This is a genomic window from Streptomyces sp. NPDC048389 (assembly GCF_040706335.1).
Lineage (GTDB): Bacteria > Actinomycetota > Actinomycetes > Streptomycetales > Streptomycetaceae > Streptomyces.
Genome location: NZ_JBEZKP010000021.1, coordinates 56,991 through 101,857, shown reverse-complemented (window position 1 = coordinate 101,857; position 44,867 = coordinate 56,991). Strand labels below are relative to the sequence as shown.

52 protein-coding genes and 1 pseudogene are annotated in these 44,867 nt (G+C 71.7%); 46 read left to right on the top strand and 7 right to left on the bottom strand.

What is annotated here, in order from left to right; genetic code table 11:
- Positions 1-105 precede the first annotated feature (105 nt).
- From AB0903_RS17335 to AB0903_RS17290, 10 genes and pseudogenes are all read left to right on the top strand, one after another.
- Positions 106-660: pseudogene (locus AB0903_RS17335) on the top strand (hypothetical protein); the annotation flags it as partial.
- A gap of 332 nt (positions 661-992) precedes the next feature.
- Positions 993-1,724 carry a hypothetical protein gene (locus tag AB0903_RS17330; protein ID WP_366703562.1) on the top strand — a complete coding sequence of 244 codons (732 nt, stop codon included), beginning with the start codon at positions 993-995 and terminating at the stop codon, positions 1,722-1,724.
- Between the two features lie 48 nt (positions 1,725-1,772).
- Positions 1,773-2,489, top strand: coding sequence for a ParB/Srx family N-terminal domain-containing protein (locus tag AB0903_RS17325; RefSeq protein WP_366703560.1), 717 nt, complete (start codon positions 1,773-1,775; stop codon positions 2,487-2,489).
- Positions 2,486-3,421, top strand: a complete 936-nt coding sequence (locus AB0903_RS17320; protein ID WP_189714903.1) for a hypothetical protein — start codon at positions 2,486-2,488, stop codon at positions 3,419-3,421. Before AB0903_RS17325 ends, AB0903_RS17320 begins: the two co-directional genes overlap by 4 nt.
- Positions 3,418-3,864 (top strand): hypothetical protein, encoded by a 447-nt coding sequence (locus AB0903_RS17315; RefSeq protein WP_366703558.1) that lies wholly within the window; start codon positions 3,418-3,420, stop codon positions 3,862-3,864. The genes AB0903_RS17320 and AB0903_RS17315 overlap by 4 nt, the downstream gene beginning before the upstream one ends.
- A complete protein-coding gene (locus AB0903_RS17310) occupies positions 3,864-4,295 on the top strand; it encodes a 6-carboxytetrahydropterin synthase (protein WP_366703556.1) in 432 nt (143 codons plus the stop codon). The genes AB0903_RS17315 and AB0903_RS17310 overlap by 1 nt, the downstream gene beginning before the upstream one ends.
- A complete protein-coding gene (locus AB0903_RS17305; RefSeq protein ID WP_366703554.1) occupies positions 4,292-5,017 on the top strand; it encodes a 7-carboxy-7-deazaguanine synthase QueE in 726 nt (241 codons plus the stop codon). The genes AB0903_RS17310 and AB0903_RS17305 overlap by 4 nt, the downstream gene beginning before the upstream one ends.
- Positions 5,018-5,019: 2 nt before the next feature.
- The gene (folE, locus tag AB0903_RS17300; RefSeq protein WP_366703552.1) at positions 5,020-5,628 is read left to right on the top strand and encodes a GTP cyclohydrolase I; all 609 of its coding nucleotides are present in this window, start codon (positions 5,020-5,022) and stop codon (positions 5,626-5,628) included.
- Positions 5,629-5,676: 48 nt separating this feature from the next.
- A complete protein-coding gene (locus AB0903_RS17295; RefSeq protein ID WP_366703550.1) occupies positions 5,677-6,111 on the top strand; it encodes a hypothetical protein in 435 nt (144 codons plus the stop codon).
- Positions 6,098-7,741: a hypothetical protein gene (locus AB0903_RS17290; protein WP_366703548.1), complete on the top strand. Its 1,644-nt coding sequence runs from the start codon at positions 6,098-6,100 to the stop codon at positions 7,739-7,741. The genes AB0903_RS17295 and AB0903_RS17290 overlap by 14 nt, the downstream gene beginning before the upstream one ends.
- Before the next feature lie 5 nt (positions 7,742-7,746).
- Here the strand turns inward: AB0903_RS17290 and AB0903_RS17285 are convergent, their stop codons facing one another.
- The 4 genes from AB0903_RS17285 to AB0903_RS17270 all read right to left on the bottom strand — a co-directional run bounded on the left by AB0903_RS17285 (position 7,747) and on the right by AB0903_RS17270 (position 10,111).
- Positions 7,747-8,994 carry a PIN domain-containing protein gene (locus tag AB0903_RS17285; protein ID WP_366703546.1) on the bottom strand — a complete coding sequence of 416 codons (1,248 nt, stop codon included), beginning with the start codon at positions 8,992-8,994 and terminating at the stop codon, positions 7,747-7,749.
- A 115-nt stretch (positions 8,995-9,109) separates the two neighbouring features.
- Positions 9,110-9,355, bottom strand: coding sequence for a hypothetical protein (locus AB0903_RS17280; RefSeq protein WP_366703544.1), 246 nt, complete (start codon positions 9,353-9,355; stop codon positions 9,110-9,112).
- Between the two features lie 66 nt (positions 9,356-9,421).
- Complete coding sequence (locus AB0903_RS17275; protein ID WP_366703542.1) at positions 9,422-9,580, bottom strand: hypothetical protein; 159 nt, start codon at positions 9,578-9,580, stop codon at positions 9,422-9,424.
- Positions 9,581-9,607: 27 nt separating this feature from the next.
- Positions 9,608-10,111 carry a hypothetical protein gene (locus tag AB0903_RS17270; protein ID WP_366703540.1) on the bottom strand — a complete coding sequence of 168 codons (504 nt, stop codon included), beginning with the start codon at positions 10,109-10,111 and terminating at the stop codon, positions 9,608-9,610.
- A gap of 335 nt (positions 10,112-10,446) precedes the next feature.
- On the opposite strand from AB0903_RS17270, the gene AB0903_RS17265 reads away from it, so the two are divergent.
- The 26 genes from AB0903_RS17265 to AB0903_RS17140 all read left to right on the top strand — a co-directional run bounded on the left by AB0903_RS17265 (position 10,447) and on the right by AB0903_RS17140 (position 35,894).
- Positions 10,447-10,785, top strand: a complete 339-nt coding sequence (locus AB0903_RS17265) for a DUF1360 domain-containing protein (protein ID WP_366703538.1) — start codon at positions 10,447-10,449, stop codon at positions 10,783-10,785.
- Positions 10,785-12,497 carry a hypothetical protein gene (locus tag AB0903_RS17260; protein WP_366703536.1) on the top strand — a complete coding sequence of 571 codons (1,713 nt, stop codon included), beginning with the start codon at positions 10,785-10,787 and terminating at the stop codon, positions 12,495-12,497. The genes AB0903_RS17265 and AB0903_RS17260 overlap by 1 nt, the downstream gene beginning before the upstream one ends.
- Complete coding sequence (locus tag AB0903_RS17255; RefSeq protein WP_366703534.1) at positions 12,494-12,733, top strand: hypothetical protein; 240 nt, start codon at positions 12,494-12,496, stop codon at positions 12,731-12,733. Before AB0903_RS17260 ends, AB0903_RS17255 begins: the two co-directional genes overlap by 4 nt.
- Positions 12,726-16,118, top strand: a complete 3,393-nt coding sequence (locus AB0903_RS17250; RefSeq protein WP_366703532.1) for a phage minor head protein — start codon at positions 12,726-12,728, stop codon at positions 16,116-16,118. Before AB0903_RS17255 ends, AB0903_RS17250 begins: the two co-directional genes overlap by 8 nt.
- Complete coding sequence (locus AB0903_RS17245; protein ID WP_366703530.1) at positions 16,118-16,285, top strand: hypothetical protein; 168 nt, start codon at positions 16,118-16,120, stop codon at positions 16,283-16,285. Before AB0903_RS17250 ends, AB0903_RS17245 begins: the two co-directional genes overlap by 1 nt.
- Before the next feature lie 111 nt (positions 16,286-16,396).
- A complete protein-coding gene (locus AB0903_RS17240; protein WP_366703528.1) occupies positions 16,397-18,037 on the top strand; it encodes a major capsid protein in 1,641 nt (546 codons plus the stop codon).
- A gap of 74 nt (positions 18,038-18,111) precedes the next feature.
- Entirely contained in the window at positions 18,112-18,960 is an 849-nt protein-coding gene (locus AB0903_RS17235; protein WP_366703526.1) for a cupin, read from the top strand.
- A complete protein-coding gene (locus tag AB0903_RS17230) occupies positions 18,953-19,468 on the top strand; it encodes a hypothetical protein (RefSeq protein WP_366703524.1) in 516 nt (171 codons plus the stop codon). The genes AB0903_RS17235 and AB0903_RS17230 overlap by 8 nt, the downstream gene beginning before the upstream one ends.
- A gap of 75 nt (positions 19,469-19,543) precedes the next feature.
- Positions 19,544-21,619 carry a glycosyltransferase family 4 protein gene (locus tag AB0903_RS17225; RefSeq protein ID WP_366703522.1) on the top strand — a complete coding sequence of 692 codons (2,076 nt, stop codon included), beginning with the start codon at positions 19,544-19,546 and terminating at the stop codon, positions 21,617-21,619.
- A 159-nt stretch (positions 21,620-21,778) separates the two neighbouring features.
- Entirely contained in the window at positions 21,779-22,480 is a 702-nt protein-coding gene (locus AB0903_RS17220) for a hypothetical protein (protein ID WP_366703520.1), read from the top strand.
- A gap of 2 nt (positions 22,481-22,482) precedes the next feature.
- Positions 22,483-23,196 (top strand): hypothetical protein, encoded by a 714-nt coding sequence (locus tag AB0903_RS17215; protein ID WP_366703518.1) that lies wholly within the window; start codon positions 22,483-22,485, stop codon positions 23,194-23,196.
- Positions 23,196-24,017, top strand: a complete 822-nt coding sequence (locus AB0903_RS17210) for a hypothetical protein (RefSeq protein ID WP_366703516.1) — start codon at positions 23,196-23,198, stop codon at positions 24,015-24,017. The genes AB0903_RS17215 and AB0903_RS17210 overlap by 1 nt, the downstream gene beginning before the upstream one ends.
- Positions 24,008-24,601, top strand: a complete 594-nt coding sequence (locus tag AB0903_RS17205) for a hypothetical protein (RefSeq protein WP_366703514.1) — start codon at positions 24,008-24,010, stop codon at positions 24,599-24,601. Before AB0903_RS17210 ends, AB0903_RS17205 begins: the two co-directional genes overlap by 10 nt.
- Positions 24,598-24,762, top strand: a complete 165-nt coding sequence (locus AB0903_RS17200) for a hypothetical protein (protein WP_167518831.1) — start codon at positions 24,598-24,600, stop codon at positions 24,760-24,762. The genes AB0903_RS17205 and AB0903_RS17200 overlap by 4 nt, the downstream gene beginning before the upstream one ends.
- Before the next feature lie 12 nt (positions 24,763-24,774).
- Positions 24,775-25,152, top strand: a complete 378-nt coding sequence (locus AB0903_RS17195; RefSeq protein WP_366703512.1) for a hypothetical protein — start codon at positions 24,775-24,777, stop codon at positions 25,150-25,152.
- Positions 25,153-25,247: 95 nt separating this feature from the next.
- The gene (locus AB0903_RS17190) at positions 25,248-25,799 is read left to right on the top strand and encodes a hypothetical protein (protein WP_366703510.1); all 552 of its coding nucleotides are present in this window, start codon (positions 25,248-25,250) and stop codon (positions 25,797-25,799) included.
- A gap of 284 nt (positions 25,800-26,083) precedes the next feature.
- Positions 26,084-29,638, top strand: coding sequence for a hypothetical protein (locus tag AB0903_RS17185; protein ID WP_366703508.1), 3,555 nt, complete (start codon positions 26,084-26,086; stop codon positions 29,636-29,638).
- A 1-nt stretch (position 29,639) separates the two neighbouring features.
- The gene (locus tag AB0903_RS17180) at positions 29,640-30,881 is read left to right on the top strand and encodes a hypothetical protein (RefSeq protein WP_366703506.1); all 1,242 of its coding nucleotides are present in this window, start codon (positions 29,640-29,642) and stop codon (positions 30,879-30,881) included.
- Positions 30,881-32,032 carry a hypothetical protein gene (locus AB0903_RS17175; protein WP_366703504.1) on the top strand — a complete coding sequence of 384 codons (1,152 nt, stop codon included), beginning with the start codon at positions 30,881-30,883 and terminating at the stop codon, positions 32,030-32,032. The genes AB0903_RS17180 and AB0903_RS17175 overlap by 1 nt, the downstream gene beginning before the upstream one ends.
- The gene (locus AB0903_RS17170) at positions 32,029-32,319 is read left to right on the top strand and encodes a hypothetical protein (RefSeq protein WP_366703502.1); all 291 of its coding nucleotides are present in this window, start codon (positions 32,029-32,031) and stop codon (positions 32,317-32,319) included. The genes AB0903_RS17175 and AB0903_RS17170 overlap by 4 nt, the downstream gene beginning before the upstream one ends.
- Before the next feature lie 101 nt (positions 32,320-32,420).
- Complete coding sequence (locus tag AB0903_RS17165; RefSeq protein ID WP_366703500.1) at positions 32,421-33,287, top strand: hypothetical protein; 867 nt, start codon at positions 32,421-32,423, stop codon at positions 33,285-33,287.
- A gap of 235 nt (positions 33,288-33,522) precedes the next feature.
- Entirely contained in the window at positions 33,523-34,446 is a 924-nt protein-coding gene (locus AB0903_RS17160) for an N-acetylmuramoyl-L-alanine amidase (protein ID WP_366703498.1), read from the top strand.
- Between the two features lie 16 nt (positions 34,447-34,462).
- Positions 34,463-34,768 carry a hypothetical protein gene (locus tag AB0903_RS17155; protein ID WP_362454902.1) on the top strand — a complete coding sequence of 102 codons (306 nt, stop codon included), beginning with the start codon at positions 34,463-34,465 and terminating at the stop codon, positions 34,766-34,768.
- A 5-nt stretch (positions 34,769-34,773) separates the two neighbouring features.
- A complete protein-coding gene (locus AB0903_RS17150) occupies positions 34,774-35,166 on the top strand; it encodes a hypothetical protein (RefSeq protein WP_366703496.1) in 393 nt (130 codons plus the stop codon).
- An 84-nt stretch (positions 35,167-35,250) separates the two neighbouring features.
- Positions 35,251-35,589, top strand: coding sequence for a hypothetical protein (locus AB0903_RS17145; RefSeq protein ID WP_366703494.1), 339 nt, complete (start codon positions 35,251-35,253; stop codon positions 35,587-35,589).
- Complete coding sequence (locus AB0903_RS17140) at positions 35,586-35,894, top strand: hypothetical protein (RefSeq protein WP_366703492.1); 309 nt, start codon at positions 35,586-35,588, stop codon at positions 35,892-35,894. Before AB0903_RS17145 ends, AB0903_RS17140 begins: the two co-directional genes overlap by 4 nt.
- A gap of 275 nt (positions 35,895-36,169) precedes the next feature.
- Here AB0903_RS17140 and AB0903_RS17135 read toward each other — a convergent pair whose 3' ends face one another.
- Positions 36,170-36,343: a hypothetical protein gene (locus tag AB0903_RS17135; protein WP_366703490.1), complete on the bottom strand. Its 174-nt coding sequence runs from the start codon at positions 36,341-36,343 to the stop codon at positions 36,170-36,172.
- Between the two features lie 130 nt (positions 36,344-36,473).
- Between AB0903_RS17135 and AB0903_RS17130 the strand changes: the two genes are divergently transcribed.
- From AB0903_RS17130 to AB0903_RS17085, 10 genes are all read left to right on the top strand, one after another.
- The gene (locus AB0903_RS17130) at positions 36,474-37,721 is read left to right on the top strand and encodes a helix-turn-helix transcriptional regulator (RefSeq protein WP_366703488.1); all 1,248 of its coding nucleotides are present in this window, start codon (positions 36,474-36,476) and stop codon (positions 37,719-37,721) included.
- 122 nt (positions 37,722-37,843) lie between these two features.
- Complete coding sequence (locus AB0903_RS17125) at positions 37,844-38,416, top strand: hypothetical protein (protein ID WP_366703486.1); 573 nt, start codon at positions 37,844-37,846, stop codon at positions 38,414-38,416.
- Positions 38,413-38,913, top strand: a complete 501-nt coding sequence (locus tag AB0903_RS17120; RefSeq protein ID WP_366703484.1) for a hypothetical protein — start codon at positions 38,413-38,415, stop codon at positions 38,911-38,913. Before AB0903_RS17125 ends, AB0903_RS17120 begins: the two co-directional genes overlap by 4 nt.
- Positions 38,914-38,929: 16 nt before the next feature.
- Positions 38,930-39,298 carry a hypothetical protein gene (locus AB0903_RS17115; RefSeq protein ID WP_366703482.1) on the top strand — a complete coding sequence of 123 codons (369 nt, stop codon included), beginning with the start codon at positions 38,930-38,932 and terminating at the stop codon, positions 39,296-39,298.
- Positions 39,295-40,149 (top strand): hypothetical protein, encoded by an 855-nt coding sequence (locus AB0903_RS17110; RefSeq protein ID WP_366703481.1) that lies wholly within the window; start codon positions 39,295-39,297, stop codon positions 40,147-40,149. The genes AB0903_RS17115 and AB0903_RS17110 overlap by 4 nt, the downstream gene beginning before the upstream one ends.
- A gap of 165 nt (positions 40,150-40,314) precedes the next feature.
- The gene (locus AB0903_RS17105) at positions 40,315-41,436 is read left to right on the top strand and encodes a radical SAM protein (RefSeq protein WP_366703479.1); all 1,122 of its coding nucleotides are present in this window, start codon (positions 40,315-40,317) and stop codon (positions 41,434-41,436) included.
- The gene (tmk, locus tag AB0903_RS17100; RefSeq protein ID WP_366703477.1) at positions 41,433-42,182 is read left to right on the top strand and encodes a dTMP kinase; all 750 of its coding nucleotides are present in this window, start codon (positions 41,433-41,435) and stop codon (positions 42,180-42,182) included. The genes AB0903_RS17105 and tmk overlap by 4 nt, the downstream gene beginning before the upstream one ends.
- Positions 42,064-42,858, top strand: a complete 795-nt coding sequence (locus tag AB0903_RS17095) for an endonuclease/exonuclease/phosphatase family protein (protein WP_366703573.1) — start codon at positions 42,064-42,066, stop codon at positions 42,856-42,858. Before tmk ends, AB0903_RS17095 begins: the two co-directional genes overlap by 119 nt.
- 11 nt (positions 42,859-42,869) lie before the next feature.
- Complete coding sequence (locus tag AB0903_RS17090) at positions 42,870-43,094, top strand: hypothetical protein (RefSeq protein WP_366703475.1); 225 nt, start codon at positions 42,870-42,872, stop codon at positions 43,092-43,094.
- 42 nt (positions 43,095-43,136) lie between these two features.
- Positions 43,137-43,460 (top strand): MazG-like family protein, encoded by a 324-nt coding sequence (locus AB0903_RS17085; RefSeq protein ID WP_366703473.1) that lies wholly within the window; start codon positions 43,137-43,139, stop codon positions 43,458-43,460.
- Between the two features lie 75 nt (positions 43,461-43,535).
- On the opposite strand, the gene AB0903_RS17080 is transcribed toward AB0903_RS17085, so the two are convergent.
- A complete protein-coding gene (locus AB0903_RS17080; RefSeq protein WP_366703471.1) occupies positions 43,536-44,222 on the bottom strand; it encodes a class I SAM-dependent methyltransferase in 687 nt (228 codons plus the stop codon).
- A 117-nt stretch (positions 44,223-44,339) separates the two neighbouring features.
- Complete coding sequence (locus tag AB0903_RS17075; protein ID WP_366703469.1) at positions 44,340-44,804, bottom strand: hypothetical protein; 465 nt, start codon at positions 44,802-44,804, stop codon at positions 44,340-44,342.
- Between the last annotated feature and the right edge of the window lie 63 nt (positions 44,805-44,867).

Genomic DNA, 44,867 nt, shown 5'->3' with positions numbered 1-44,867 from the left:
ACCGTACGTTTGAGACTCAGGGGAGTGCAAGAGACTTTGACGTTCCCTTGCTCTCGGGCTGCCTCAAAGAGACACATAAACTAAGCAAGGACTACACAGGCTTGCTACGCGCGGAATGGCACCTATAACTTCCCCGGGGTCATCGACCGCCACCAGGCGAATCTGGCCTATGTGCTGGACGACCTGCCCGGGTGGCAGCGGCAGATGGCCGTCGAGCTCGCGCACCCGCGCCACCGGGGCGGCTGGATCCGCATTCACGACGCCGGCGACTTCTTCAGCGACCACTACCTATCCGCCTGGCTGCGTCTGATCGCGTTCCGCCCGGCCGTGAACTTCTACGCCTACACGAAGGAGGTGAGCCGCTTCCGTCGCCTCGTGGAGCCAGCGCCGCCCCGGAACTTCCGTTGGGTGTTCAGTTACGGGGGCCTGGAGGACCACCTGATCCGGCCCGGCGACCGCGTCGCGGACGTCTTCCCGGATGAGGCCGCCATCCTGTCCGCTGGCTACCACTCCCAGGACGCGAGCGACCTCCTGGCCGTCCTCGGCCCGGCGCCGGTCGGCATCCCGGCGAACAACATTCCCCAGTTCAAGCGGCGTATGGGTGACCGGTCCTTCCGTCAGTGGCAGGCCGAGCGCGACGCGAGGCGCCGAGGCCGCTGACTCCCGACCGTCCGGAGATGTTTTCCAGTCACGCCCCTATTGCTGTGGCTGAAACTGGTGCCATGCTGAACACGCACCGCCCGAGCCTCCCCCCGGCCGGGCAGGTGTACCGGCCTCGCCGTGCCTGACCAGCACGCGGGGCCGCGCCGCCTCCCGGTCCTCCCCACGGGAGGCCAGGCGCATGTCCGGCCCCGGCCCGTCGATGGGTTCCGCTTGTCGATGTGAAAGTGATCAACTCCCTTTCTGATCAGTGGAGATAGTCACACCAGGAGGCCGGTCCGCCCCTCCGCTTATCCTCTTGCGCTGCCATCACGCGACGAGGGGACCAGGGCATGTCACAGGCCACGTACCAGGGGACGGCACTCGTGCCGCTCGCCGACCTCACCCCGTTCCCCGGCAACGCCAAACGCGGCGACGTCGCCACCATCCTCGCCAGCCTGCGCCGCCACGGGCAGTACCGCTCCCTGGTCGTCCAGCACATCGAGCAGGGGCCCGACGTCGGCGTCGACCTGTCCAACCCCCGTACGCACGCGCCTCGCCGGCGCCTCGTCGTCCTCGCCGGCAACCACACCATGGCCGCCCTCGCGGAGCACGGCCCCGGCGACTGCCGACGCACCTTCCACGACCACGGCGAGCAACACCCCTGCGGCATCTGCGGAAACGACCCTGCATGGGAGCCGGCCGCCCGCTGCGAGCTGGTCGCGTGCGACGAGGACACCGCCCGCCGCATCAACCTCGTGGACAACCGCGCGGCCGACCTGGGCGGCTACGACGCGGACGCCCTGGCCGAGCTGCTGTCCTTCCTGGGCGACGACTACGCGGCCACCGGCTACCAGGAAGCCGACGTGCTGCGCCTGCTCGCGCCGCCCCCGTCGCTGGAGGAGCTGGCCGACACCTACCGGCACCCGGAGGACGAGGACATGTGGCCCGTCCTGCGCTTCACCGTCCCCCCGGAGGCCCGGGACGACTTCTACGACCTCACCGCCACCTGCTCCAACCCCAACGACGACGCCACCCGGTTCCGCTACCTGCTGGACCGCGCCCGCGCCACCCCCACCCCGTGAGAGCCCGCGTCCTCGAGTCCGCCCACTACCAGTAGGAAAGAGCCCCGCATGACCGCACAGGCCACCTACGTCCGCACCGCCGACGTCGCCCTGGACGAGCTGACCCCGTTCCCCGGCAACGCCAAACGGGGCAACGTCGACACCATCCTGGAAAGCCTCCGCAGGAACGGGCAGTACCGCTCCCTGGTCGTGCGGGAGATCCCCGACGGCCCGCTGATTGTCCTGGCCGGCAACCACACCATGCAGGCCCTCGGGGCGCACGGCGCCGGCGACTGCGGCAAGACCGTCAAGACCAGCAGCAGCACCAGGCCGTGCGGCATCTGCCAGAACGACCCGACATGGCAGCCCGGCGCCCGCTGCGAGATCGTCCAGTGCGACGAGGACACCGCCCGCCGCATCAACATCGTGGACAACCGCGCCGCCGACCTGGGCGGCTACGACTACGAGGCCCTGTCCGAACTCCTCGCCGGCCTGGACGACCTGGACGGCACCGGCTACACCCCGCGCGACGTCGAGGACATCACCGCGCTGCTCACCGCACCCCCGGACGAGCTCACCGAACTCTCCGACCACCACGGCGAGCCCAACGAAGACATCTTCCGCCCCAAGATCAGCATGACCGTGGACGCGGAGACCTTCGACCGGTGGCGCCTCGCGCTTGACGCCCACCCCGGCAAGGACGACGAGGCCAAGCTCGACGGCCTGCTGGACGAGATCGAGAGCACCCGGGCCGCGGCCGCCACAGCAGCGGAGGCCGGGGCGTGAGCGTCCACCTCGGCGGCCTGGACCAGGACTTCAAGGCCCTGACCTCCTTCGCGTTCTGGCGCACGAAGGACATGCGCGACTTCACCAACAAGCTGGCCACCCCGGTCAACATGATCTTCGGGGACTCCGGCGCCCACTCCGCGCGCACCATGGGCATCCACCTGACCCTGGAGGACTACGCCGCCTGGTGCCAGAAGTGGGACACCCAGCTCACCCTGTACGCCAACCTGGACGTCATCGGCGGCCCGGAGGCCACGTGGCGCAACCAGAAGGAACTGGAGCTCGTCCACGGCCTGGAGCCCATCCCCGTCTTCCACACCGGCGACCCATGGGAATGGCTGGAGCGCTACCTGGACGAGGGCTACACCTACATCGCCCTCGGCAAGCTCCTGGGCAACCCCGTCAACGAGGTCCTGCCGTGGATCGCGAAAGCCTTCAAGATCGCTGACGGCCGGGCGGTCTTCCACGGCTTCGGCATGACCGTGTGGCGAGCGCTGCGGGAGTTCCCGTTCTACAGCGTGGACTCCTCCACCTGGGGCTCCGGCTTCCGCTTCGGCGTGATCAAGCTGTTCGACCCAGCGAACGGCTCCTGGACCAACCTGATGATGCGCGACCGGGACGCCCTGCTCAAACACCGGGAGCTGGTCCGCGCCCACCACATCAGCCCGATGAGCCTCGCCACCCGGGCCACCTACAACCGCACCGACGCCACCGTGCTCGCGGCCGTCGCGTGGCGCCGCGCGGAGGAGTACATCCGCGCCCGCCACGGCCCCATCACCATCCCGCCCGGACCACACAACCCCGTCACCCGGGGCGGACCCCGGCAGGCACCCCCCGGCCTCCACCTGTACCTCGCCGAGGCCACCACCACGAATCTCTACCGAGCCGCGGCCGGCATCCAGGCCGCCCGACAGGAGGCCAGCACCTCATGACCGACACCCCCACCACCCCGCCGCCTGTCGACGGGCCGGCCCTCATCCGCACCGTGGACGTCGGCCCCTTCGCGATCTACTTCACCAACGTCAACAAGGCCATGGGCCTGCGTGCCCACTCCCACACCGGGTCCGTCACCGTCGTCTACGACACGATCGGCCGCCACGGCTACCCCTCCTTCGCCGTGACGAACGCCGCGCTGGAGCGCCGGATCCACGAGCTGACCCGCCGGGTGTTCAAGGACGCCACCAACGAGGACATCGCGGACCGCCTGTTCGCCCACCTGGACGGCTACGTGGCCCCGGAGTGGGAGCCCTGGGGCGGCCAGTACCGGCTGCGCGCCGTCCACCTGGACGTTATCGGCGTCCACGACGACATCGGCCATGACAACTCCACCACCCGCTACACCGTCGCCCGCCCGCACGAGCAGGGAGCCCAGTAATGCCGCACTCCGTGAGCGTCCGCCACAACTTCGAGACCGGCCACCGCCTGCCGCACCTGCCGGGGAAGTGCCAGAGCCTCCACGGCCACTCCTGGTGGGCCGAGGTCACCGCCGAGGCCCCTTCCCTCGCCGGGGGCCTGGTCGTGGAGTTCGGCCCGTTCAAGCAGCAGCTCCGCCGCTGGATCGACCAGCACCTGGACCACGGCCTCATGCTGGGCCCGGACGACCCGATGCTGCCCGTGCTCCAGCAGTACGGCATGAAGATCCACCAGGTGCCCGGCTGGCCCACCGTCGAGAACGTCGCCGGCCTCATCGCGCGCGTGGCCGAGGACGCCCTCCAGGAGCTGGTGCGCGCCCCCGGCGCCCGCGTCACCCGCGTCCGCGTCTCCGAGACCCACGTCAACGCCGCCACCTGGACGGCCGCCCTGTGACTGCCGTGACCCTGGACCTCGCCGACACCCTCGTCGTCCGGGAGGTGTTCGGGCCCACCGTCCAAGGAGAAGGGCCATCGACCGGCCGGCGGTGCGCGTTCGTACGCCTCGGCGGCTGCAACCTCACCTGTGACTGGTGCGACACCCCGGAGAGCTGGGACGCCTCACGCTTCGACCTGCGCGCGGCCCTCACCCGCCGCACCGTCGAGGACATCGTCACCCGGGCCCTGGAGGGTAACCCCGCCATGGTCGTCATCACGGGCGGGGAACCCCTGCTCCACCAGCAGCAGGACGGATGGCGCTCCCTCCTCGGGACCCTCGTCGCGGCCGGAACGGAGGTGGAGGTCGAGACCAACGGCACCCAGACGCCCACCGAGCACACCGCGCGCTGGGTCACCCGCTTCAACGTGTCGCCCAAGCTCGCCCACGCCGGCGACCCGGCTGCCAAGCGCATCCGCCCCGAGGCCCTGCGCGCGCTCCACGTCACGGGGAAGGCCGCGTTCAAGTTCGTGTGCCAGAGCCCGGCCGACCTCCGCGAGGTCAAGGAGTTCACCACCGCCCACGCCCTCGACCCCGCCCGGGTGTGGGTCATGCCCGAAGGCACCGACACCCCCACCCTGTGCGCCCGCCTGGCCGAGCTCGCCGACCCGGCCATCGCCGCCGGATTCAACATCACCACCCGGCTCCACGTGCACGCGTGGGGCGACGAGAAGGGACGCTGATCATGACCGCCACGACCACCGCCGAGCTGTACGCGGGCAACCCCGCCATCGCGCGCGCCGCCTACGTGGACGGCGTCCGCGCGTGGCTCGCCGGCCGCGGCCTCGACCCGGACAGTCCCGCCCTCGTGGACACCCCGGCCCGCATCCTGCGCGCCCTGGAGGAGATGACCGCCGGCTACGACGAAGACCCGGCCGTCCACCTCGCCCGCACCTTCCCCGTGGACCACGACGGCGGCCCCATCGTCGTCACCGGCGTGCCGTTCACCAGCCTCTGTGAGCACCACATGCTGGTCTTCACCGGGCACGCGGACATCGCCTACCAGCCCCACCCCGGCGACCCCGTGGCCGGCCTGTCCAAGCTCCCGCGCGTCCTGGACGTCTACGCCCGACGCCTCCAGACACAGGAACAGCTCACCCAGCAGGTCACCACCGCCCTGGACACCCACCTGTCCCCGGCCGGAGCCGCGTGCATCATCCGCTCCGAACACGGCTGCCTGGCCACCCGAGGCGCCCGCAAGCCCGGCTCCGTCATGGTCACCGCCTCCTACACCGGCGTCTTCCGCGACGACCCCACCGCGCGCGACGAGCTCCACCGCCTCATGGCCCGCTGACCGGGCGGACGTGCGAACCAATAGCGACATGCGAACGGAGGTCACCCGGTGAGCGCCAGCAAGGCCAAACGCGCCCAGGTCGCGGAGCGCCGGAAGAACGCCATTCAGATGGTGCTCGCCGGCCTGGACTACGAGACGATCGCGGAGCGGCTCGGGTACGCGTCCCGGGGCGCAGCGCACACGGACGTGGACCGGGCACTTCGGGCCAACCTCGCGGACCTCAAGACGGAGGCCGGGACGCTGCGGGAGGTCCAGGCACGCCGCTATCACCGGCTGTTGGCCGCCGTGTGGCCCAAGGCACTGAAAGGCGACCTCAGGGCCGTGGAGACGGCCGCCAAGCTGACGGACCGGGTGGTCAAGCTGTACGGCCTCGCGGAGCCGGACAAACTCGACCTGGACGTCACCGGGCAGGTCACCGCCGAGGACCTGATGGAGATCATCCGCAACGCCCCGGCGGGTGACGACGGCGATGCTGACGCGTGACGCCGAGGCCGCGTACCGGCGGCTCTCCCGCGCGGACCGTATCCGGCTCGCTCGGGGGGCGTCGGCGGAGCTGCGCCCCCACCTCGCCGCCCTGGAGCGCCGCGTCCAGGCACAGGAGCGGTACATGTACCGTCCGGCGGTCTGGGCGCGGGAGGTCATCGACTGGCAAGGCGGGGAAGGCATCACCGCCTACCAGGGCGACATCATGGAGGCCCTGGCCGAGTACCGTCGCGTCGCGGCACGCGGACCGCACGGTCTGGGCAAGACCGGCATGGCGAGCATGGTCGTGCTCTGGTTCGCGACCACGAGGGACGCGGCCGGGGTGGACTGGAAGGTCCTCACCACCGCGAGCGCGTGGCGTCACCTGTCCGTCTACCTATGGCCGGAGATCCACAAGTGGGCCCGCCGCATCCGGTGGGACGTCCTGGGCCGGCCGCCGTTCAACGACCTGACCGAGCTGCTGACCCAGAACCTCAAGCTGGAGCACGGCGCCGCGTCCCCGGTGGCCTCCAACAAGGCCGAGCTGATCGAGGGCGCGCACGCCGATAGCCTGCTGTACCTGATCGATGAGGCCAAGATCGTCCCGGACGCGACGTGGGACGCCATCGAGGGCGCGTTCTCCGGTGGTCGTATGGACGGCTTTCCCGAGGCGTTCGCCCTCGCGATCTCCACCCCAGGGCCGACGACGGGGCGGTTCTACGACATCCACCGGCGTGCCCCGGGACTCGAGGACTGGTACACCCGGCACGTCACCCTCGCGGAGGCCGTCGCCGCCGGCCGTATCAGCGAGGACTGGGCGAGGCAGCGCGCCCGGCAGTGGGGCGAGGACTCCGCCCTGTACGCGAACCGCGTGCTGGGGGAGTTCCGGGCAGCGGACGAGGACAGCGTCATCCCGCTCGCCTGGCTGGAGGCGGCCGTCGAGCGCTGGCAGGCATGGGACGCGGCTGGCCGCCCGGAGGTGGAGGGCCGGCGCATCCTCGGCGTGGACGTCGCCCGGTCCGGCGCGGACTCCACCGTGTTCGTCCACCGCCGCGGCCTCCTCGTCGCGGAGCTGGTCGCGTACGACCGGCAGGACACCATGCAGACCACCGCCCGCGTCCAGGCCGCCGTGGGCGAGGACGACGAGGAGGGGACCGGCCTGGTGCCCGTGGTCGACTCCATCGGCGTCGGTGGCGGCGTGGTGGACCGCCTCCGCGAGCTCGGCGTGCCCGTCCTCGCGTACACGGGCGCAGCGAAGACCAAGCAGCGCACCAGGGACGGGGAGTGGGGGTTCACCAACGTACGGTCCGCCGCCTACTGGCGGATGCGGGAACTCCTCGACCCCGCGTTCGGCGCGGAGCTGATGCTGCCGCCGGACGACTTGCTGCTCTCCGACCTCACCACCCCCACGTGGGACGTGACGACGGGCGTGCCGCCGAAGATCCAGGTGGAGCGGAAGGAGGACGTCGTCGCCCGGCTCGGCCGCTCCCCGGACCGGGGTGACGCCGTCGTGATGTCCTTCTGGGCCGAGAGCCTGGCGTACTCCACCATCCAGTCCCCGGCGCAGCGCACCGGCCGGCCCACGGCCGCGGCCTCCCGGTACGGGCGCAGCTTCGGCGGTAGTACGGCCAGCGGGGGAGGGCGCCGATAGTGCCCCTACTCCTCGCCCTGGGGCTCCTCCATCGACAGCTTGGGCAGGGCCTCCGCCATCCTCTGACCCTCACGAGCGAACTCGAGGAGCGCCGCCTCCATCCTCGTGAGATCGGGGGTGAGCTGGGTGAGCTGGGTGAGGCCCCGCAGGAAGCTCTCGAAATGCGGACTGGCGGCCATCCGGTCGAAGGCCTTCGCGGCCAGCAGGGCGTCCTCCGGGCTCAAGGCGGCTTCCGGCACCTTGAGGATGTCCTCGGGCGCGATGGAGGCGGGGGGCTTGGAGTCCAGGACCGTCAGGGCCTTGTCTGCCGTCGGGCTCAACAGGATCCGGGTCTCCCAGGCGTACGCCACGGGCTCGTCTACGTGTGCCAGGTGGCTCTCCGCGAGCAGCCACCGCACCGACGCCGTGAACCAGTGGTGGCCGCCGACCTCTCGACCGCTCACCCTCAGCACCTTGTCCAGCGCCACCGCCGTGGGCTTCCAAGACGGCGACCCGTACGGGACCAGCCTGGGCAAACCCGATTCTGTTGTGAGGCGCGAGCCGCGGACCAGGTGGTAGCGCTTGGCGGCGGTCCTGGCGGCCTGCAAGACCGTCGTGCGGACGTCCTCAGTGTTGAGCAGTGCCTGAACGTCCTCGACGCGGGCGTCCAACTCCGTGGCGAACTTGGTCAGGACACCGTCGAGCGACGTGAACAGGAAGAACCGATGCTCCATGCCGTGGATGTCCCTGTCCATCGGCTCGGGGAAGGACGTGCCGTCACCGAAGTCCTCCGTGTTGTTGCTGACGAAGTACACCACCTCGTCGGGGTGGGCCCGCGCGTACTCGACTGCCGTCAGCCAGATCGCGGCGTCCCGAGCACCGGTCTTGTTCTTGCCGCTGTTGACGGTCTTGCACGGCGCGATCAGGTTCGTCTCCCGGAACATGGCCTGCTGGTATGCCTCGGGGGACGTCTCGATGACGTCCGTGATGGAGGAGTACCGCTCTCGCCAGTGCTTGCGTACGTGCTCGGCCGGCCACCTCTTGGGGTGGGCGATGTGCGCCCAGGGCGTGGCCTTCCGCAGCTGGTCCACAGCTGCCATGGCCGAGTCGTGCTTGTCGCGGTAGGCCAGGGCCTGCTGGGCAGCGATCTCCTCGACTGCGATCCATGGGGCTGCCACGCGCTCGACACCCACAGCTCGGATGGCGCGGAGTACGTCGGCGGCGGGATCGCGCAGCGAGGTCGACTTGAGGATGTTCGCGTCCAGGATGATCAAGGGGTGTGGCTCCGTCTTCCTCGGCTCCGAGTCGTACGGGCACACCCTCTCAACTTCTGATCACCGGGGTGGGGGGATTCGATGCTTCCCCGTCTTGGCCCGCTGTTCTGCCGTGCTACACCTTGCCGACCCACCCGGTCACCGGAGGGCGCTCCCCGGCGGCCAGCACGTAGCCCAGGACCTCCCCGACGCGGGCGGCGTCCTCGCCGCGGCCGTCCTCTTCGAGTTGGGTGGACAGCATCCCGAGCACCGGCACGGCGTCCTCCGCGATCTCGCCCGTCGCGTACAGGCGGGAGATCGCGCCGCCGTCCCGGTGTTCCCGGAGGATCGTGCGCACGTCCTCGTCAGTCAGGTCGCTCATGCGGGCAGGGTAGGGCCGGCGAACAGCGCCGTGCGGGGGGATGGCCGAAGGCCGCCCCCGGGGTGGCTAGGACTCCTCGGCCAGCAACCCCGCCGGCACGAACAGGATGCCCACGACGGGGTGCTCCGGGCCGGGACCGTAGATCACGGCCTCCTGGCCCTCGTCCGTGTCCAACTGGACCAGGCGCAACGGTTCCCCGTCACCGGGCTCCCAGTGATCAGCCATGCCTCTACGGTAGGGCGCCGACCGCAGCTATGCCCCGCGTTCGGCAACGGCGACCGTCTCCACCACACTCAGCGCGGCCAGCAGTTGAGCCCGGCCGCCCTCCGCGTCTACGTCGCCGGCCTCGATCGCCTCCGCGATGCGGGCCGCGTGCCCCAAGGCCACCAGCAGCGCTCCGTCCCGCCGCCCACGAGCGGCCGGCCCGCCCGCATCCGTCATCCACTCGTGAGCCGCGCGCAGCGCTCCCGCCACGCTCCCGCCGTGGTGGTCCGGATGCTGGGCCGTCAGCGGCACCATCCATTCATCCGCGTGGGACGCAACCACCCGCTCGTACGGCCGGTGGTCCAGCATCGTCCCGCAACGCCCGCCCGGGTCTAGCCCCTGCCGCCGACCCGTCCAGTGGTTCACCAGCCACCGGTGCCTGCCGCACACCTCCACCCGGAACTCCAGTGCGCGCCCGGCCTTACGGCTGCGTGCCTCGACTACGTAGGTCGCGGGCTCCGGGCACGTGGTGATCTGGCGCAGCACAGGCATGGGGCGCTCCCGTCGAGGAGGGGTGGGAACGGGCCTGATGTTGGACCAGGGCGGGGCCCGGCTGCCGCTCCCATTGACCACACGGGGCGTGATCCACGCCACAGATTGGGAGAAGTCCCACGAAGGGACGCCGGCGGTCGCGGGGTGTGTACGTCCGCGCCGTCCGGGACACTGCATCGGCATCACCGCCGGCGCCCAGGATTGGCACCCTAACCCCTCGCCATGATCAGAACTCCCGTGCTGAGCAGGCCATTTACCCCCAGTGGCCGATCCGGGGTGTGGCCTATGATGCTCCGCCGACAACCGGAGGAACGCATTCCGCCTGGGGGCGAACCATGATCGACCTGACCACCCTCGCCCTACTCGGCCTCGCCGGGTACCGGGCCACCCAGCTCGCCGTCCACGACACGATCCTCGACCCCGCCCGCGACCGGATGCACGCCTGGCACGAGAGCCGCCCGGACTCCGCCACCCGGGAGTTCGTCATCGCGCTGATCTCCTGCGTGTACTGCATGGGCTGGTGGATCTCCGGGGCCATCCTCGCCACCTACCTACTGGTCACCGGCCAGTTCGAGGACGCACCCCTGCTGATCCACGGCCTGGAGTGGCTCGCCGTCGCCGGCGCCGCCGTCTTCCTCAACCGCGTGGACGACACCCTCGGCCGGGTGGGCTGATGCCCGACCAGACGCTCAAGGCCGCCGCCGCCCGCTACACGCAGCGCACCGCGAAGACTTCCGCCCAGAACCCGGCACGCTCCCGCCAGGAACAGGCATGGAGTTTCTACCGCACCCCAGAGGTCCGGTCCTTCGCCAACTGGATCAGCAACGCCATGAGCAGCGCACGCCTCTACGCCGGCCGCCTGGGCCCCGACGACAGCATCATCAAGGCCCCGGACAACCACCCGGCCACGCGGATCGTCTCAGAGATCGCCGGCGGCCGGGACGGGCAGTCCCAGCTCCTCCGGGAGTACGGCCGACACCTCGCCGTCGCCGGGGAGGGCTGGACCGTCATCCGCCCCCGCGAAGGGGCCCCGCCCACCTGGCACGTCGTCTCCGTCCTGGAGATGACCAGCAAGGGCAAGGGCATGGAGGCCCAGATCGACGGCGCACCGGTCGCCATCCCGCCCGGCGCCGACGAGGGCACCGAGGAGAAAGCCAACTCCCTGGACCCCGTCGCGATCCGGGTGTGGGACCCGAGCCCGGAAAAGCACCTGGAGGCCGACTCCCCGGTCCTCGCGAGCCTGAACGAACTGGAGGAGCTGCGCCTCCTCGGCGCCGCCGTCCGCGCCGTCACGCTCTCCCGGCTCATCGGCCGCGGCGTCCTCGTCGTCCCGAAGGGCACCCGCTTCCCCTCAACGCCCGTCCAGGGCAGCGAGGAGGACGACCTGATCGACATCTTCATGGAGGTGGCCGAGACCGCCATCCGCGACCCCTCCAGTGCCGCCGCCACCGTGCCGATCATCCTGGAAGTGCCGGCGGAGATGGTCGGCCTGATCCAGCGCCTCACCTTCGAGTCCAACTTTGACGAGCTCGCGATCAAACTGCGCGAGGAGAACATCCGGCGCTTCGCCACGGCCGCAGACATTCCGGGCGAATTCCTGCTCGGCCTGGGCGACGTCAACCACTGGGGCGTCTGGGGCCTGACGGAGGAAGCGATCCGGCTGGGCATCGAGCCCCGCCTGTCCGTCGTCGCCCACGCCTACACCGAACACTGGCTCCGCCCCCTGCTGGAGAGCGAGAACGTCCCGGACGCCGAGGAATGGTCCGTGTTCGCGGACTCCGCGCCGCTGCGCGTGCGCACCAACCGCTCCGAGACCGCGCTGCGCCTGTTCGAGCTGGGCGCCATCTCCAGCAGGGCACTACGCCGGGAGACCGGGTTCGATGAGGCCGACGCCCCGGAACGCCCCAACCCCCAGAAGCGCCAGGACCAAGAGGACGATCAAGCCCCCGGCGGCACGGACCTGCCCGTGGACCAGGCCCCCGGCGAACCGGACACCCTCCCGGCCGCGGCCACCCCGCGCCCCACCGATGCCGCACTGGCCGCCGCCGACGCCCTCATCTGGGCCGCCCTCTCGGCAGCCGGCCGCAAGCTGGAGCGCACCCCCGCCTGTCCGCGCAGCGAGCGGGCCCGCGCTCGGGAAGTCGACCCGGCCCAACTCCACACCCTGCTCACCGTGGAGCCGACCCAGGTCGACCAGTGGCGCCTGCTCGACGGGGCATGGTCCCGCGTCCCGGAGATCGCCACCCGCTACGGGCTGGACCCTGACTGCCTCGCCGCGAGCCTGGACAACTACTGCCGGGAACTGATCGCGGCCGGTGTGGTCCACACCTTCGAGGTCGTGCCGGCGGCCATCGGCTCCTGCTCGCGTAGGGCGGCAGCGGCATGACCGGCCCTCACAAACCCCGCCCGTCCCCGCCGCCCGCCGTGCTGTCCATCACCATCACCTCCTCCATTCCCACGGAGACCTGGTGCACGGCGTGCAAGGCATACACCCGCCTCACCGGGACGCTGCTGGCCCTCAGCCCGGACGGCGTGTCCACGCTCGGCCCCTGGACGTGGTGCGACATCTGCGACGACCCCTCCGACCCCACCGGACCGAACGGGAGGCCCGCCCATGGATGAGGCCCTGCAGCGCGCCCTGGACGCAGCCGAGGAGGACGTCGCCGGCGCCGTCACGGATGCCCTCGCCCAGGTGGCCGCCGAGTACGCCACCGCCCTGGAGGAGGCCACAGAGCTGGTCGCCGCCCGGTTCTCCGTCTCCCGTATCGCCGCGATGTGGAACGCCCGCGTGCCGCGCCTGGTGCGCCGCCTCCTCGGGGTCGCGGAGACCGCCGCCCAGCAGGCCGCCGACGACGTGAACGTGCCGCTGCCCGACGGCTGGGACCACCTGCCCGCCCGCTACGACGACGACGCCCTCCCCGCGCAGCTCGGGGACTACGTGGAGAGCACCGAGCACCTGCTGCGCGCCGTCGGGGACCGTCTCGCCGCCGTGGCGGTCGCCGAGCTCGCGGCCGGCGTCAATGAGGGCGAGGACGTCGAGCAGCTCCGCGCCCGCCTCCGCGCAGCGTTCGCCCGTGAGGGGGCCCAGCTCGGGGAGGTCCGTGAGGAGCGCATCGCCCGCACGGAGTCCATGCGCGCCTGGAACATGGCCACCCTCGCCGCGGCCCAGGCCCTCACCGGTCCGGATAGGCCCCTGGTGAAGCAATGGCTCACCCGCCGGGACACCGACGTCCGTGACGCCCACGAGCGGATCAACGGGCAGCTGCGGCTCCTTGATGAGCCGTTCACCGTCGCTGGCGTCTCAATGACCGCCCCCGGCGACCCGACCGCCCCGCCGGAGCTGGTCATCAACTGCCGCTGCGCCCTGGCACTCGCAAGAGCAGACCGCTCCGCCGCCTACGAACCGCAAGACCCCACGCGGGGCGACGCCTTCGAAACCGAGGAGAGCACCGTGCAACCCGTGACAGCCGCCGCCGACGGCAGCCACCGAACCGGCGCCATGATCGCCCTCATGCCCACCGAGGCCGACGCCCAACGCCTCGCCCTCGACAGCGGAGAGCCGCCCGAGGAACTCCACCTCACCCTGTTCTTCCTCGGCGAGGGCGCCGACTGGGACGAGACCCACCGCGCGGAGCTCATCGACAACCTCCGCACCCAGGCCCGTGAACACGGCCTGCCCGACGGCCTGATCCACGGCCGCGCGTTCGGCGCCAACCACTGGAACGCCGGATCGGACTCCCCTTCCTGGGTGTGGGCCGTCGGCGACGACCGCGACCGCCCGGACGGCGCCCCCACCCTGGAGTCCGCACGCTGGGCCGCGACGTACGCCCTGGAAGACCGGCACGGCCCAGACATCCCGACCCAGCACTCCCCGTGGCAGCCCCACGTGTGCGCGACCTACAGCGATGACCCGAGCCTCCTGGCCGCCCTGGAGGAGCGGCTCGGGCCGGTCACCTTCGACCGGCTGCGCGTCGCGTTCGCCGGCGACCACACCGATATCCCTCTCGGCCCCACGGAGGCCCCCATGGAACCCACCGAGACCACGGCCGCCGGGATGCCGACGCGCTCCTGGTCCACCCCCGACGACACCGCCCTCGCGTTCGAGAACGAGGAGACCGGCGACGGCCGGATCTTCGCCGCGAACTCCCTGTACTGGGACAAGGACCCGGCCCCCCTCCAGTACGCGGACGAGATGCTCATGGGCCACGAGGGCGCGGAACTCGCCGGCAGCATCGACTCCTTCGCCCGCGACGGCGACCGCATCACGGGCAAGGGCGTGCTCTACACCAGCCGCCCGGCCGGAGCGGACGCGGCCATGCTCCTGGAGGAAGGCGCGCCCCTCGGCGTGAGCGTCGACCTGGACGATGTCGACGTGGAGTTTGTTGACCGCACCATGAGCGAGGACGAGGACGGGTTCCTCGTCCTGGCGGCCTCCCTGCCCGCGATGAGCCTCATGCGCCTGCCGGACGACGCGTGGATGATCACCGCCCAGACCGCAGCGGAGTGGACCGCGTCCGGCGCCGCCCTCTCCCGGGCGCAGCACGCCGTCCAGCTCATCACCGGCCCCGGCGGCGTGGTGTCCGCCGCCGCGCTGCGCGCTGCGTTCACCACCACAGGGGTGCTCACGGCTGCCGCCGGTGACCCGGACGACCCGGACGGCGGGGTCGTCGTCCACAGCGAGCGCACCGGGGACTTCCTGCTGCGCATCACCCGCGCCCGCGTACGCGGGGCCACCCTCGTCGCCATGCCCGCGTACAGCCGGGCCAGGATCGTGCTGGATCCCCTGGAGGACGAGGAGGAGGCCGCGGCTGCCGCCGTGACCGCCGCCGGCCCCAGCGAGGCACACCACCAGGTCGTGGCCTACGTGTCCGCGTCCCCCGTGCCGGTCGGCGCCCGGCAGGTCGCGACCGCCCTCGGAATCAGCATGGAGTCCGCCCGCGGCCACCTGTCCCGCGCCGTAGAGGCCGGCCGACTCGTGCGCCTCGCGCCCGGGTTGTACGTCGGTGCCTCCACCATGCCCGAAGGCCCTGAGGCGACGGCTGCCGCCCTCGCACCGGACGGTGAGGACCCAGGGCTCACGGAGCTGGTGGCGTCGGCCTGGAGCGCGATGCGGGACGCCCCGCCGTTCCCGGCCGAGTGGTTCGCCGAGCCCACCGACGAGGAACTGCCGCCTGGCAGCGGCGGCGTGCACTACGCGGACGGCCGGATCTACGGATGGGTCGCCCAGGCAGGGGAGCCGCACGCGGGGATGCCCGGCCGGAACCTGACGATCGACAGCCTCGGGGACATCGACCTCACCCACTTCCTGCGCGCCCGCTTCAAGCTGGACAACGGCCAGTTCGTGCGCGCCGGAGCCTTCACCATGAACGTGGGCCACCACCGGGACGGGGCCGAATGCGAGACCGCGAGCTGCCAGTACGACGACACCCGCACCGTCGCCGGCATCGTCACCGTCGGCATGAACGAGCGCGGCATGTGGTTCAGCGGCGCGTCGGCCCCCTGGCTGTCCGAATGGGACCGCACCGTGTTCCAGGCGTGCCAGCCGAGCTACCACATGAAGCAGGGTCCCGGCGGTAAGTGGCAGCTCCGGGCGGTGCTGTCCGTGCCCGTCCCCGGCCACTCCTCGCCGCTCCTGGCCTCCGTCGCGGAGCGCTCGAACCTGGCCCTCGCCGCGTCGGCCGCCATCGCGGACACCCTGTCCGGACACCCGGCGGACACCCTGTCCGCGCCCGTGTCCGCACTCCTCGTCCCCGGCCCCGTCCACCAGGGCGGACAGGGTCCGGACACGGTGTCCGGACAGGGGCCGGGGGAGCTGGTGGAGGCCGTGGCCGCGCTGCTCACCAGCCCGACGTTCCTGGACCAGTTCGCCGGCGCCCTCGCGGACCGCGAGGCAGCGCGCACCGAAGCAGCCCGAGCCGAGGTCGAGCGGCTGACCGCAGCCCTCGCCCCGGCACGGGAGACCATCGCCGCCGCCACGGCCGGCATTACCGAGAGCGGAGAAGCCTGATGCCCTGCGCCTGCCAGAAGAACCGTCAGCAGTGGGAGGTCGTCGCGTCCACGGGCAAGGTGGTGTTCACCTCCGCCTCCAAGCCCACGGCCGACACCGTCGCCAAGCGATACCCGGACAGCACCGTCCGGGAGAAGGACAAGACCGCCACCACGGCCGTGAAGTAGGGCGCCCCGCTTGACACCTGCCCGCCCAACACCACGGCGGGCTAAGATTCACCGCAGACGACCGCTGGTTCTGGGCCGGGTCTCCAACGCAGATCATTGGAGATCCGTCCCATGGACCCGTTCGAGCTCCCCGAGGACATCACCGCACTGAACGACGAGGAGCTGAACGAGCTCCTGGAGGGCGCCGTCGCCGCCTTCGACGCTCGGAGCACCAGCAGCGTCGTCACCCCCAAGGACCTGGAGCAGCTCCGCACCCTCGCCGCCGGTGTCGAGGCCATCCGCACCGAGCAGCAGGCCCGCCACGAGGCGGCCACCCAGGCCGCGGCCGAGATCGACGCCCTCGCCGCCCAAGTCCGCGGAGGCGACCCCGACCCGGAGCCGGCCGCAGAGCCCGAGACACCGGCGGAGCCGGTGGCCGCGACCGACCCCGCCCCGGAGGTCGAGCCGGAGCCCCAGACCACGACCGCGTCCCTCGTGACCCGCCCGGCCCTGGACCTCTCCGGGGTGCGCCGGCGACAGCCCCGCGTCCTGCCCCCGCCGCCGGCCCCCACGACCCACATCACGGCCGCCGTGGACGTCCCCGGCTACACCCCCGGCGCCGCGCTCAACTTCGATGACGTCGTGCGCGGCATCAACTCCCGCGCGACCGCCCTCAAAACGGCCGGCGGCGGCGTCGGCCAGGTGATCAGCTACCGGCACCCGTACCCGCAGGAGACCATCGTCACGGACTCCTCGTCCGCGCCCGAGGGCACGACGGTGGCCATGACCGCCTCCGCGCAGAACCGTCTCCCCAAGGGCGACCTCGTCGCCTCGGGCGGCTGGTGCGCCCCGTCCGAGACGCTGTACGAGCTGACGGACAGCTCCTGCCCGGACATGCTGTGGGACGCCCCGGAAATCCAGCTCGCCCGAGGCGGGCTCAGGTACTACAAGCCGCTGTCGCTGGACGTCTCGTCCATGACCTGGGTCCACACCGAGGCCGACGACATCGCCGGCAACACCAAGCCCTGCTTCCGCATCCCCTGCCCGGACCCGGTGGAGGTCCGCTGTGACGCGGTCGGCGTCTGCCTGGAGGCCGGCATCCTGACCGCCAGGCACTTCCCGGAGCTGATCGGGTGGTACCTCCGCAACGCGATGGTGGCCCACGAGATCCGGATCAGGCAGGTGCTTTTCCAGCAGGCCCTGGCCGCCGCGACCCCGGTCACCGTCCCGGCCACCATGGGAGCACTGTCGGCCGTCTACGCCGCCATCGCCCTCCAGGCCGCCGACATGATCGAGCGCCACAGCCTGTGCGAGACCACGGCGCTGGAGGTCGTCCTGCCGTGGTGGAGCCGGAACCTGTTCCTGGCCGACCTCGCGCGCCGCAACGGCGTCAGCGTGGACGAGGTCACCACCGCCCAGATCCAGGCCCTGTTCACCCCGCTCGGCGTGCGCATCCAGTGGGCGCGCGGCCTGTCCCCGGCCGTCCCGACCGACATCGGCGCCCCGTCTCCGGCGCTGGACTGGCCGTCCACCCTCAAGTTCCTCATCTACCCGGCCGGCAGCCTCGTCATCGGCCGCGGCGAGGAGGTCAACCTCGGCGTGATCCACGACTCCAGCAAGTTCGTCACCAACGACTACACGGCCCTCTTCGCGGAGGAATGCATCGCCCTCGTGGACCGGTCCGTCGACACCCGCGTCGTCACCGTCCCCGTCTGCCCGAGCGGTGAGACCGGCGCCCAGACCGCCATCCTCTGCCTCGCCGACGAGAGCTGACCACCTCCGTCCCACAACCGCGTGCCGGGCCCTCTTGGGCCCGGCACCGCTCCTGACACCACTGGAGGTGCGTGATGCCGTCCGCCGGCCTGCGCAGCTACGTAGAGGCGATCCCGGGCACGCCGCTGCCGCACGGCATCCTCGGCGCCTCATGCACGACCATCACCGACGTCACCGAGGACCGCATCCACGAGCTCAACGGAGTGGAGTGGCTGGCCCTGGGCTGCTGCCCCGTCAGGGACTGGCCCGACCCGTGCGACGAGGAGAGCCCCGGCGAGGAGTCGCCCGGCAGCCCGGCACAGAAGGAGTTCTGCCGCCCCACCACCGAACACGCCGCCCCCATCACGGTCTACGCGGGCTCGGAGTGCTCCACCCTCGGCTGGACCTACGCCGAAGCCCGAGCCCACGCCGAGGCCACCATGTCTCTGGGCGAACAGCACGCGCTGGAGGCCGCGTTCTGGCGGACCAAGCTCGCCATGGACGCCGTCGACCTGACCCCTGCCCAGGGCCCGGTGAGCGTCGCCCAGGGCGTGGCCGCGCTGGAGGGCTGCCTGGCGGCGTCCTACGGCGGTATCGGCACCCTCCACGTCCCGGCTGGCGCCGCCGCGCTGCTCGGCTGCTGCAACGTCCTGCGGGAGGACCCGGAGTCCGGTGCGCTGCGCACCCTCGCCGGGAACTGCGCGATCATCGGCGCCGGCTACTCCGCCGCCGGCCCGGGGAACATCCCGGCCGAGCCCGGCACCGCGTGGCTCTACATCACCGGCCCCCTGGTCATCCGCCGCGGCCCGGTGGACACCATCCCGGACCAGGCCGGCGCCTCCGTCAACTACCGCACCAACGACCGGAAGGTCCTCGTCGAGCGGACCTATGTGGTCGGCACGACGTGCACCGTGTGCGCGATCCAGGTGGTGACCTATGACTGACCTCATCCACGTCCAGCCCACCCCGGCGCAGCGGCGCGCGTTCGCACAGTGGGCGGTCGACCAGACCCCCAAGCTGCGCACCGTCGGCCCCAACGCGTTCGCCGTCCCGGCCGAGCTGTTCACCCAGGCCCCGGAGGAGATCCTGATCGGCTCCCTCGTTGACGGCCACCGGTACATCTCCCCCCAGGAGGACGCCCAGGAGGGGAGGGCGGCCCCCGGGGAGCTGCTGGGGGTAGCCACCCCGGAGGGACTGGCAGAGACCGGCACACAGGAGCCGAGGGACGCCGTGCCCGGCGAGCTGCTGCCGGAGGTACCCGCCTCCGCGTACGGCCCGGACTCCGTGCCCCTCGACGTGGCCGGCGACGAGGCCGAGGACAGCGACTCAAGCGACCAGCCCGCCGAACTCACCCAAGACACCGGACCGTTCCCGTGCGACCTGTGCGAGCGGGAGTACGCGACCGAGCGCGGCCGGGACAGCCACCGCCGCCAGAAGCACCCGGAGGCGTAGCGGCCCCCTGGCGGATGGGACGCCCGCGACCAGGGGCACCGTCCATGCCCAGGCCATCGAGCCGTAAGGAGCACCATGCGCATCCTGGCCATCCTGCCGGTCTACGACCAGGTGCCCCCGGCAGGTGCACACGTCACCACGCGCGAGTACATCCAGCACCTGGCGGCGGCCGGTCACGCGGTCCACGTGGTGACCACCGTGAAGGAGCCGACGGGCGAGCCGCGCACCGAGGGCGGCGTGCGGGTATGGCCGCTGCCGTACTGGCTGCGCGCTGTCCGCGTCGCGCGGCCCGATGTGGTGATCTCCCACCACCGGGACCGGAAGGCCGCGCGGATCGTTGCCCAGACGCCCGGTGTGCCGCACCTGCTGATGGTGCACGGTATGGCCGACGACCTGAACCTCGGTCGGCCGGCCCTGGCCTGGTACCCGTCCCATGCCTGCCGCGCCCACTACCCGCACCGAGGCCGTTCCATCGTCCTGCCGCCGCCGATCGACCCGGAGCGGTACCGCACTGTCCCCGGCGAGCTGGTGACCCTGAACGGCTCCACGGCCGCGAAGGGCGCCGACGTGGTCGCCCAGCTCGCCGGCCGGATGCCCGACACCCGATTCCTCGTCGTGCGCACCCCGCGACGCGACGACCTGCCGATGCCCGGGAACGTTGAACTGGTCGACCGCGCGGACCCGATGCAGGTCTACGCCCGCACCCGCATCCTGCTCATGCCATCCACGACGGAGTCGTACGGGCGCGTCGGCGCCGAGGCCATGCTGTCAGGTATCCCCGTTCTTGCCTCCCCGCTGCCCGGGATGCAGGAAGCGCTGGGCACGGCCGCGACGTACATCGAGCGAGAGGACGTCACCCGGTGGGCGAGGGAGATCCGCCGGCTGTCCGACCCGGCCGCCTACGCGGCAGCGTCCGCCGCGGCCGTCGCCCACGCCGAGACGCTCGACTACGCGGGCGGCCTGAGCGCCTTCGAGGAGGCGTGCGCCAGCCTGCTCCCCTCCCGACCGGCCAGGGCCCGCCACCACCACCGTCCCCCGCGCACCCCCGCAGGCGCGGCCTCAGCCGGCCCTCCGCCGACGGCTGAGGTGGTGGCCTGGGTGCACTACGGCGTGCCCTACCGGCGTGCCGGCTCGGAGACCATGCTGCACACGATGATGCGGGCGTTGAAGGACGCGGGCACCAGCGTCCTGGTCATCTGCTCCGAGATGCCCGAGGCGCCCGCCGTATGGGACGTGGACGGCGTCCCCTACGCCCAACTTGCCCCGGCAGCGGCCGAGGCAACGATCCGCCGTATGCGGCCCAGGGTCCTCGCCACGCACCACCACTTCGCCTCCGACGCGATCACCCTGTCCAATAAGGTCGGGGCCCGGTCGGTGCTGCTGCTGCACAACGACCACGAGCAGCCGGCCGTAGCGCTCAGCCCGGACCTGTGCGTCTATAACACCGACTGGGTGATGAAGTCGTTGGCCGCGCGCTACCCGCAGCTCGACCAGGCCCGTGCGCTGGTTATCCACCCCCCGGTGATCGCCGAGGAGCACCGGGCGCCGAAGATCGGCGACCACATCACCCTGGTCAACCTGAACGCCAACAAGGGCGTCGCGACCTGGCGCGGGGCAGCGGCCCTCCTGGGCTCCCTGCCGTTCCTCGGGGTCACGGGCGCCCACGGCCGGCAGGTGACCCGCCACGCCCTCCGGAACATCCGAGTCATCCCGCAGACCTCCGACATGCGGCGGGACGTGTGGAGCCGGACGCGGGTCCTCACCGCGCCGAGCATCTACGAGTCGTTCGGCATGGCCGCTGTGGAAGCCCTGGCCTCCGGTATCCCGGTCATCGCCCACCCCACCCCCGGGCTCCGGGAAGCGCTCGGGGACGCCGGCACCTTCCTTGACCGGTCCGACGTCCGAGCCTGGGCGGCAGCGATCCGGGACCTGTACCACGACGGCCCCACCCGTGACCGGATGGTGGCCGCGGCCCGCGCTCGCAGCGCGTTCCTCGCCGACCAGTCGCGTCACGAGCTGGAGTTGTGGGTGGAGGCCATCAGCACGCTCGGGGGCGGCACGAGGCCGCGCCTCACCGCGAAGAAGGAAGCCGCGGCCCAGAGCGCGGCCGGCTGGTGGGCCGAGCGCGGCACCCCGGCGCCGGCCGAATGAGCCGCGCGGTGCCGTCGGCCCTTCCCGGCGGCACCGCGCACTTCCCGGCACCCCCGGTGCGCACGGCCAGGAGCGGCAAGAGGTGCGCGGCTATGCTGTTGACGTCGCCGCTGGTTGTGGGCCGGGCCGACCAACACGCAGAACCGTTGGAGGCCCACAGTGCCCACCCCTCTGATCGCCAACGCCGACACCATCCGCGTCACCCGGCTCGACGGCTGTGGCCGCCCCGTCTGTGGTGTCGACAACGGCTTCACATTCGACTGCTTCGCGAGCCTCTCCATGAACCCGAACACGGATGAGGGCGAGGACGTCGAGTACCGGGCCGCTAACGGCAGGGTTTGCGGCTTCAAGCGCGGCTGCCCCAGCTTCCGGGGCTTCGACGTCGAGCTGAACTTCTTCGCCGTGAGCCCGGAGTTCATCGAGATCACCACGGGCAACCCTGTGGTCTACGGGTACGACGGCCAGCCCATCGGCTACGACGACTGTTCCGTCCAGTGCAACAGCGGCTTCGCGATCGAGCTGTGGGCCGAGGTGCTGAGCGAGGATGCGTGTGGCACGGGCGGCGGCGACGGCGCGTGGATCTACTTCCTCCTGCCCTGGGTGACGAACGGGCAGCTCGGCGACATGGAGATCGGTTCCGAGTCTGTCTCCCTCACCCTCTCCGGCGCCACCCGCGCGGGCGGCGGGTGGGGCGTCGGCCCGTACGACGTCATGCCGATCGACGCCGCCGGCACGCCGGGCACCCTGCTCACCCCGCTCGGGTCGAACTGCCACCGCAGGACGTTCGTCACGACCGTGGCCCCGCCGGAGGCCGTCGGGGACTACACCCCGGTCGCCGGCGACATGTGCCTGGCCTCCTGACCGTGGGCGCGCCGGACATCGTGGTTCCGGTGCGGGAGGGGGCCGTCAACGAGCAGCTTCGCTTTGCCCTCCGCTCGTGGGCGGCCCACCTGCCTCACGGCCGGGTGTGGCTGGTCGGATACCGGCCACGATGGGCGGCCGGCGTCGAGCACATCGCCACCAGGCAGACCGGAACGAAGTACCAGAACACCACCCTCGCGGTGCGCGCGGCCTGCCAGCACCCGGGGGTCTCCGACGTGTTCCTCCTCGCCAACGACGACATGTTCGTCATGCACCCCTTGCCGGACGGGATGCCGGTGCTCCACCGGGGCCCGGTCAAGGCCGTGGAGGCGTACTACGCGGCCCGAGCCTCCGGGCAGTACCTGCGGGGGATGCGGGAGACCAGGGCGCTCCTGGAGAGCCGCGGCCACCCCGAGCCGCTGTCCTACGAGCTCCACGTCCCGATGCCCGTCCAGAAGACCGCGATGCTCGCGGCGCTCGAGGAAGCCAGGCACCTGGACGTGGTCCACAAGCGGACGCTCTACGGCAACCTCGCCGGCCTGGGCGGCGAGGAGATCCAGGACGTGAAGATCCTCCACCGCGCCCCCCACGGTTACGGCCCCGACAGTCGTTTCCTGTCCACCATGCCGGACTCCTTCGCGGCCGGGCACGTCGGCCAGTTCATCCGCCGCGCCTTCCCCGACCCGAGCCCGTACGAGATCCCTGGGAGACGCTGATGCCGCTGCAAGTCGGGCCGTGCGACCCGTGGGAGGTAGACCTTTGCTGCCAACTCCCGGAGGACCTGGACCAGGAGGTCATCGACCGGTGGACGCGGGTGGCCTCACAGACCCTTTGGCGGCTGTCCGGGATGCGGTGGGGACCGTGCCCGGTGACCGTACGGCCGTGCCGCCGCTCCTGCCTGGACTCGGCGCCCGTCTCGTTCCAGGCCGAGGTGGGCACGGGCCCCTGGGTGCCGTACATCGGGACGGACGGCCTGTGGCGCAACGCGAGCGTCTGCGGCTGCATGTCCTCGTCGGACTGCTCCTGCGGGGAGCTGTGCGAGGTCAAGCTCCCCGGCCCCGTGTACGACGTCATCAGCGTCAACGTGGACGGCGAAGACCTCGTTCCGGAGGCTTACCGGGTGGACGCGCCCGGCCGCCTGGTGCGCACGGACGGGGAGTGCTGGCCCACCTGCCAGGACATGGCCGCCCCGTCCGGGACGCCGGGCACGTTCACCGTGGAGTACCGGTGGGGCCTGCCGCTGGACGAGTCGGCCATCGCCGCCGTCTCGGAGCTGACCTGCCAGCTCATCCTGGCCTGTCTGCCCCCGGGCACGAAGGGGTGCGGGGAGTGCCGGCTGCCCGGCAACGTGACGAGGGTGGTCCGTAGAGGCGTCGAGATCGAGATGGCCGACCCCACGGTCATCTTCGCCGAGGGGCGCACCGGCCTGCCGCTGGTGGACCTGTGGCTCAAGACGGTCAACCCCCACGGCCTGGCCTCGCCCTCCCGCGTCTACAGCCCCGACTACCGGCGCCCGAGGGTGACGACATGGCCCTGAACCTGCTCGCCGTCCACGACCTCGCGGAGACCGTCCTGGGGTGCGTGTGCCAGGCCCTGGAAGAGACAGCCTCGACGGTCGAGGACCAACCCGGATGCCCCTGCCGCGCCTGCGTGGTCCCCGGCCCGCCCGCCTGGGACGGCTGCAACGACCCGTGCGGCGTGGACGGCCAGGGCGCCGGCGGACAGCTGACCGTCCACGTCGCCCGGATCTTCGCCACCAGCTCCTTCCCGGTGGACGACCGGGTGGTCCAGGGCGGGCGGAACTGCGCCCCGCCGGCCGCGACCGGGGTGGAGCTCGTCGTCACCCTGCTGCGCTGCGCTCCGGTCGTGGACGATCGCGGCTGCCCGCCCTCGTGCGAGGAGCTGGCGGCCGCGGCCCGGACGGTCCACCTGGACGCGGCCACGATCTACAACGCGCTGCTGTGCTGCCTGCCGACCACGGGCACCAGGCGCCGGGGCCCGATGTTCTTCCTCGGCGCCCAGCGCGTGCTGGAGCAGGAAGGCGGCTGCATGGGGGTGGAGCAGCGCGTCACCGTGGCACTGCCCGGCTGTGGGTGCCCGAGCGAGGAGACCTCACCGTGAAGATCAGCGACTTGATCCCGCGTTTGCACCGGATGTGGGAGGAGCACGGCGACCTGGACGTGCGGGCGTACGACTACTCGGATATCACTCCGAGCGCAGTGGAGACGCCCGAGGTTGAGTCCAACAAGCAGGGCGAGACGTACGTCCTGCTTCGCCCGTAGAGGAGGTCTGCGGTGTCTGTTGAGGTAAGGATCGACCCCGGGCGGATCGTCCGGCTGCTGCGGCTGCGTGGAGGCATCGCGGAACGAGGGCTGCGCCGGCGAACGGAGCGCGTCGCCAACCTCGCGGAGCGGAAGGCACCCGGGTCCATGGGCGACTACGTGTCCTGGAAGATCGAGCAGGGGCCCAACGGCCTCCAAGGCGTGGTCACCTGTGACCACCCGGCGGTGCGGTTCGTGCTGGACGGCACCCGCCCGCACGTCATCCGGCCCCGTCGGGCGAAGGCGCTGCGCTTCGACATGGGCGGGCGCATGGTGTTCGCCAAGAAGGTCAACCACCCGGGGACGAGGGCGAACAACTTTCTGGAAGAGGCCCTGCGCGAGGGCCGGTAGCGGCTGCCGACCGCCCCGGCCCGGCCGCGACTACCCTTCGGGGTACGCCGCTGGTTTTGGGCCGGGCGACCGCGCGGGAGTGGAAGGGCATACCCGTGGCCAACAAGAAGTTCGCGCTCAACACCGAACCCCACGCCGCCGAGATCGGCGACGACGTGACGCTGCTGTTCCAGCCCGAGGTGATGGGCGATGAGTTCCTGGACGCGTACGGGCGTCTCCAGGAGACGATCAAGAAGCTGAACATCGACCTGAGCGACGCGGTCAGCGTGGACCTGTCCGACGTCCGGGAGGCGAACGTCGCGCTCCGGGTGTTCCTCGCGTCCCTCATGCTGCCGGAGTCCGCCGAGCAGTTCGCCCGGTGGGAGGTCCGCGCCGGCGGGAAGACCGTGGGTTCCTACCGCGACCCGGAGGAAGCCCGGGAGGCGGCGGAGAGCCGCAAGGGCGGGAAGGTCGTGGACGCCGGTATGCGGCTGCCGGACCGCGTCCTGGTGGAGCTGATGGAGTGGGTAGTCGAGCTGTACGGAGGTGCGGGCGGCCAGCGCCCTCCTACGTCGTCGAACGCCTCTGCCTCAGCATCTCCCGGTCCTGGTCCGCGTGGGAGGGCCGCCTTGCCCTCCAAGGCGTCGACATCCACACGTGGCCGCTAAGGGTCATGCTCTCCGCCGCCGAGGCCGCGATCGATGACGCGGCCGAGGACGAGGCACAACGGGAGCGCAACCGCGCCGAGCTGTACGCGCCGCCCCGGGCGGCTGGTCCCGGCGGCCGGCGCATGAGGCCGCCACCTACCGCGCGGCTGGACCCATCCGGGGCCCAAGCCCTCATGGCCCAGCTCGCCGCCGAAGACGCACAACTCGCCGGACGGCGCACCGGCTAGTCTGGACGTCGCCGCTGGTTTTGGGCCGGGCAACCACCGCACACGCGTGGGGTTGCCTTGGCCGAGGAAGAGGACTACGGCGCCGCCCGTATCCGCATCGAGCTGGACGATGCGGGTGCGGTCGCCGACGCACGGGACCTCGGTGCGCGAATCCAGAGAGCGCTAGACCGCAGCACCCGCACCGTCGGCGCGCAGATCCGGCGGAACGTCCAACGCGGGCTGAACGCGGCCGGCGCCGTCAGCGTCCAGGTCGAGCCGGACGTACGGCGGTTCGGCCGGCTGCTCACCACGGGACTGCGCGGCCTGTCGGCCGTCAGCGTCCCCGTCACCCCGGACCTGTCCCGGTTCCGGGGGCTCCTCGTCGCCGGCCTCCGGGGCCTGGACGCCGTGGCGGTGCCAGTCACCCCCAACCTGTCCCGGTTCCGGACGCTCCTCGCTACCGGTGTCCGCGCCCTGGGCGCCGTCAACGTCCCGGTGGCCCCGGACCTGCGCCGCTTTGACCGGGAGCTGCTGCGCGGGCTGCGTGGCCTGGACGGGATCAACATCCCCGTCCTGCCAGACCTGAGCCGCTTCGACCGCGGACTCCTCCGGGGCCTGCGCGGCCTGGACGGGATGAACATCCCCGTCCTGCCGGACCTGGACCAGTTTGCGGAGCGAGTCCGCGCGGCGCTGGACGGCCAGGAGTTCACCATCCGGATCGTCCCGGACCTGGACGGCCTGGACGAGCGGATCCGGGCGCACAACGCGCCGGATATCAACGTCAACGCCGACGTCGACACCGGACGGTTCGGCCGCGCCCTGGGTGCCTTGGGCGGGATCGCCGGGCGGGTCGCTGGTGCCCTGGGCGGGTTGCTCAAGATCGGCGCCATCGGCATCGCGGCAGCCGGCGCCGCGACGGCTGTCGGTGGGCTCGCCGCGGCCCTGGCCCCGGCGGTCGGCATCATCGCCGCGTACCCGGCGGTCATCCTCGGTTTCCAGGCCGCGCTCGGCGCGCTGCGCCTGGCCCTGATGGGCGTCCAGGAGGCTTTCGGCGCAGCGCTGACCGGCACGGCTAAGGAGTTCCAGAAGTCTCTGGAAGGACTGTCACCGGCAGCCCAGGCCGCAGCCCGGGAAGTCCGGGCGCTGAAGCCCGCGTTCGAGGCACTCCGATCCTCGGTACAGGACGCGTTCTTCTCCCAGTTGAAGGGGGAGATCACTGCGGTTGCCGGGGCGCTGCGGGGGCCGCTGCAGAGCGGGCTGACGGGCATCGCGGAGGGCTGGGGGCGGGCCGCGCTCGGGGTGACCGGGTATCTCAAGGGCGCCCGGGGCGTCAGCAACATCAAGAGCATTCTCGGTGCGGCGGAGCAGGCCGTCGGCGGTCTGAGCTTGACCACGAACAAGCTGACCGCCGGGTTCCTCCAGATGGCTGCGGTCATCTCCGACCGGTTCGGCGCCGAGCTGGCGTCGGGAATCTCCGGCTTGGGCGAGAGGTTCGGGACGTTCCTCCAGCGGGCTGCGCAGGGCGGCGACGCGGTGCGGTGGGTGGACCAGGCCCTCAACGCTTTCGCCCGGCTCGGGGACCTCCTGGGCAACGTCGGCTCGATCATCGCCGGTGTCTTCCGGGCCGGGGAGGTCTCGGGCGGCGGGTTCCTCGGCAACTTGCAGGAGATCACCCGGTCCATGGCGGAGTTCGTCAACTCCGCCCGGGGCCAGGAGGCTATCGCCGCCGTCTTCCGCACGGTGGCCACGGTCGCGGCCCAGCTCGGCCCCATCCTGGCCGCCCTGATCACCCAGGTCGGCGCCATCGCGCCGGCCCTCGCCCCCATCTTCACCGCGCTCGGGCCGGCGATCGTCGGACTGATCAACTCCCTCGGGCCGGCCCTGGCCCAGATTGCCCCGGCGCTCGCCACCGTCGGATCCGCCCTGGCCGAGGCGTTCGCCGCCGTCGGCCCTGCCCTAGGCCCCGTCGGCGCCGGGATCGCGGCCGTGCTGCGGGCCTTGACCCCGCTGCTGCCGCTCGCCGGGCAACTCGTCGCCACCCTGGCGGGCGCCCTGGCCCCCGTCCTCCAAGCCCTCGCCGCAGCCCTCGCCCCGGTCATCTCGGCCCTGGTCAGAGCCCTGATGCCGGTTCTGCCGCCCATCACACAAGCCTTCGTTGCCCTCGCGACCGCGATCACCCCGCTCGTGGCCGTCCTGGGTCGGCAGCTTGCCGCGCAGATCGGGGTCCTCGCCCCGCTGCTGGCGTCCGTCGCTGACGTCCTGCTCCAGGTCGCGACGGCCCTCGTCCCGGTCATCTCCGCCCTGACGGACGCGCTGCTGCCGGTCCTGCCGCCGATCATCGAGGCGTTCACGGCCGTCGTCCAGGCGGTCATGCCGCTCCTGCCGCCGATTGCGCAGCTCGTCGCGGCTCTCGCCCCGCTGGTGGTTCTGGCCGTGCGGCTGTTGGCGCCGCTGCTGGCGGTCGCGGCCGGGTTCGCCTCCTGGGCCGTGATCAACACTGTGGTGCCGATCATCTCCGGGGTGGTCGGCGTCGTCGCCGGCCTCGTGTCCGGCCTCGCGTCCGCGATCACCTTCGTGGTCGGGCTGCCGGGCCGGATCGTCGCTGCCCTGGGCTCCCTGGCCTCCACGGTCAGCACGTTCTTCTCCAACCTGTTCACGTCGCTGGGCACGACCCTGACCAACGGCTTCAACGCCGTGGTTGGCTTCTTCACCCGGCTCCCTGGAATGATCATGGCCGGACTTCGGGCGCTCCCCGGGTTGCTGGTCGACCTCTTCGTTAACGCCGTCGCCGCTGTGGGCATCGCCCTGCTCACCGCCCTGGCCGCCGTGATCTACATCTTCACCGTGCTGCCGGGCCGGATCTACAACGCCCTGGCCTCCCTGGGCTCCCGGATGATGACCGCCTTCCGGAACGCGTTCAACTCAGCGCGCGCCGCGACCTCCTCGTTCCTGTCCTCGACGGCCACGTTCTTCGCCCAGCTCCCGGGCCGGGTGGGCTCCGCCCTGGCCGCACTGCCGGGGCGGGTCCGGTCGATGTTCACCTCCGCCGGCTCCTCGGCCCTGTCCGCGGCCCGCTCGCTCGGCTCCTCGGTCGTCTCGTTCTTTTCACAACTGCCCGGCCGGGTCGGGTCTGCCTTGTCGTCGGTCGGCTCCCGGATCGCGTCCGCGTTCCGCAGCGCGGTCGGCAGCGCGAGGAGCGCGGTCTCCTCGCTGATCTCCTCCGTGGTGTCGCTGTTCTCGACGCTGCCCGGCCGGATCGTCAACAGCCTGGGGAACATCGGCAGCCGCATCGTGAGCAAGATCAAGGGCGGGCTTCCCTCGGCGGTCCGCAACCTGTTGCCCTTCGCCAACGGCGGCATCGTCACCAGCCCGACGGCCGCACTGATCGGCGAGGCGGGCAAGGAGGTTGTCCTGCCGCTCACCAGGCCGGCCAGGGCCGTGGAGCTCGCCGAGAAGTCCGGGCTGCTGGACCTGCTCGCCAAGAGGGGCGTTATCGCCCGCGACGGGGGCGGAGGCGCCGGCGGCGTGAGCCGCACCGTCACCCACAACTGGAACATCAGCACGCCAGCACAGGACCCCCGCGTCCTGGCCGAGCACCTGTACGGCCAACTGGCCCGAGCGGCAGGGGTGTGACGTGATCAGCGACTACGCCGACTTCGGGTGTACGGAGATCATCAACTCCGCCAGGGCCGCGGCCTACGCGGAACCCTCCTGCCTGCTGACGAGCTGCAACACATGCCCGGACATCGCGGCAGCCCTCAACGATGCCCCGTACGTGGACCCCGTGACCGACCCTGCGCCCTGGTATGACGCGGCCGTCCCGGAGTCCGCCGACTTCCTCGGCGTCATGGGGATGAACGTGGTCGGGTTCTCCCAGTCCACGCTGTCCCGCGACCCCGTCCAGCTCGTAGGCGACGGGGCCGCCCTCGGTATCGCGCGCCGCTCCCACCGCGAGATCACGTACACCGTCCTCCTCCTGGCCCTGGAAGAGTGCGCGCTGGCCTACGCCCTGGAGTGGCTGGCCTCCGCGCTGCGCGGCGCCCCCTGCGAGGGGAGTTGCGGCGGGGACGAGCTGGGGGTGTTCGCCTGCTGCCCGACCGGGGACGGCACCGGGGAGCTGCGCCATCTGTACGGCGTGGGGCTCATGAACGGCCCGCAGATCACCACCGTCCGGTACTACCCAGAGGGCATCATCGCGGAGGCCACGTTCACGCTCGCCGCGTCGGTCCCGTACATCTACCGCGAACCGCTCCAGACCCTCACGAACTGGGTGAACCTCGCCAGCGGCGACCTGGTGACGGTTGACCCGGACGAGATCTACGGGGACTGCGTGGAGGCAGCCCCGTGCCTCGAGGATCCGTTGTGCCCGCCTCCTCCGCTGCCGATCCGGACACCGGTGCCCGTGGACCCGTGCTACCCGACCGGGTCGGCGAGTTTCCGCCGGTCCGTCGTCGCCTTGTCCCCCCAGGATCAACCGGAGTGGCTGGAGGCCGTGCCGGTCCTGGAGCTGGAGACCGGCGCGAGCGCGCTGCGCCGCCTTGTGGTGCGCTTCTGGGCCAACCCCCTGGGCGGGGACTGCCAGGAGGTTGCGGACCCCTGCGCGGCGTGCACGGACATCCAGATCCCTTACCTGCCGGCCGGGGCCAAGCTGATCGTTGACGGCCGTACGCAGACGGCAGAGGTGGAGTGCAACGCCGGATCGCTGGACGCCTCCACCAGCGAGCCGATCCTCTACGGGCCGTTGGGCCAGAGCTTCGAGTGGCCGGTCTTCTCGTGCCCGACCGGCGTGTGCATCGAGATCCTGTCCACCTCCGCGACCACGGCCGCGGACGCCCGTGCGCGGGTCCTCCTCGTTCCCCGATCGGACGTGGGCTGATGGCCGTTCTCGGGTGCGCACAGGAGTACCGCGCCATCATCCACTGGCGCGGCGGCAGCCTGCCGTTCACCTCGCCGGGCGTCTCCGCGCTCACGTCGGTCTCCTGGAACCGGACGCTCAACGACACGTCGGAGGCGTCCATCACGATCGCCAAGGGAGCGGCCGGCGCGGAGTGCTGCGCGCAGCTCGGGCAGATCGAACCCTTCGCGCACGACCTGTCCATCTACCGGGACAGTGAACTCGTTTGGCAGGGGCCCGTCTTCCGGGTGACGGAGAACCGCAGTCGCTTCCTGATCGAGGCGCGCGACGTCACGGAGTGGCTGGCCCGCACGGTCAACACCACGCTCCTGCGGTACGTGTCGACCAACTCGGCGGACCCCAAGCACCAGGGGCCCGTGCAGGAGATCGCGGAGTCCATCATCCGGGAGAACCTGCTGGGCGGCCTTTTCGCCTCCGGGCCGGACTGGCCGGGCATGGTCGACTACATCGTCCGCCAGGACGACACCGTGAACGCCCGGTACGAGAAGGACGGCAGCCTCGACAACGAGATCTGGATCGTGCCGATCCTGCGGATCTTGGACGAGGAGCTGGTCCCGCGCGGCCTGGAGTACACCACGGTCGGCCGTGCCCTCGTCCTCGGCCGGCCCCAGACGACCGCCGATCCAGCCCAGGCCCGCCTGACGCTCGACGCCTTCGCCGGCGACGTGGAGATCGTGCGGGACGGCACGAACGCGGCCTCCCTGGTCTGGGTCACCAACCAAGAAGACCAGGACATCACCGGCAGCCAGTACGGGGTGTCCGGTGTCGTCAGCGCGTACTACGGGCGCTTGGACCACCTCATCCGCACGACCGCCGAGGGTCTGACGGCGTACGACCTGTGGCAGATCGCCCGAGGCTCCTACACCGGCCGGAACCCTGTGCCGACGAGCTTGCGCATCCCGGACGGCGCCGGCCTCGCCGCGACCGCCCCCGTGTCTATGCGGCAGCTCGTGCCTGGCGTCCGTATCGACGTCGCCGCCACCGGCATGTGCATGGGCCTGTCCCAGCCGTACCGGCTGTCCGACGTGGACGTGGACTGGGGCGACAACGGCGAGAACGTCGGCGTCTCCCTCATCCCGCTTGGCGACCCATTCGTAGGAGACCCACCATGACCGCCCTTCCAGGACAGCGCGCTGCCCAGCGCACCGTACGCGCGATGACGTCGAGTCAGCGGGCCCTCGGCCGCTCCGCCCAGGCCGCGGCCGGCGGTCTGGCCACCGCGATCGGGTGGGGGTGGGTCGACGGCCAGCACCTGGTCGTAGACCTCGCCGCGCAGCCCGGACAGCAGACCCGCCCGGCGGCGCTCGCGTGCGGGTGCACCGGCCGCTGCCGAGGCGAGTGCCCGCCGCCCGAGGACGGCGAGGGCACCCAGACCGACACACAGGAGAGGCAGGGATAGACATGGCCCGATGCGGATGCCAGGGGGGATGCTCCTGCGCGATCACCGGCGCCGGGGCGGTCGACGTCTCTGGGAACGGGTCGGCCTCGTCCCCGTTCGTGGTGAGCGTCGACCGTGCCGAGCTGCTCCAGGCCGGACCCGGGATCACCTACCACCCGGGCACAGGCACGATCAGTGCTCTGCCGTCGACCGACCCCGGGAACGCGCTGACTTTCGGTAGCGATAACGGCGTCTTCGTGTTCCCGGGCGCCATCGACTTGTGCGCCGAATACTTCACGACCGACGGCGCGGGGGACACCTGTCTCAAGCCCGGCAGCATGGGGCTCCGGCAGATCGTCACCTACTCCACGGCCGGCACCTTCAACTTCACCAAAGCGGACTATCCGTGGTTGGCCCGGGTCCGGGTCAAGGTCCAGGCCGGCGGCGGAGGCTCGGCCGGCGCCTCGGCCGCGGCTGCCGAGTCCATCTGGCGAGCCGGCGGAGCAGGGGGCGGGTACGCGGAGGCATTGATCAACGTCGCCTCGCTCGCGGCCGTGGAGACCGTCACCGTCGGCGTCGGCGGAGCGGCAGGCGCGTCCGCCAACGGCGCAGGCGGCGCGGGCGGTAACAGCAGCTTCGGCGCGCACGCCACCGCCCTCGGCGGCACCGCTGGCGCGGCCACCATGGCCACGGGCTCCACCGTCACCACCGCGAGCGGCACAACCGGTCCCGCAGCCGGCACCGGGTCCTGGGCCATCGGCGGCGGTGCCGGGGAGGGCGCGATCCGGCTGAGCGGGAACGCCGGTATCGGCGGCGCTGGCGGCTCCTCGCGCATGGGCCACGGCGGTGCCTCGCGGGCAACTGCCGGCGCGGGCATCGTGCCGCGAGGCTATGGCGGAGGCGGAGGCGGGGCCGTCTCCGCGAACGGCGCCGCACAGGCCGGCGCCGCCGGCGAGCGCGGAATCGTGATCGTGGAGCTGTACGGATGAGCCCCGGCCACTGCCCTCCGCCGACCTGTCCGGACACTGTCCGCGCCCTGTCCCCGCAGGTCACCGCCGTCCCGCTTCCGTGCCCGGACGCGAGCACGGACACCCCTCGCCCCGTGTCCGGACGGTGTCCGCACAGGGCTGTCCCCACCCCCCTGGAGGTCCCCATGTCCCTCATCCCGACGACCGTCGGCAGACTCGCCGTCGGAGCCTCCCGCCGTCATCTGGAGCGTGCGTAATGGCCACCCCACTCTCTGCCGACCGGTTCCTGCGCGCCCTCCTGGACGAGGGCCTGGACGTGGTCGAGGTCCCCGGCTGGGAGACCAGGAACCGCAACAGCCGCGGCCCGTGGGGGCCGGTCCACGGCGTGATGATCCACCACACCGTGACGCGGGGAACGGCCACCAGCGTACGGATCGTGCGTGACGGCTACAGCGGCCTGCCCGGCCCCCTGTGTCACGGCATGATCGCCAAGAGCGGCCAGGTCCACCTGATCGGCAACGGCCGCACCAATCACGCCGGGTTGGGTGACCCGGACGTGCTGCGCGCCGTGATCGCGGAGACCCCCCTGCCGGTGGACGACGAGGCCACGGTCGACGGAAACCGGCACCTGTACGGCTTCGAGTGCGAGAACGCCGGCGACGGGGAGGACCCGTGGCCGGACGTGCAGCTCCTCGCGATCGAGCGCGCCGCCGCCGCCCTGTGCCGGGCCCACGGCTGGGGCGCCCGGTCCGTCCTGGGCCACCTGGAGTGGCAGCCCGGCAAGCCCGACCCGCGCGGTTTCACGATGCCATCCATGCGGGAACGGATCGCGGCCCGCCTCGGTCACCCCCTGCCGACCACGCCGCTGCCCACCCCGTCCCGCCCGGTCGTGTCCCTGTCCCGGCTGGTGGCTGCCGCGCGCAGCAACCCCCGCATGGTCGGCACCCCGGTCACCTACGCGGGGGTCATCACCGTGGAGGCCGCCCTCGTGAACGAGGGCCTGCTGTCCAAGAAGTTCCAGGACGGCCACTACGGCACCACCACCCTCACCGCCATGAGCGAGTGGCAGGAGGAATGCGGCTTCCGTGGCCGCCAGCCCGGACAGCCGGCGGACGGCATCCCCGGCCGGACCAGCCTCACCCGCCTCGGCGCGAAGCACGGCTTCGACGTCGCCGCCTGAAAAGGAGTACCCCGTCATGGACACCACCCTGGACGCCGCCTACTGGTACGGCCTGCTGCTCTCCTTCGTCCTGCCCGTCCTCGTCGGCCTGGTGACCACCCGCGTCACCCACGCCGGGACGAAGGCCGTGGTGCTGCTGGCCCTGGCTGCGGCCGACAGCTTCATCACGGAGCTCGCGGCCGGCGGCCCCGGCTGGGACGCCAGCAACGCGCTGGTGCTCACCCTGGTCAACTTCGTGATCGCGGTCGCCTCGCACTTCGGCCTGTGGAAGCCGACCGGCGTCGCTCGCCGGGCGCAGGACGCGTTCGTCAAGGCGGCATGACGTCTGTGGCTGCAACCGGAGTTCCCGCCCTGGACACGCTGCTGGTGTGGGGCGGTGCCGTCACCATCCTCGCCGGCGCCGGGACGGTGGCCTGGCGCGTGGTCCGAGGCGGTATACGGCTCGGGCACCGCGTGGACCACTTCATTGACGACTGGTACGGAGAGCCGTCCCGCCCAGGCATCCCGGCCCGGCCCGGAGTGCTGGAGCGGGTCGGCGCGATCGAGGATCGTCTCGGCCGCGTCGAGCACGAGCTGTACCCCAACAGCGGCGGGTCACTGCGGGATGCCGTGGACCAGGCGAACGCACGGCTCTCGCGTCTGTGTCTGGACCTTGAGGAGAGGCCTCCGTCCGAGCCGCTGGACGAGACCGACCCCCCGCCGCCTGCTGCGGCCCAGTGACGGACCGCCCGTCCCCACGACTCCGGGGGCGGGCGGCCGTCTGTGCCATCCTGTCCGGCCCAACCGACGTGGGAGGCAACCACCGTGACCACCCTTCACCTCCGCCCCGAGCACGTGACCGGCGTGGCCGCCGCAGCGGACGGCGGCGTAACCATCGACCTGACCGATGCCGGCGCCCGGCACCTTGTGGAAGCCGCGGCCCGGCACGCGACCGCGCTGCAGGACCGCGACACCAGGCACGCGACGTGGCTGCGGGGTCTCAGTAACGAGGACCTGATGGAACTGGCCACCAGCCGCTTCGGAGGTCCGGACCCGGACGTCGTGGCCGAGGCCACCCGCCGCATGAACGGGATGATGGAGCGGCTGCGCCCGACGCTGGAGGCCATGCAGTCCGCCGGCCTCGTCGCCAAGGGGGGATCGTGAACCAGCGCCCCTACCCGAACGCCGCGCGCGCTCGCCGGCAGATCGAACGGACCGCCTACCTGCGGGCCTGCCCTTGGTGCAAGCACCCGGAGAAGGCGCACGCCGTCGAGGACGGACAGCGGGTGTGCACGCGCGGGCAGGGCCTGGTGTCCTGCCGGTCCTGCGCGGAGCTGTGGGCCTGGATGCCGGCGGTCGCCGCGATGACGGAGCTGGGCCGGGTTCTGGCGTCCCCGCCGGTCCGGGTGCGGACGCCGCGCCTCACCCTGGGGGCCCTCGTCGCGGCCGGTGTCGGACCCGGGCGCTAGCGTCCGTCCTGTCCGTGCTGTGCTACTCGGACCCTTGTGCGCCTCGTCCGGCGGTGGAACCCGGACGGGGCGCACTGCTGTGTCCGGAGGCCCTGTCCGCGCTGTCCGGACACGGTGTCCGCGCGGGGTGTCCGGGGTGTCCGTCGACCAGGCCGTGCCGGACCGTGTCCGCCCCTACTGACCTGCGCGGACAGGGTGTCCGTGCAGGTGTCCGGACACTGATGATCCGAAGGCACGGACACGCCTCGGCGTCTGGGAATCCAAGTGCGCCCGGTTCAGGCGGCTTTTACGAGATCGGAGCGGATCGCCTCGGCCCACGCGACCAGCAGCCGCCCGTACTCCTCGGCCCGTGCCTCGTCGTTGGGCTCATCCATCAGCCGGCGAATCCGCTGGTTGATCCGGGCAGCGGCAGGGCGCAGCAGGCCGTGAGGCCGGGGGCGGAGAGGCATGGGCACCACGTTAAGGGCCGGGTGTGACACCGGAACGGACTGCGCCCCCGTGCCGCTCGGGGCTTCACGGGGGCGCAATCCGGAGTACCGTCCTGAGTGTCTAGGTCAGCACGGAGTACTGGAGTTCAGTATGCCCCTTCCCACTGACGAGCACATCGGCACGCGTGTACGGATCGCCCGGAACGCCGCCGGCCTCACGCAAGTGGAGCTAGGCGACTTCCTGACACGGTCGGAGGCATGGGTCGCCAACGTCGAGTCCGGCCGCCAGCCTCTCGACCGATACAGCATCATCACCGCCATCGCAGACCGCTGCGACGTGGACGTGGTGTGGTTGCTGGGCCAGCCCTACCGGCTCCAGCGCAACGGCGGGCAACTGGCCCACGCCTACATTCCAGCGCTGCGCACCGGACTGCGACGAGCCGGGCTCATCCTGTCCGGTCACCCGGGCCTGACCCCCCAGGGCGGGCCCGTCGACCTGGCCGCTCTGCGCACGGGGCTGAGCAAGGCCAACGTGGCTCGGCAGGCCGCCAACCTGCCGAAGGTGGCCATGAAGCTGCCTCCGCTGGTGGAGGACCTGAACACCGCCGTCCTCACCCAGGCCGGCCCGGCCAGGGAGGAAGCGCTGCGGCTGCTGGCGGACGCTGCCCGTACGGCCCGCATGTGCCTCAACCAACTCGGCTACGCGGACTTGGCGTGGAGCGCGGCCGAGGTAGCGGCCGGCGCCGCGACGCAGCTTGACGACCCGGTCATCAAGGCGGCCGTGGCCTGGGACCGGTGCGGAGCCCTGCTGCACCAGGCAGCGTTGCGGGAGACCGTCGCGGTCGCGGACGCGGCGCTGCGGGAGCTTGAGCCGTACGCGACCGCATCCCAGCCGGATGACGCGGTGCTGTCGCTGCGGGGGGCCCTGCATCTGCGGTGCTCCATCGCGTACGCGCGGGGGGCCGGGCGGAAGGAAGATGCCTGGGCGCGGGTGGACGCGGCCCTGGCCGACGCCGACCGGCTCGGGCCGGACTGGTACGACCTGGAGCTGCACACCGTGTTCAGCCGCAGCAACGTGGCCGTGCACGCGGCAGAGGCCGGGGTGGAGGTCGACCAGCCAGACACCGGGTTGAAGAAGGTGAAGAACGCCGCCATCGGGACGATGCCGAGCCGGGAGCGACGCACCCACTTCATGATCGACAGTGCTCGGGCGCTGCACCGGATGGGTAAGAGCCCGTCCGCCGTGTTGAAGCTGAGGGAGGCCGCGGCCGATGCCCCGTACTACGTGTACGCCCACCCCATGAGCCGGGCCCTCGTCGCGGACATGGCCCGGATCGGCGTGCCGTCCCAGGCGTCTGCCCTGTCCGGGCTCATCAGGAACATGGAGCTGGTGAGCTAACTACCGGCGCTGTTCGAACAGTTGACGCCCCCTAGAAATTCTAGGGGGCGTCGGCATGTCGGGGCGTCACCCTCGGGAAGGTCACTGCCCGTAAAGAAGTGATCACCCTGGGAGTAGCGGCGATGGAGCCGATCGATACCCGACAACCGAGCGCAGCCGCGAGCGCGTACGCCGGCATCCTGGAATGGCCGCTGACGGTGGGCTACCGCAACCGGCCGCGGCAAGGGTGCACCTGCCAGACGGAGGACTGCCGCACGCCCGGCGCTCATCCCGTGCCCGGCCGCCCCAACTTCCGCAGCGTGGAGGAGATCCAGCAGGAGCTGGAGGCATCGCCCGGGGCCGGCCTCATTGCCTGGACGACCGTGTTCGACGCGCTGGTCGTCCCTCGCTCCCTGGGCTTGGCCGCCATGGTCTCCTTGGACCGCGTGGCCCCGGTGCCGTGCCTCGTCACCGAGGACCACGCCGTCCTGCTGGTGCTGCCCGCCACCGGCCGCTACGCCTTGGACGACGTGCCCGGCGAGGTGCGGTCCGGGCCGGACCAGTGGATCGCCGTGCCGCCGACGTACGGGGTGCGGTGGGACACCACGCCTTGGGTCGAGCAGACCGAATCCCCGGTGCAGCTGCTCCACGGCCGGGACGTCGGCCGGCACCTCCGCGAGGCCAAGCACGCTGCCAGAGCGGGGGTGCAGCGATGACGGTCCAGCACGTGACCAGCGGGGCGGAACGGCAGCTCGCGGCCCAGCACTGGCTGTCCTCGGCATCCCCTGATCCCGCGCAGACGCGCCGGGAGTGGCAGGAACGCCCCGTCGCCATGCTGTCGTGCGGGTCGCTGTTCGCGGCCGTACGCATCCCTGCCGACCTCGTCCAGGCCGCCGCCCAACAGACCGACGCGGCGCTGATCGACGTCTACCTCGCCGGCGCCCTCCATGACGGGCCGGTCATCTGCGACCGCTACGCCCACTGGTACTACGCCCTCGTCCCGGCGAGCACCGCCCGCCGATGGGACGTGCCGGACACCGTATGCCTGGGCGTCGGCGCCTCCCTCGGCGTGCCGCGGCCGGGTCTGTACGGCGCCGACGGCGAGCGCGTGTACTGGTCGGTGCCCATGGACTCCGCCGGGTCTCTGTGCTCCCAGCACGCCGTGTCTCAGCTCGTCATGACGGGCCGGTTCAAGGCGGCGAGCCGTGGGTGAGTACCCGATAGACCGCGTGACCATCCGGAAGACGTGCGCCGAGGCCGAGGCCCTGGCGGCCGACTGCCTCGCCGGCGGCGCGGAGCCCCGACCCGGGCGGGTCGAGGAGCTGCTGGCCCTGATGCACGGGCACCTGCGGCTCCTGGTGGACGAGGTGCGTGTGACGTTCGCCGACATCCCGCCCGGCCGTCTGCGGGCCCTGGTGGACAACATGCTCGCCCTGGCCGGCCAGCTCCTGGAAGACCCCGTGCGGCGCGGCGTGGTGGACCTGCTGCCGCCGCCCCCGGTCATCCGCCTCCTGGTGCTCATGAACGACGCGCCTGAGGTGTTCTCCGGCGGTGCCCTGCCCCCCATCACTGACGACTCCCTGACTGGACCCTTATGACGACCGAACAGAAGACCCGACGCGACACCCGGCGCGCCGGTGTGGCCCTGGTGGAACACCACCTCGACGCGCTCGGGTTGGCCCCCACGCACACCATGCGTGGCGGCGTCTCCTACCGCACCCTCCCGGAGGGGCTGGGCTGGTGCCAGGCCCTCTACGCCCCGGAGGAGGCGTGGCCGCCCGGCGCGGACCTGTGCGTGATCGTGCGCTGGCACCCGGACAGGGCTTACCGCCGGGATGGAGGCACCGGTCGTGTCCCGGCTGGTGCTGAGGAGCACTGGAGGGAGCGCACCCGGGCGACCGTGGCCGCGCTCCAATCCGTCGGTCTCGTGGCCGCCGTGACCGGCCCTCCGCGCGCGCCGCGCCTCCACGCCCAGGAGGACATTCTGGTCTGGCGTGTCCCGGAGGGGCAGGAGGAGTCATGGCCGCCGTTCCAGGCATGGGACGGCGCAGGCCCCGCCCGGCCCAACTTCGACCAGCCGGACTACCGGTACCCGGAGCGCGATCCGCTGCGCCTGGTGGACGCCGTGTTGAACACCTCCCACGAGCAGTGGCCCGGGAGGGAGCTGGGGACGTTCCACACGCTGGACGCCCCGGCCGTGCTGTGGCCGCCGCACGCGGAGATGTGTGTCCGGGTGCTGTGGCAGCCGGACCCCCAGTACCGGCGCCTGCCGGACGGCACGGTCCCGGCTGGGGCTGAGGAGCACTGGCGGACCAGCATCCACCGCATCAGGACGGACCTCGAGGTTGCCGGGTACCACGTCCGGGAGGCCGAGCGCGGCACGTCGCCGGCGCTGGACGACGACGCCGGCCTCCTGGTGTGGCGCGCCCGCTACCCGTCCTTCGGCTGAAGCCGACCCCATCGACTTCCCGTCTTCGCGGGGGGACTTCCCCCAGGGCGCCGGTACGGCTCACGCTGGCGCCGGTGAGGACGGGCCGTCCGCTCCTGCTGTGACGGGCAGGACGGCACCCCACCCGGCCCGAGGCGGGCCGGGGACACCGACGAGGGAGACACCTTGACCGCGCGTCCCATCTTGAGCGGGGAACAGGCCGCGTCGTGCTACTTCCGCACGACGGTCGACCACCCGAACCGTAAGGCACTCATCCAGATCTGCGAGCCATGCAACGCCCTGTGCAAGCACTGCTTCGTGACGGCGACGAAGCGGGGCACGTACATGTCCCTGTCGCAGATCAAGGACCGGCTGATCCCGCAGCTTGCCGAGTCGCGCGTCACCCGGGTGACACTAACCGGCGGCGAGCCGTTCATGCACACGGACCTCATCGACATCGTCGCCGCCTTCCGCGACGCTGGGATGGCCGTCGGGGTGTGCACCAACGGCACGATGGTCAGCGACGAGGACATCGCCGCCCTGGCCGAGCTCGACGCCCACATGAACGTGAGCCTGGACGGGTTCGCGGAGGAGTCGCACTCCGTCTTCCGCGGCCTGCCCGGGTGCTTCGCTGAGACCATCGACACCATCAAGCGGTTCGCGACCGCCGGCATCCTCCAGGGCTTGCTGTGCACGCCCAACAACCTCGCGGAGGACCGGGAGTACAGGCAGTTGGTCGAGTTCGCGCGGGAGCAGGGCGCCACGTACGTCCTGATGAACCCCCTCGGCTCGATGGGCCGGGGCCAGTCCAAGAACGCGCAGGGCAAGCTGCGTACGCCGGACGAGCAGATGCAGCAGATCGCGGCGATGACGGCCCCGTTCGAGGCAGACGGCGGCCCGGAGATGGTGAACATCCGCTTCCCCAACACCGAGAGCCGCCCGCTCGCCAACTGCGAGGCCGGGACCATCATCTACACGTTCACCGACGGCGGCGTGGCGATCTGCCCCTACCTCGTCTTCGCCGCCCGGACGACGGCATCGCAGCACCCGGACACCGACTTCCTCGTCGGCAACGTCTGGGAGCACGACGACATCGCCAAGAGGCTGGACGCGTACGGGAAGTTCAGCGACCGGTGGGACCTCGGAGGCAACCCGACGTGCGGGAGCTGCTCCCTGTCGGACTCCTGCGGCAAGGGCTGCCCGGCCGCCGTCGTGGCCGCCGGCGAGCGCATCGGCGCCGTGGACACCGAGCTGTGCCCCGTCGTACCGCACCAGACGCGTGTCCTTCCCGTGGTGGGTGTGTCTTGACCCGGCGGCGTGGCCTGCTGGTCGCGATCGAGGGGCCGGGCGGCGTGGGGAAGTCCACCGTGACCGCCCTGGTGGCCCGGCTGCTGCACGCGGACAGGGTGCCCGTGCTGGCGACGAGGGAGCCGACGGACACCGCCCTGGGCAGCCTCGCGCGGCACGGAACGGACGAGTACCAGGGCACGGCCATGGCGTGCCTCATCGCGGCCGACCGCTACAAGCACGGCGAGGAGATCCGGCTGGCGCTGGAGCGCGGGGAGGTCGTGGTCTGTGACCGGTACATCGCCAGTAGCCTCGCGCTCCAGTGCATGGACGGCGTGGACCGGGAGTTCGTGTGGCTGCTCAACGAGGGCGTCGTCCAGCCGGACCTGACCGTCATGGTGAGCGGGCAGCCGGAGGTGATCGAGGAACGTCTCGCCGCGCGGGGCGCGCACTCCCGGTATGAGCGCGCCGAGGGCTCCAGCCACGTGGAATGCGCCTACTACGTCGAGGCCGCTAAGTTCCTACGTGGCAAGGGGCACCGCGTCTTGAACGTGGACGCCTCCAACGTGCCGGCCGAAGAGGTCGCCCGGACCGTCGTTGCCGCGATCACCCGACTCAGGAAGGACCAGCCCGACGATGCTGGACGTGCTGACGTTCAACCTCAACAACCCGTCCCGGGAGCGCGCGGAGAGGCAGCTGCGGTATCTGGCAGCCCGTCCGGAGTCGGTGCTGGTGCTGACGGAGACGGCGCGGTCGGCCGGGTGTGAGTTCCTGGCCGATCAGTTCGAGGCGGCCGGTTACTCGGTGACCTTCCCGAGGCCGCCGTACGGGACGCGGGAGCGCGGCGTGATGATCGTGTCCCGCCTCGCCACGGTGGACGCGCCGCTGCCGGTGGCCTACCTGCCGCACCGGGTGGCAGCGGTGACCGCCCAGACCGAGCAGGGGCCGCTGACCGTGGTCGGGGTGTACGTGCCGTCCCGGGACGCCACGGAGGCCAAGGTGACCCGTAAGCGCACGTTCCTGGAGGGCCTGGCCGCAGCCCTGCCCTCCGGGGCGTCGGGGCACCGGCTGGTGATCGGGGACTTCAACGTCCTGGAGCCGGACCACGTGCCCAGCTACCGGACGTTCCAGACCTGGGAGTACGGGTTCTACACCGGGCTCGCCGCGGCCGGGTACCGGGACGCGTTCCGCCTCGTCGCGCCGGACGAGCGGGCGTACTCCTGGGTGGGGCGCACCGGCGATGGCTACCGGTACGACCACGCCCACGTTTCCGAGCCGCTCGCCGGCCTCGTGGGGGGCTGCCGGTACGTGCACGAGCCGCGTACGGACGAGGACCGGCTGACGGACCACTCCGCTCTGACGGTGGGCCTGGCCGTCACCGCGACGGAGCTGCTCCAGGTGACCGACCCCAACGCGCTGGACCTGGTGCCGGCGCTGTTCTGAGGAGACCTGTGATGGACGCCTTCAAGGCGGACGGGGCGGACCCTCGCCCCGCGCAGTACGTAGCGGTCAGCATCAGCGCGTTCGGGTTCCGCGCCCAGGCCGACGGCCACACCGGGTGGGCCGCGTGGCGGCGTATCCGGCGCTCGCACCCGGCGCTCGCCTGGGCGGCCTTGGCCCAGGTCGCGGTCCTGACCGGGCTCATGGCCGCGCTCACCCTGGCCATGTGGTTGCGGTAGCTCGACCCAGTACAACCCCTGTAGAACGACGAGGAGAAGCGCATGGACGGGAACGGCAGCACGTGGGACGGCGTGCACAAGCTGCGGGGCTGGCTCGACAACGAGAACCAGGCCGCGGCCGGTGACGTCCGCTTGCTGAGGGTCCTCAAGATCAGCGAGGAGGTGGGCGAGGCCGCGGAGGCCATCACGGGCGCGCTCGGGGCCAACCCCCGTAAGGGCAGCAGCCACACGTGGGAGGACGTCGAGAAAGAGCTGAGCGACGTCATCGTGACCGCCATGGTTGCCCTGTCCACCATCACCCCGGAGGCGGAGAAGGTCCTCAACGCGCGGGTCCAGCGGCTCCAGGAGCGGCTGGGCCTGAGCTGACCCGGGCCCGGACAGACCACCGCCCCGGCGATCAGGTGACTGGTGCCGGGGCGGTGGTGTGTCCGTAGGCCGACGTCAGTCGGCGGGACGCTCGGCGGTGACCAGGAAGGTGGCTGCTGCCCTCGGTCCCTCGCCGGCGGGCAGCTCCTCCACGTGAGTCCGGGTGAATCCGGCCGCGTCCAAGACCTTGACCCACACGTGCTCTTGTAGCACCCACCGCCGCATGGTGGCGGGCTCGCCGTCCGGGGTCTTCGCCGGGACGTCGGCCGACGTCACGTCCGGCTGCGCGGACGCTCCGGAGAGGTAGTGCGCCAGGGTGGAGAAGACGAGGCGCCCACCGGGGCGGAGCGCGACGGCCGCGGCCGGCAGCAGCTCGCGGGGATCGGTGAAGTCCACGGCGCCGAACACGCTGTAGAGCACGTCATACGTGCTGGGCGTGGCGCGCAGGTGCTGAACGACGTCCTGGTGGACGAGGCGAAGGCGGGGGGCAAGCGGGCCGTAGAGGTCGGCGGCCATGGCGTGCTGGGCCGGCGAGGCGTCCACGGCGTCGACCCGGGCGGGGGCGTGGTGGACTGCCAGGTGGGCCGCGTGACGCGCGACGCCGGCGCCGAGGTCGGCCAGGGTCTTGCCGGTGATGTCGCCGAGGACTTCCGGGCCTGGGCCTTCGTTCTGGCCCCACGCCCAGTGGAAGCAGTCGGGGACGGTGCGGTCCTGCTCGGCACGGGTGCGGCCGTAGTGGTGCCAGAGGTCTGTGGTCGTCACCTGGCCCATCCTGGCGGCTGAGGCGCCGGAGGGCGGGTTGTTCGGGGGAATCTCACCCGGTCGTGCCTCGGGGGCCCGGACAGGCTGTCCAGGCCCCCGAGGGGTCAGGCGGGGAGGTCAGTGGGAGTCGTTGCCGGGGTGGCACGGGCCGCACGTGGCGGCGTCCTCCCACAGTGGCAGGTCGACGTCCCAGCCGGCGCGGGCGACGAGGTGGGCGGTCTTCATCACCGACCCGTCGTCTTTCATCTCGACCAGGGGCACGTGGTGCAGGAAGTGCCCGGCGTTGAACTTGTCGCACAGCTCGGCGTAGGCGACGGTGTCGAGGATGATCATGTGGGCGCCGATGTCCACGAGCTTGCTCGGAGCGAGCCCCAGGCTCTCGCCACGGTGGTGCATCGCGGTGAGCAGGTAGGCGTAGCCCTGGCCGAGCACGCGGGTCGCCATGACCGAGTCGTACGGGTAGTCGCGCATCAGGAGACGGACCTGCTTCTCCCAGAGGTCGGCCGGAACGACCTCGCGGGGGGAGCGGGCCGTGCCGGTCACCGAGTGGGTGATGAGAGGGGTAACGGCTGCGGTTGCCATGGTGCCTCCGATGGACGGTGCCCCGCGGATTCGGGGCGATGCACTGAGCACACCGCACGCCGC

Excerpts from the sequence above, each read along its gene's own strand:
- AB0903_RS17245 (WP_366703530.1), top strand. The coding sequence starts at position 16,118 with ATGCCCTGCGCCTGCCAGAAGAACCGTCAGCAGTGGGAGGTCGTCGCG.
- AB0903_RS17260 (WP_366703536.1), top strand. The coding sequence starts at position 10,785 with ATGCCCGACCAGACGCTCAAGGCCGCCGCCGCCCGCTACACGCAGCGC.
- AB0903_RS17160 (WP_366703498.1), top strand. The coding sequence starts at position 33,523 with ATGGCCACCCCACTCTCTGCCGACCGGTTCCTGCGCGCCCTCCTGGAC.
- AB0903_RS17250 (WP_366703532.1), top strand. The coding sequence starts at position 12,726 with ATGGATGAGGCCCTGCAGCGCGCCCTGGACGCAGCCGAGGAGGACGTC.
- AB0903_RS17120 (WP_366703484.1), top strand. The coding sequence starts at position 38,413 with ATGACGGTCCAGCACGTGACCAGCGGGGCGGAACGGCAGCTCGCGGCC.
- AB0903_RS17240 (WP_366703528.1), top strand. The coding sequence starts at position 16,397 with ATGGACCCGTTCGAGCTCCCCGAGGACATCACCGCACTGAACGACGAG.
- AB0903_RS17325 (WP_366703560.1), top strand. The coding sequence starts at position 1,773 with ATGACCGCACAGGCCACCTACGTCCGCACCGCCGACGTCGCCCTGGAC.
- AB0903_RS17090 (WP_366703475.1), top strand. The coding sequence starts at position 42,870 with ATGGACGCCTTCAAGGCGGACGGGGCGGACCCTCGCCCCGCGCAGTAC.
- AB0903_RS17155 (WP_362454902.1), top strand. The coding sequence starts at position 34,463 with ATGGACACCACCCTGGACGCCGCCTACTGGTACGGCCTGCTGCTCTCC.
- AB0903_RS17110 (WP_366703481.1), top strand. The coding sequence starts at position 39,295 with ATGACGACCGAACAGAAGACCCGACGCGACACCCGGCGCGCCGGTGTG.
- AB0903_RS17265 (WP_366703538.1), top strand. The coding sequence starts at position 10,447 with ATGATCGACCTGACCACCCTCGCCCTACTCGGCCTCGCCGGGTACCGG.
- folE (WP_366703552.1), top strand. The coding sequence starts at position 5,020 with ATGACCGCCACGACCACCGCCGAGCTGTACGCGGGCAACCCCGCCATC.
- AB0903_RS17310 (WP_366703556.1), top strand. The coding sequence starts at position 3,864 with ATGCCGCACTCCGTGAGCGTCCGCCACAACTTCGAGACCGGCCACCGC.
- AB0903_RS17255 (WP_366703534.1), top strand. The coding sequence starts at position 12,494 with ATGACCGGCCCTCACAAACCCCGCCCGTCCCCGCCGCCCGCCGTGCTG.
- AB0903_RS17280 (WP_366703544.1), bottom strand. The coding sequence starts at position 9,355 with ATGAGCGACCTGACTGACGAGGACGTGCGCACGATCCTCCGGGAACAC.
- AB0903_RS17125 (WP_366703486.1), top strand. The coding sequence starts at position 37,844 with ATGGAGCCGATCGATACCCGACAACCGAGCGCAGCCGCGAGCGCGTAC.
- AB0903_RS17330 (WP_366703562.1), top strand. The coding sequence starts at position 993 with ATGTCACAGGCCACGTACCAGGGGACGGCACTCGTGCCGCTCGCCGAC.
- AB0903_RS17130 (WP_366703488.1), top strand. The coding sequence starts at position 36,474 with ATGCCCCTTCCCACTGACGAGCACATCGGCACGCGTGTACGGATCGCC.
- AB0903_RS17170 (WP_366703502.1), top strand. The coding sequence starts at position 32,029 with ATGACCGCCCTTCCAGGACAGCGCGCTGCCCAGCGCACCGTACGCGCG.
- AB0903_RS17085 (WP_366703473.1), top strand. The coding sequence starts at position 43,137 with ATGGACGGGAACGGCAGCACGTGGGACGGCGTGCACAAGCTGCGGGGC.
- AB0903_RS17075 (WP_366703469.1), bottom strand. The coding sequence starts at position 44,804 with ATGGCAACCGCAGCCGTTACCCCTCTCATCACCCACTCGGTGACCGGC.
- AB0903_RS17235 (WP_366703526.1), top strand. The coding sequence starts at position 18,112 with ATGCCGTCCGCCGGCCTGCGCAGCTACGTAGAGGCGATCCCGGGCACG.
- AB0903_RS17210 (WP_366703516.1), top strand. The coding sequence starts at position 23,196 with ATGCCGCTGCAAGTCGGGCCGTGCGACCCGTGGGAGGTAGACCTTTGC.
- AB0903_RS17135 (WP_366703490.1), bottom strand. The coding sequence starts at position 36,343 with ATGCCTCTCCGCCCCCGGCCTCACGGCCTGCTGCGCCCTGCCGCTGCC.
- AB0903_RS17175 (WP_366703504.1), top strand. The coding sequence starts at position 30,881 with ATGGCCGTTCTCGGGTGCGCACAGGAGTACCGCGCCATCATCCACTGG.
- AB0903_RS17225 (WP_366703522.1), top strand. The coding sequence starts at position 19,544 with ATGCGCATCCTGGCCATCCTGCCGGTCTACGACCAGGTGCCCCCGGCA.
- AB0903_RS17290 (WP_366703548.1), top strand. The coding sequence starts at position 6,098 with ATGCTGACGCGTGACGCCGAGGCCGCGTACCGGCGGCTCTCCCGCGCG.
- AB0903_RS17270 (WP_366703540.1), bottom strand. The coding sequence starts at position 10,111 with ATGCCTGTGCTGCGCCAGATCACCACGTGCCCGGAGCCCGCGACCTAC.
- AB0903_RS17275 (WP_366703542.1), bottom strand. The coding sequence starts at position 9,580 with ATGGCTGATCACTGGGAGCCCGGTGACGGGGAACCGTTGCGCCTGGTC.
- AB0903_RS17315 (WP_366703558.1), top strand. The coding sequence starts at position 3,418 with ATGACCGACACCCCCACCACCCCGCCGCCTGTCGACGGGCCGGCCCTC.
- AB0903_RS17230 (WP_366703524.1), top strand. The coding sequence starts at position 18,953 with ATGACTGACCTCATCCACGTCCAGCCCACCCCGGCGCAGCGGCGCGCG.
- AB0903_RS17205 (WP_366703514.1), top strand. The coding sequence starts at position 24,008 with ATGGCCCTGAACCTGCTCGCCGTCCACGACCTCGCGGAGACCGTCCTG.